The sequence below is a fragment of the Paenalicyclobacillus macrosporangiidus genome, from assembly GCF_900116805.1.
In the GTDB taxonomy this organism is placed as follows: Bacteria; Bacillota; Bacilli; order Alicyclobacillales; family Alicyclobacillaceae; genus Alicyclobacillus_H; species Alicyclobacillus_H macrosporangiidus.
The window spans coordinates 1-57,671 of sequence record NZ_FPBV01000008.1 but is presented as its reverse complement, the minus strand read 5'-3'; the positions used below and the strand labels follow the sequence as shown (position 1 = coordinate 57,671).

50 protein-coding genes and 1 pseudogene (1 of these 51 running past the window's edge) are annotated in these 57,671 nt (G+C 65.4%); 43 read left to right on the top strand and 8 right to left on the bottom strand.

Annotated elements, in window-relative coordinates:
- On the bottom strand, positions 1–2,718 hold the 5' portion of the coding sequence (locus BM357_RS08670) for a transglycosylase domain-containing protein (RefSeq protein ID WP_139234637.1). Its footprint begins 180 nt before the window's first position; only the first 2,718 of its 2,898 coding nucleotides appear in the window; the start codon lies at positions 2,716–2,718; the stop codon falls past the left edge of the window.
- 408 nt (positions 2,719–3,126) lie between these two features.
- On the opposite strand from BM357_RS08670, the gene tyrS reads away from it, so the two are divergent.
- From tyrS to yajC, 17 genes are all read left to right on the top strand, one after another.
- Positions 3,127–4,395, top strand: a complete 1,269-nt coding sequence (gene tyrS, locus BM357_RS08665; protein WP_245783909.1) for a tyrosine--tRNA ligase — start codon at positions 3,127–3,129, stop codon at positions 4,393–4,395.
- Positions 4,396–4,649: 254 nt separating this feature from the next.
- Positions 4,650–5,231 (top strand): sporulation protein YunB, encoded by a 582-nt coding sequence (locus BM357_RS08660; RefSeq protein ID WP_139234636.1) that lies wholly within the window; start codon positions 4,650–4,652, stop codon positions 5,229–5,231.
- An 85-nt stretch (positions 5,232–5,316) separates the two neighbouring features.
- Positions 5,317–7,134, top strand: a complete 1,818-nt coding sequence (locus tag BM357_RS08655) for a methyl-accepting chemotaxis protein (RefSeq protein WP_074951733.1) — start codon at positions 5,317–5,319, stop codon at positions 7,132–7,134.
- Between the two features lie 176 nt (positions 7,135–7,310).
- Positions 7,311–8,348, top strand: a complete 1,038-nt coding sequence (locus BM357_RS20480) for a LysM peptidoglycan-binding domain-containing protein (protein WP_074951729.1) — start codon at positions 7,311–7,313, stop codon at positions 8,346–8,348.
- A complete protein-coding gene (locus tag BM357_RS08645) occupies positions 8,323–9,339 on the top strand; it encodes a phosphotransferase (RefSeq protein WP_074951726.1) in 1,017 nt (338 codons plus the stop codon). The genes BM357_RS20480 and BM357_RS08645 overlap by 26 nt, the downstream gene beginning before the upstream one ends.
- Positions 9,340–9,435: 96 nt before the next feature.
- Complete coding sequence (locus BM357_RS08640) at positions 9,436–10,296, top strand: nitrilase-related carbon-nitrogen hydrolase (RefSeq protein WP_083430324.1); 861 nt, start codon at positions 9,436–9,438, stop codon at positions 10,294–10,296.
- A complete protein-coding gene (locus BM357_RS08635; protein WP_074951723.1) occupies positions 10,293–11,144 on the top strand; it encodes an NAD+ synthase in 852 nt (283 codons plus the stop codon). The genes BM357_RS08640 and BM357_RS08635 overlap by 4 nt, the downstream gene beginning before the upstream one ends.
- Before the next feature lie 40 nt (positions 11,145–11,184).
- Complete coding sequence (locus BM357_RS08630) at positions 11,185–11,919, top strand: YebC/PmpR family DNA-binding transcriptional regulator (RefSeq protein ID WP_074951720.1); 735 nt, start codon at positions 11,185–11,187, stop codon at positions 11,917–11,919.
- A gap of 124 nt (positions 11,920–12,043) precedes the next feature.
- Positions 12,044–12,478: a hypothetical protein gene (locus tag BM357_RS19265; RefSeq protein ID WP_139234635.1), complete on the top strand. Its 435-nt coding sequence runs from the start codon at positions 12,044–12,046 to the stop codon at positions 12,476–12,478.
- A 133-nt stretch (positions 12,479–12,611) separates the two neighbouring features.
- The gene (ruvC, locus tag BM357_RS08620) at positions 12,612–13,130 is read left to right on the top strand and encodes a crossover junction endodeoxyribonuclease RuvC (RefSeq protein WP_074951940.1); all 519 of its coding nucleotides are present in this window, start codon (positions 12,612–12,614) and stop codon (positions 13,128–13,130) included.
- Positions 13,127–13,741, top strand: a complete 615-nt coding sequence (gene ruvA, locus BM357_RS08615) for a Holliday junction branch migration protein RuvA (protein ID WP_074951715.1) — start codon at positions 13,127–13,129, stop codon at positions 13,739–13,741. Before ruvC ends, ruvA begins: the two co-directional genes overlap by 4 nt.
- Positions 13,742–13,789: 48 nt before the next feature.
- Positions 13,790–14,809, top strand: coding sequence for a Holliday junction branch migration DNA helicase RuvB (ruvB, locus tag BM357_RS08610; protein ID WP_074951712.1), 1,020 nt, complete (start codon positions 13,790–13,792; stop codon positions 14,807–14,809).
- Positions 14,810–14,850: 41 nt separating this feature from the next.
- Entirely contained in the window at positions 14,851–15,591 is a 741-nt protein-coding gene (gene sigI, locus BM357_RS08605) for an RNA polymerase sigma factor SigI (RefSeq protein WP_074951709.1), read from the top strand.
- A 19-nt stretch (positions 15,592–15,610) separates the two neighbouring features.
- A complete protein-coding gene (locus BM357_RS08600; protein WP_074951706.1) occupies positions 15,611–16,984 on the top strand; it encodes an anti-sigma factor domain-containing protein in 1,374 nt (457 codons plus the stop codon).
- A gap of 188 nt (positions 16,985–17,172) precedes the next feature.
- Entirely contained in the window at positions 17,173–18,303 is a 1,131-nt protein-coding gene (queA, locus tag BM357_RS08595) for a tRNA preQ1(34) S-adenosylmethionine ribosyltransferase-isomerase QueA (RefSeq protein WP_074951703.1), read from the top strand.
- The gene (gene tgt, locus BM357_RS08590) at positions 18,284–19,435 is read left to right on the top strand and encodes a tRNA guanosine(34) transglycosylase Tgt (RefSeq protein WP_074951700.1); all 1,152 of its coding nucleotides are present in this window, start codon (positions 18,284–18,286) and stop codon (positions 19,433–19,435) included. Before queA ends, tgt begins: the two co-directional genes overlap by 20 nt.
- Positions 19,432–19,707, top strand: a complete 276-nt coding sequence (gene yajC, locus BM357_RS08585; protein WP_074951697.1) for a preprotein translocase subunit YajC — start codon at positions 19,432–19,434, stop codon at positions 19,705–19,707. Before tgt ends, yajC begins: the two co-directional genes overlap by 4 nt.
- A gap of 103 nt (positions 19,708–19,810) precedes the next feature.
- Here the strand turns inward: yajC and BM357_RS08580 are convergent, their stop codons facing one another.
- Positions 19,811–20,206 carry a TIGR04086 family membrane protein gene (locus tag BM357_RS08580; RefSeq protein WP_245783908.1) on the bottom strand — a complete coding sequence of 132 codons (396 nt, stop codon included), beginning with the start codon at positions 20,204–20,206 and terminating at the stop codon, positions 19,811–19,813.
- A gap of 159 nt (positions 20,207–20,365) precedes the next feature.
- Between BM357_RS08580 and BM357_RS08575 the strand changes: the two genes are divergently transcribed.
- Positions 20,366–22,528 carry a sensor domain-containing diguanylate cyclase gene (locus BM357_RS08575; RefSeq protein ID WP_074951693.1) on the top strand — a complete coding sequence of 721 codons (2,163 nt, stop codon included), beginning with the start codon at positions 20,366–20,368 and terminating at the stop codon, positions 22,526–22,528.
- Between the two features lie 121 nt (positions 22,529–22,649).
- Positions 22,650–23,417 carry a DUF421 domain-containing protein gene (locus BM357_RS08570; RefSeq protein ID WP_245783907.1) on the top strand — a complete coding sequence of 256 codons (768 nt, stop codon included), beginning with the start codon at positions 22,650–22,652 and terminating at the stop codon, positions 23,415–23,417.
- Here the strand turns inward: BM357_RS08570 and spoVB are convergent.
- Positions 23,379–24,962, bottom strand: coding sequence for a stage V sporulation protein B (gene spoVB / locus BM357_RS08565; RefSeq protein ID WP_074951689.1), 1,584 nt, complete (start codon positions 24,960–24,962; stop codon positions 23,379–23,381). The genes BM357_RS08570 and spoVB overlap by 39 nt on opposite strands.
- Before the next feature lie 186 nt (positions 24,963–25,148).
- On the opposite strand from spoVB, the gene BM357_RS08560 reads away from it, so the two are divergent.
- The 22 genes from BM357_RS08560 to BM357_RS08455 all read left to right on the top strand — a co-directional run bounded on the left by BM357_RS08560 (position 25,149) and on the right by BM357_RS08455 (position 48,780).
- Positions 25,149–25,436, top strand: a complete 288-nt coding sequence (locus BM357_RS08560) for a post-transcriptional regulator (protein ID WP_245783906.1) — start codon at positions 25,149–25,151, stop codon at positions 25,434–25,436.
- Positions 25,437–25,578: 142 nt separating this feature from the next.
- Positions 25,579–26,865 (top strand): protein translocase subunit SecD, encoded by a 1,287-nt coding sequence (gene secD, locus BM357_RS08555; protein WP_074951928.1) that lies wholly within the window; start codon positions 25,579–25,581, stop codon positions 26,863–26,865.
- Positions 26,862–27,773 carry a protein translocase subunit SecF gene (gene secF / locus BM357_RS08550; RefSeq protein WP_074951685.1) on the top strand — a complete coding sequence of 304 codons (912 nt, stop codon included), beginning with the start codon at positions 26,862–26,864 and terminating at the stop codon, positions 27,771–27,773. Before secD ends, secF begins: the two co-directional genes overlap by 4 nt.
- Before the next feature lie 101 nt (positions 27,774–27,874).
- Complete coding sequence (locus BM357_RS08545; protein ID WP_245783905.1) at positions 27,875–28,789, top strand: cation diffusion facilitator family transporter; 915 nt, start codon at positions 27,875–27,877, stop codon at positions 28,787–28,789.
- Positions 28,786–30,762, top strand: coding sequence for a single-stranded-DNA-specific exonuclease RecJ (gene recJ / locus BM357_RS08540; protein WP_083430322.1), 1,977 nt, complete (start codon positions 28,786–28,788; stop codon positions 30,760–30,762). The genes BM357_RS08545 and recJ overlap by 4 nt, the downstream gene beginning before the upstream one ends.
- 11 nt (positions 30,763–30,773) lie before the next feature.
- Positions 30,774–31,289, top strand: a complete 516-nt coding sequence (locus BM357_RS08535) for an adenine phosphoribosyltransferase (protein WP_074951682.1) — start codon at positions 30,774–30,776, stop codon at positions 31,287–31,289.
- A gap of 114 nt (positions 31,290–31,403) precedes the next feature.
- Complete coding sequence (locus tag BM357_RS08530) at positions 31,404–33,560, top strand: RelA/SpoT family protein (protein ID WP_074951679.1); 2,157 nt, start codon at positions 31,404–31,406, stop codon at positions 33,558–33,560.
- Positions 33,561–33,671: 111 nt separating this feature from the next.
- Positions 33,672–34,121 carry a D-aminoacyl-tRNA deacylase gene (dtd, locus tag BM357_RS08525; RefSeq protein WP_074951677.1) on the top strand — a complete coding sequence of 150 codons (450 nt, stop codon included), beginning with the start codon at positions 33,672–33,674 and terminating at the stop codon, positions 34,119–34,121.
- A gap of 33 nt (positions 34,122–34,154) precedes the next feature.
- The gene (locus BM357_RS08520; RefSeq protein ID WP_074951674.1) at positions 34,155–34,790 is read left to right on the top strand and encodes an MBL fold metallo-hydrolase; all 636 of its coding nucleotides are present in this window, start codon (positions 34,155–34,157) and stop codon (positions 34,788–34,790) included.
- Positions 34,791–34,897: 107 nt separating this feature from the next.
- Positions 34,898–35,464: a DL-endopeptidase inhibitor IseA family protein gene (locus BM357_RS08515; protein WP_074951671.1), complete on the top strand. Its 567-nt coding sequence runs from the start codon at positions 34,898–34,900 to the stop codon at positions 35,462–35,464.
- A 175-nt stretch (positions 35,465–35,639) separates the two neighbouring features.
- Positions 35,640–37,451, top strand: coding sequence for an ABC transporter ATP-binding protein (locus BM357_RS08510; RefSeq protein WP_074951668.1), 1,812 nt, complete (start codon positions 35,640–35,642; stop codon positions 37,449–37,451).
- Positions 37,448–39,469: an ABC transporter ATP-binding protein gene (locus BM357_RS08505; RefSeq protein WP_074951666.1), complete on the top strand. Its 2,022-nt coding sequence runs from the start codon at positions 37,448–37,450 to the stop codon at positions 39,467–39,469. The genes BM357_RS08510 and BM357_RS08505 overlap by 4 nt, the downstream gene beginning before the upstream one ends.
- Positions 39,470–39,521: 52 nt before the next feature.
- Positions 39,522–41,078 carry a xylulokinase gene (locus tag BM357_RS08500; protein ID WP_074951663.1) on the top strand — a complete coding sequence of 519 codons (1,557 nt, stop codon included), beginning with the start codon at positions 39,522–39,524 and terminating at the stop codon, positions 41,076–41,078.
- Between the two features lie 74 nt (positions 41,079–41,152).
- Complete coding sequence (locus tag BM357_RS08495) at positions 41,153–41,974, top strand: DeoR/GlpR family DNA-binding transcription regulator (protein WP_074951660.1); 822 nt, start codon at positions 41,153–41,155, stop codon at positions 41,972–41,974.
- Positions 41,975–42,084: 110 nt separating this feature from the next.
- Positions 42,085–42,885 (top strand): 5-deoxy-glucuronate isomerase, encoded by an 801-nt coding sequence (iolB, locus tag BM357_RS08490; protein ID WP_074951658.1) that lies wholly within the window; start codon positions 42,085–42,087, stop codon positions 42,883–42,885.
- Entirely contained in the window at positions 42,882–43,946 is a 1,065-nt protein-coding gene (locus BM357_RS08485; RefSeq protein WP_074951656.1) for a M24 family metallopeptidase, read from the top strand. The genes iolB and BM357_RS08485 overlap by 4 nt, the downstream gene beginning before the upstream one ends.
- A 40-nt stretch (positions 43,947–43,986) precedes the next feature.
- Entirely contained in the window at positions 43,987–45,501 is a 1,515-nt protein-coding gene (locus tag BM357_RS08480) for a tagaturonate reductase (RefSeq protein ID WP_074951654.1), read from the top strand.
- Positions 45,498–46,148 (top strand): bifunctional 4-hydroxy-2-oxoglutarate aldolase/2-dehydro-3-deoxy-phosphogluconate aldolase, encoded by a 651-nt coding sequence (locus tag BM357_RS08475; RefSeq protein ID WP_074951652.1) that lies wholly within the window; start codon positions 45,498–45,500, stop codon positions 46,146–46,148. Before BM357_RS08480 ends, BM357_RS08475 begins: the two co-directional genes overlap by 4 nt.
- 232 nt (positions 46,149–46,380) lie before the next feature.
- A complete protein-coding gene (locus BM357_RS08470; protein WP_074951649.1) occupies positions 46,381–47,433 on the top strand; it encodes a glycoside hydrolase domain-containing protein in 1,053 nt (350 codons plus the stop codon).
- A gap of 5 nt (positions 47,434–47,438) precedes the next feature.
- Positions 47,439–48,041: a hypothetical protein gene (locus tag BM357_RS08465; RefSeq protein WP_074951646.1), complete on the top strand. Its 603-nt coding sequence runs from the start codon at positions 47,439–47,441 to the stop codon at positions 48,039–48,041.
- Between the two features lie 139 nt (positions 48,042–48,180).
- The gene (locus BM357_RS08460; RefSeq protein ID WP_139234632.1) at positions 48,181–48,408 is read left to right on the top strand and encodes a hypothetical protein; all 228 of its coding nucleotides are present in this window, start codon (positions 48,181–48,183) and stop codon (positions 48,406–48,408) included.
- Positions 48,409–48,465: 57 nt separating this feature from the next.
- Entirely contained in the window at positions 48,466–48,780 is a 315-nt protein-coding gene (locus BM357_RS08455; RefSeq protein WP_083430317.1) for a LysM peptidoglycan-binding domain-containing protein, read from the top strand.
- 113 nt (positions 48,781–48,893) lie between these two features.
- Here BM357_RS08455 and BM357_RS08450 read toward each other — a convergent pair whose 3' ends face one another.
- The 4 genes from BM357_RS08450 to BM357_RS08435 all read right to left on the bottom strand — a co-directional run bounded on the left by BM357_RS08450 (position 48,894) and on the right by BM357_RS08435 (position 53,625).
- Positions 48,894–50,777: an ABC transporter permease gene (locus BM357_RS08450; protein ID WP_074951637.1), complete on the bottom strand. Its 1,884-nt coding sequence runs from the start codon at positions 50,775–50,777 to the stop codon at positions 48,894–48,896.
- 37 nt (positions 50,778–50,814) lie between these two features.
- Positions 50,815–51,594 (bottom strand): ABC transporter ATP-binding protein, encoded by a 780-nt coding sequence (locus BM357_RS08445; protein ID WP_074951634.1) that lies wholly within the window; start codon positions 51,592–51,594, stop codon positions 50,815–50,817.
- A 106-nt stretch (positions 51,595–51,700) separates the two neighbouring features.
- Positions 51,701–52,846: a sensor histidine kinase gene (locus BM357_RS08440; protein ID WP_074951631.1), complete on the bottom strand. Its 1,146-nt coding sequence runs from the start codon at positions 52,844–52,846 to the stop codon at positions 51,701–51,703.
- Positions 52,843–53,625, bottom strand: a complete 783-nt coding sequence (locus tag BM357_RS08435) for a response regulator transcription factor (RefSeq protein WP_425426531.1) — start codon at positions 53,623–53,625, stop codon at positions 52,843–52,845. Before BM357_RS08435 ends, BM357_RS08440 begins: the two co-directional genes overlap by 4 nt.
- A 508-nt stretch (positions 53,626–54,133) precedes the next feature.
- On the opposite strand from BM357_RS08435, the gene BM357_RS08430 reads away from it, so the two are divergent.
- Positions 54,134–54,541, top strand: a complete 408-nt coding sequence (locus BM357_RS08430; RefSeq protein WP_083430315.1) for a GNAT family N-acetyltransferase — start codon at positions 54,134–54,136, stop codon at positions 54,539–54,541.
- Between the two features lie 1,066 nt (positions 54,542–55,607).
- A complete protein-coding gene (locus tag BM357_RS08425) occupies positions 55,608–57,071 on the top strand; it encodes a methyltransferase domain-containing protein (RefSeq protein ID WP_074951625.1) in 1,464 nt (487 codons plus the stop codon).
- A 467-nt stretch (positions 57,072–57,538) separates the two neighbouring features.
- Here BM357_RS08425 and BM357_RS19260 read toward each other — a convergent pair.
- Positions 57,539–57,671, bottom strand: a pseudogene (locus tag BM357_RS19260) (IS256 family transposase); the annotation flags it as partial.

The window sequence follows — 57,671 nt, the reverse complement described above, 5'->3', positions numbered from 1 at the left end:
GCCGGAGCCTTCGCCGCCCGGCAGGACGACGCTGGCGGCAGGGGAGGGCGGCGAGATGCCGCTCGGGGACATGGCGTACACCTGGTAGTACAGGGTACTTGCGCCCGCGGGCAGGTTCGTGTCGGTGAACGTGGTCCGCGCGATTGGTCCTGCGACGTTGACATACGGGCCGCCGGGGGCGGTCGCCCGCCACACGGTGTAGCCGTTGGCGCCTGCCACCGGACTCCACTGCAACTGTACGCCCCCTTGCGTGAACGTTGCCTGAACCTGGTTCGGGGCGGGAAGGGGCGGCTCGACCGTCTGCTGTCCCGGATGGCTCAGGACGGTGCCGCCGCGCGGATCGGCCTGCGTCGGCACGTATTCAGCGCTGTCGTTGGTCACGGTGCCGTCCGGCACCTGCTCCGGCGGGATGATGAACAGCCCGGTCCGGATCTCCGCAGGCGGCGTGTTGGTCGTGGCCAGGTAACGTTTTCCGTTGACCACGGTGTACAGCGCCTGGACATGGGCGGTGCACGGGGTCGCCGGTTCCGTCCCCTGGATGAACAGCTCCGTGTACACGTCCCCGTCTTCTTTGCACAGGTCGGTCGGCAGCATCCCCGATTTCTTGCACACCGCCACGCTCACGATGCCGGGGGGACGCGGGAAGGGCGATGTGGGCGGAGCGGCCTTCAGCAGCGGATCCATGATCCTGTCCCAGACGGTGAACTTGAGGTTGTATACACTTTCATCGATCGGCTGGTGATGATTGTAGCCCATCCAGATGCCCATGGTGTACTTCTGGGTGTAGCCGATGAACCACCCGTCTGCACGGGAGTCCGTCGTCCCCGTCTTGCCCGCGATGTAGTAGCCCGGGAAGTGGGCGCCGACCCCGGGCGTTGCGGTTCCGCCCGGCGCATACACCACGTCGTGCAGGATATCGGTCATCACGTACGCCGTCTGCGGCGAGAACACCTTGGTCGCCGAGGGCTGGAACTGGTACAGCGGATTGCCGTCGCGATCGACAATCTTGCTGATCAGGTACGGGTGGCGCCACACGCCCTGGTTCGGAAAGACGGTGTAGGCGCTGGTCATCTGTTGCACCGTCAGGCCGTTGGTCATGCCGCCGATGGCGACGGCCGCATTCTGCAGGTCCTCCGGTGCCAGGGTGGGCTGGCCGTTGAGGGTCTTGGCCTGGGTGGAGATGCCCATCTTCTCCAGGTAGCTCCCCCCGATGCCCTTGCTGTACCGGGTATACGCCTTGATGGCCGGGACGTTGTACGAGGACGTCAGCGCCTGGCGCACGGTGACCACCCCGTGCCACTCGCGGTCGTCATTTTTCGGTGCCCACAGTTGGCCGTCTCCGCCCCGGTAGCTGACGGGCGCGTCCAGGATGGGCGTGGCTGCGGTGATCCGGTTCTGGTCCAGGGCCGGCCCGTAGTCGAGCAGGGGCTTGATGGAAGACCCGGGTTGCCGCGCGATGATGGTGTGGTCCACGCTGTCGCGGGCGTAATCGCGCCCGCCGCCGATGGCGACGATGCCACCGGTCTGGTTGTCAATCAGGGTGACCCCGGCCTCATACAGGTCCACGACCGGCTTGCCGTTCTGCGTGATCACCTTGCCGTTGGCGTCTTTGGCCACCTGGTTGGTGTTGCCGAACAGCTTGTCGTCCGCGAGCACGCTTTCCACCTGGTTCTGCGCCTTGAGGTCAATGGACGTGTAGATCTTGTACCCGGCCGTCGGCAGGGCCTTGAGTGCGTCTTCCACACTGGAGTACCGGCCCGACTGGACGAGGTACTGCGCCGCCAGGGGCCGGATCTCGTCGATCATCAGGTACGGATGCTGCGTGTACGCGCTGCTCTTCGGCTCGGGCTGGATGTCCTTTTTGATGTCGTACTTCAGCGCCGCCTGGTACTGCGCATCGTCGATCATGCCATTCGCCCGCATCTGGTCCAGGATGTAGTGCTGGCGGGAGATGGTGTTGTCCAGGTGGTCGTACGGCGAGAAAAGGCTGGCGTTGTTCGGGATGGCCGCCAGCAGAGCGGCCTCGGGCAAGTTCAGATCCTTCGGGTCTTTGTGAAAAAGGATCTGGGAAGCGGCTTTCACCCCGTACACCTGGCTGCTCCCCATCTGGCCCATGTAGACCCAGTTCATGTAATCGGTCAGGATCTCGTCCTTTGTCAGCATGTGGTTGACTTCCAGGGCCAGGGCGATCTCCTGGATTTTGCGTTTCAGGGTGCGCTGTTGGTCAGGAAAAATGGCCAATTTGACGGTCTGCTGCGTGATGGTGCTGGCGCCGCTCTGGATCTGGTGGTGCAGGACGTCCTGCACGAAGGCGCGCGCCATCGCCATCGGGTTGATGCCGATGTTCTGGTAGAACGTCTTGTCCTCCGCCGCGATGAAGGCGTTGACCAGATTTTTGGACACCTGGTCCAGCGACGTGATGGGTTCCCGGTCCCCTTCCGCCGTAAAGCGTCCAATCACCTGGCCGTGCACGTCGTACACGACGGTCGGCTGGCTGAGATTGGTGAACGTATCGGCGCTGATGGCGGGGAGCCCCTTGAGCATGGACGCGGCGTATCCGACCGCCGCACCGGTCCCCGTCACCACGAGGGCGCCGAGTGCGGAGCCCGCCACCGCCAGGCCACGCCACACCCAGCGGCGCCCTTCCCGTTTGGCGGCCCGTTTTCGGGGCCGCGGTGCCGGCCGGCGCCCGGACGGTGGTCTGGTTTGGTTGGCCATCCTGCGCTCACTCTCCTCTCGTTGGACCGATTATATCACAGGGCTGGAGACAACTCGCCGCGTCCGTTGACAGGCCAAACCGGGCTCTGCTATACTGACGCAAAATTTGTCCGTCGCCGGCGCCGCCCGACGGAGGTGGCATTCGGCCGGCGATGTGCCGACGAAGAAGGTGAAGTACGCGCGCCTGCGGCGTTCCAGAGAGCCGGTGGGGGGTGTGAACCGGCCGCCCGGCGCGCGGAAGGTACGCCTTCGGAGGCGTGGCGGCGCCAGTCGCCACCGGTGGTTCCGTTATCGCCAAAGAGCGGCCGCCTGCGGGCGGCAAGCAGGGTGGTACCGCGAGCGATGCGCCTCGTCCCCGCATGGGGAGGGGCGCTTGATGTTTTTTGATGGAGAGAGGGTGTTTCGACGGTGACGCAAGACAGGACAACGGCGCAGCCGGCGCCGCAGGAGATCTCGCTGAATGCGGCCCAGGAAAGGGAAGTCGAACGTCAGCTCGAGGTGATCCAGCGCGGGACCGCGGAGATTGTGCCCATCGAGGACTTGGTCCACAAGTTGCGGCGGTCCGTGGCCACAGGGCAGCCGTTGCGGCTGAAACTCGGCATGGATCCGTCGTCGCCCGACATCCACCTCGGGCACACAGTCGTCCTGCAGAAAATCCGCCAGCTTCAGGACCTCGGGCACATCTGCCATCTCATCATCGGGGACTTCACCGGGCGCATTGGCGATCCCACGGGCAAGTCGGAGACCCGCCGGCAGCTCACCGCCGAGGAGGTTCATGAAAATGCCCGCACCTACGTCCAGCAGGTGCTCAAAGTCCTTCATCCCGACCGCACGGAGATTGTCCGCAACGCCGACTGGCTGGCGCCCCTGACCTTCTCGGACGTGGTGCGGCTGGCGTCGGTTCTGACGGTGGCGCGCATGCTGGAGCGGGAGGACTTTCAGAAACGCTTTCAGGAGAACCGTCCCATCCACATTCACGAGTTCTTCTATCCCTTGATGCAGGCGTACGACTCGGTCCATCTGCATACGGACATCGAGTTCGGGGGCACCGACCAGAAGTTCAACTTGCTGATGGGCCGGACGCTACAGAAGGAGTTCGGGCAAGAGCCGCAGGTGGCCGTCATGATGCCCATCCTCGAGGGGCTCGACGGCGTGCAGAAGATGTCGAAGAGCCTGGGGAACTACATCGGGATCGACGAACCGCCCAAGGAGATGTGGGGCAAGGTGATGTCCATCCCGGACGACCTGATGCCGAAGTACTTCGAGCTCCTCTCCGGCGTGTCCGTCGAGGAGCTGCGCCACATTCAGGCGGGCCTGCGGGACGGCAGCCTCCACCCGCGGGACGCCAAGATGCGGCTGGCGAAGGAGTTGGTGACGCGCTTCCTCGGTGCCGAGGCGGCTGCCGAGGCGGAGACGAACTGGAAGGCGGTGTTCCAGCAGGGCGGCCTCCCGCAGGACATCCCCGAAGTGCGGATCCAGCCCGGGCCTCGTTGGTTGGTCAAGGCTTTGGTGGAGTTGGGGCTCGCCACCAGCAACAGCGAGGCCCGGCGGGCCATCGAGCAGGGCGGCGTGCGCGTGAACGGGGAGCGCGTCGCGGACGTGAACGCCGAGGTGGACCTCCGGGATGGGACCGTGCTCCAGGTGGGCAAGCGCCGGTTTGTGCGCTGCCGCGCCTGAGCCGCGGCACGCCGCGGTGGCCGTTGTAGGAGGCCCCTGCCGAGCTGCCGCGCGCCCTGGCTTGTCCGCGGAGACGGGGCCCCCGGCTCGTCTCCATCCCCCCTCTGCCGCATATACATCGGCGAGGGGGGATTTTTCTGTCCTACCAGACCTTTCGCCCCGCGCGCCGCGGGGGTTCCCGTCCTTCCGTCCCGGTCCGCAGGCGCTGGCTGAGGTGGGCGTGGCCGCTCGCTGCCGTGGCGGGGCTGTGGGGGATGGCCGAGTGGAAATTGCGGCCCGCCATCGCCGCGGCGGCGCAGGGGGTGGCGGTGCGGGCCGCGACGGAGGCGCTCAACGCCGCGGTGACCGAAGCGTTGGTCACCGGCACGGACATGTCGCACGTCTTGGTGATTGACGACCGGGACGCGGAGGGGATACGCGTCGCCCACTTCGATTTCACCCAGGTCGCCCGCGCGCAGGCAGCGGCCACCCAACGGGCCGAGGCGCACCTGCGCGACCTGTCGGCGCAGACCCTGCGCCTACCGGCCGCGCATGCGGTCGGCGGGGTGCTTCTGACGAACCTCGGCGTCACGCTGCCGGTGCGGGTGAACATGATGGGCGCCGTGCATTCGTCGGTGGCTGCGGAAGTGCGATCCGTCGGCGTCAACCAGACGGTCCATACCCTTCACCTCGATCTCACCGCCGACGTGCAGGCGGTCACCCCGCTGGTGATGGCGCCGGCGCACGTGCGGACGCGGGTGTTGCTCGCCTACGTGGTCCTCAACGGCGAGGTGCCGGGCACCTACTTCGGCGGACCGGGGGTAGGTGGCGTCGCCGTCCCGGCCCCGGCGCGCTGACCACATGCTGCCATTATCAGAGGAAATTGTGCGAGTTCGGTCGAATATAGCGGAGGATATTCGATACGACGGGCAGGTGGCAGACATGGAGGAACAGCAACAGTGGGAGAACCTCGGCACCGAGGGTGGGGACGGGCCCATCCCGCAAGAGACGGGCAGGGCAGGACGTTGGACGCGCCTGCAGCGGCTGCTGCCGGAGTTCGTCTCCATCAAATGGAAGGTGGGCGGCGCCTTCGTCACGGTATTGGTGCTGCTGTTGGCGCTCGGACTCGTCAGCCTGGCGCGTCTGTCCGCGCTTCAGTCTGAGGTGGAGACGCTGGCCAACCACGATCTGCAGGTGGTGCAGAAGGCGAGCCAGCTGATGTCGGACGTTCAGGATATGGACACCGGCATGTTGTCGTATTTGGCCACGGGCAACGATACGCTGTTGAGCCAGACCTACGAGCCGGCGAAACAGCGGTATCCGCAGGACGTGAAGGTACTGCGGGATCTGCTTGCGGGAACCACGACGTCGCGGTCGTACCTGGAGAAGGCGGCACCGGTCATCGACGACTGGGTCAAAATCGCCGACCAACTGATTGACATGCGGCGCTCGGGACACGGCGAGCAGGCCAACAACGCCATGGCCTCGGGCAACAGCCGGCCGATGGTGCAGGACATCCGCGATAACCTCACCAACCTCATCGTCCGCAGCCAGAACAACGCCGCGCAGCGCGCCGCGGATCTGCACCGGATGGTGACGCAGACGCAGATCCTCATCATCGTGATCACGGTGTTGGCGGTGGCCGTGGCGCTGCTGCTCGGCACAGGGGTTTCGCTCAGCACGCCGCGCCATCTGCGGCGCGTCATCGGCATCTTGGAAGACATCGCGTCCGCGGACGGAGACCTGCGGCGACGGATTGAAGGGGTACACAGCCGCGACGAGGTCCAGCGGTTGGCGGAGACCACCAACCGCCTGCTGGAGAGCGTAGGCGGACTGGTGCGCCGCGTGGCGGGGGCGTCGGAGTCGGTGGCCGCGAGCGCCGAGCAGTTGACGGCGTCGACGGAAGAGACGGCGCGGGCGGTCAGCGGGATCGCGGAGACGGCGAGCGAGTTCGCGTCCATCTCCGACCGTGCGACGCAGGCGCTGGGTCGCATGCGGGACTCCCTGTCGGATGTCAAGGCCCACACGGACCAGGTGGCCGAGCAGGCGGACCAGGTGGCGCAGGTGATGGGCGTGGTCGTCGCGGCCACCGACCGAGGCCGGGCATCGGTGCAGGAGGCGCGTTCGACGATGTCGGAGGTGCACCAGACGGCGGAGTCGACGCAGGAGCAGATTGCGCAGTTGGCCGAGTCCGCCCAGCGGATCTCGAAGATCTCCGGCACCATCCGCGGCATCGCGGAACAGACCAACCTGCTCGCGCTCAACGCCGCCATCGAAGCGGCCCGGGCGGGCGAGGCCGGGCGCGGGTTCGCGGTCGTCGCCCAGGAGGTGCGCAAGTTGGCGGAACAGAGCCGCGACGCGACGCGCGAGATCGAGCAGATCATCAAGGAGAACCAGGCGCTGACGGAACAGGTGGCGCAGTCGATGCGCGACGGGGTCTCGGCCATTGCGCTCGGGGTACAGGTGACGGAACGGACCACGCAGGCCTTCGACGAAATCGCCCGCTCCGTTGACACCGTCGCGCCCGCGACCGCAGCCATCCTGGAACAGGTCCGCGAGCAGACGCGCCTCACGCAACAGACGCTGGAGGCGGTCCAGTCGGTGTGGACGTACATGGAGCAGGTGGCGGCGGGATCGCAGGAGAATGCCGCCAGCACCGAGGAGAGCCTGGCGACGGTGGAGGAGATCGCCGCGTCCGCCCAGGAGCTCGCCCGTCTGGCGCAGGAGTTGCAGAACTTGGTCGGACGGTTCCAGGTGTAGGGACAAAAACGGGGGCGGAGCCTCCTCTGGGGAGCATGGCGGGGCCGCTTTCCGCGCAGCAGCGGAGGCGGCCTTTTCCATGCCCAATTTTTCGGGCCGGAGGGCACGCGTTGGGCGCCCGCATATACTGGCAGCGTCGAGCGTGAGATGGGCCGGCGCCAAGAGGAGGTCGACGCATGAAAAAATACGTGGTTAAAAAGGGTGACACCATGGGGAGCATCAGCAAGGCGCACGGTTTGCGCCTGAGCCTGCTGATGGCCGCCAATCCACAGATCACCGATCCAAACCGCCTGCAGCCGGGCCAGGTGATCTACATCCCGGAACTGGAAAAACCGGCGCTGCCGACGATCCCTGCGAAAGCGCCGGGAGGACCTCCCGCGGGGCCGCCTGGCGGTGCCCCGGCGGGGCCTGGACCCGGGCACGGGCCGGGCGCGGCGCACACCGCACCGGAGCCGGCGGGGAGCCCGGTGGCGCAGCCGGGCGCACAGACGCCCCCATATTTTGGATTCGTGTGGCCGCACGTGGTGCAGCCTGGAGAGACATGGGAACGCATCGCGCAGCAGTACGGGGTGTCGGTCGATCAGTTGCGCAGGCTGAATCCGACCTTGGGGCAGGCCCTTCAGGAAGGGGATGTCGTCTACGTGCCGGGCCTCGGGGGAGCGATTGCCGCGCAGGGACTCCAACCGGTGGCGGCGCCCGGGTTCGCTCCCGCCCAGACCCCGATGCCGCCCGCCGGGCCGATGCCGCCGGGCGCACCGGGAACGCCTTCCGTGCCATCCGGGGTGCCGTATGCGGTGCCGGGGATGCCGTTCACGCCTGCACCGGCTCCCGGGATGCCTTACGTGCCCGGGATATCGGAGTTGCCTGGACCGCACACCCATTATCCGTACCGCGCGATGGGCGCGTTGGGGCGGCCGGTGTGGGCTCACCTCTACCGGCACCCTGGCGTCTACCCGACGCTCCCCTACGCCGTGCCTTGCGGCGTCCACCCAGGGTACGGCTATTGGCCGGTGAGCCCCTGGCCGACTCCGTTGACCTGGTACGTGGACTGGGAGGAGAGCTCCTCCTGGGTGTCTTGGAGTTCCAGCGTGCCCCGCGTCCGTTCCGGCGGGGAGGCGAGTGACGCCGTTGAGGCGGCGGATGGAAGCACCGGGGTGTGGCGAGATGTGTACCCGGAGTGGAATGACGATGGTCCCGCAGCGTCGCGCGCCTGACCGGGCGGCCACGGACTGGCTGGCGGATCTTCGGCGGGCCTACGGACTGAAAGTGGACGCGGTGGTGCGGATGAAGACGGTCACCGGGTTGGTCGACACCCGCGGGCGGCGATGGGTGTGGAAGCGGTCGGCAGGCCGGTCGCAGGAGCCACGGTTGCGGGCGATGGCCGCCGTCTCGGCCTGTCTGGCGCCGTTCGGCATCCCGTTTGCCGGACCGGTCCCCAACCGGGCAGGCGTGTACCTCACGCGGCTCGGGGGCGGCGAGACCGGGCACCTGCAGCCGTGGCTGCCCGGCCGGCACGCCGATTACACCCAGCGCCAGGAACGGCTCTCGGCCGTCGCCACGCTGGCCGCCATGCACCACGCCGCGCGGGGGGCCTGGGTCTGCGCGGACCCGGCGCTGTACCGCGGCACCCTGTATCAAAAACTGTGGTTCAAGCGCCGGTTGCTGGAGACGCTGTGGCCGCAGGCGGAAGCGTGTGTCCCGGCGCTCCGCGGCCTGCACGAGGAGGTCCGCCGTGCCGCCGAGCTGGCTCTGACTGCGGTGCTCCCGGCGGGATCCAGCGCGGGGAATCGGCCATGGGAACGGATGACGTTCTGCCACCGGGACGTCGCGCCGCACAATCTGCTTTGGCAAGGGGACGGGCCGCTGGCCGTCATCGACTTCGACCTGGCGGGAGTGGACGATCCGCTGGTCGACGTGATGCAGGTGTCCAACCACGCCATCTTCCTGGGCGCCCCCCTCCGGGGCCATTTCGCCGAACTGGTGGACGTGTACGCACGGGTCCATCCGCTGTCACCGACCGGGGAGCAGGCGCTCTGGCGGGTGCTCGGGTTTCCCGATCTCCTGGCCCGCGCCGTCGCCGAATGGGCGCGAACGGGCGCCGACGGCAGGGACGCGCGGCCGACGTGGCGGTTGGTGCACGCCGCGAGAAGGCAGGCGGAGCATCTCAAGGCTTGGTCCGAGGCCGTGCGGGGGCTGCCGGTGTAGGGGGACAGGGCGGTTGCGTTGCCCGGGTGCGGGAGTATACTGAAAGGCGGACAACGCACCGCCGGCCGCGGCGGTCTTTACAAGGAGCGTGACAGCGTGACGCAGCGCATCCAGGTGGCCCTGGGCCAGGTGCGCCCCGTCCTCGGGGACGTCGGAAAGAACGTGGACAAGCACCTCGAATGGATGGAGGAAGCCCGACGTCGGGGGGCGGATGTCGTCGTGTTCCCGGAGCTCGGCCTGACCGGGTACCAGGTGATGGACTTGACGCTCGAGGTCGCCCGGCCTCTGTCGCACCCGGACATCACCCGCCTGGTCCGCGAGAGCCGCGGGATTGACGTGGTGTTCAGCTTTGTCGAGGAATCGGAGGCGCATCTGTTCCACATCGCCAGCGTGTACGCGTCCGGCGGTGACATTCGGGCGGTGCACCGCAAAGTCTATCTGCCGACGTACGGCATGTTTGACGAAGGACGCTATCTGGCCGCCGGAAGCGGATTTCACACCTTCCAGAGCCGCCTCGGACAGACCGGAATGCTCATCTGCGAAGACGCCTGGCACGTCTCCAGCCCCTATCTGCTGGCGCTCGGCGGAGCCACTTGCCTGGTGCTGCCCTCCGCCAGCCCTGCGCGCAACGTCATGGAGCAGGGGGACTTCGGATCGCAAGCGTTCTGGCGCCAGCTGTTGCAGGTGTACGCGCAATTGTTCGGGGTGTACATCGTGTTCGTCAACCGGGTCGGGTTCGAGGACGGTGTCAGCTTCTTCGGCGGGTCGGGGGTCGTGTCCCCGCTGGGGGAGTGGGTATACGAGGCCCCGTCCATCGAAGAGGGGTTGTACACGGCAGAGATCGATCCCGGTGTCATCCGGCGCGCCCGGTACGGGACGCCGATGCTGCGGGATGAACGGGCGGACCTGGTGTGGCGCGCACTGGGGCGGCTCGTCGACGGGGGGTGGCGCGGATGAGGCCGGAGATTGAACGGCGGCTGCGTTTGAACACGGACTTGGCGGCGCGGGTCCTCACCGCATTCATCCGCGAAGAGGTGGAGAAAGCCGGTTTCCAGCGGGTGATTCTCGGGTTGTCCGGCGGGATCGACTCGGCGTTGGCGGCCTACCTGGCGGCCCGCGCCCTCGGGCCGGAGCGCGTCCAGGCGGTCATGATGCCGTACCGGACCAGCAGCCCCGCCAGCCTGGAGGATGCCCGGCGGGTGGTGGACGATCTCGGCCTGCCGGCGCTGACGGTGCCAATCACACCCGCGGTGGACGCGTACTTCGAACAGATGGACGCGCTGCTCGGCGAGCCGGCGCCGCCCTTGCGCCGCGGCAATCGCATGGCCCGGGAACGGATGGCCACCTTGTTCGACCTGTCCGCCCACTTCGGGGCGCTCGTGCTCGGGACGAGCAACAAGACGGAACTGCTGTTGGGGTATGGCACGCAGTTCGGGGATATGGCCAGTGCGCTCAACCCCATCGGCGACCTGTACAAATACCAGGTCCGCCAGTTGGCGGCCGCGGTCGGCGTGCCGCCGAGCATTCTGAACAAGGCGCCCAGTGCGGACCTGTGGGAAGATCAGACGGACGAGCGGGAGCTCGGATTTGGCTATGACGAGGCGGACGAGGTGCTGTACCAATTGGTGGATCTGCGCCTGTCCGTCGAGGAGATCGCTGCGCGCGGCTATGACGAGCGGTTCGTCCGGCTGCTGGCGGGGCGCGTTCGGCGAAACCAGTACAAGCGCAAACCGCCCATCATCGCCAAACTGTCCGGGCGGACCGTCGGCGTCGACTTTCGCTACCTGCGCGACTGGGGGCTGTGAGTCCCGCCGGCGCAGTGCGGAAATGGGAGGAGGAATCACGGTGGCAGGGCACTCGAAATGGCACAATATCCAGCGGCGCAAAGGGAAGCAGGACGCCGTGCGCGGCCAGCTGTTCACGAAACTGTCGCGCGACATCTACCTGGCGGCCAAGGAGGGAGGCGGAAATCCGGAGACCAATTTCCGCCTCAAGACGGCCATCGAGCGCGCCCGGCAGAACAACATGCCCACGGACAACATCGCGCGCACCATCGCCAAGGCCACGGGCGGCATTCAAGGGGTCACGTATGAAGAATTGATGTACGAAGGCTACGGGCCCCACGGCGTGGCCATCATGATGGATATCGTCACGGACAACCGCAACCGGACGGCGGCGGATATCCGACACATCTTCACGAAGCGCGGCGGCAACCTGGGCGAGAGCGGATGCGTGGCGTGGATGTTCAAGCGGGAAGGTCAGATCACCGTTCACCGCGGGGACTACCGGGGGACGGTGGACGACCTGATGATGCTGGCGCTCGACGCGGGCGCGGAGGACCTGCGGGAAGAGGAGGACGCGTTCATCATCGTCACCAGCGTGGAGGCGTTCAATGCGGTGCGGACGGCCTTGGAGAATGCCGGGGTCCCCATTGCGGACGCGGAGTTGACATACGAACCCCAGACCACGGTACCGCTTGCGGGCGACGCGTTGGATCAGGTGTTGGACCTGATTGACGCCCTGGAGGCGCACGACGACGTGCAGAACGTGTACGCCAACGTGGAGGCGGCGGAAGCCTGAGGCGGGTGCCGGGCGGGTGTGGCCGGAGCGAATATGCCCGGCCGTTTTTTCATGGCTGGGGTGTATGGACCATGGTGGCGGGTGACAGGCTAATCTCAACACAGCAACCGGTGAGGTGGATCCCATGTCTTCGCGAATCCCCTGGGCAGAGACCTGCGCGCACCTGGCGTGGGAGGGGGCCCGGGCACGACGGAGAAGTGGATGGCCCAGGTCGGCGGCGTGCGCTGCTGCGGCGGTGGCCGCCGTCTGGGCCGCGACGGGGTTGACGGCGCCCGCCGCCTATGCGGACGCTCCCGCGGTGACGGACTTCGGCCTGGATGAGGCACTCCCCGTATGGGCGGCGGAGGCCCCCGGGGCGGACCGCGCCGCCTTCGTGACGCTGTACCCGGACGGCCGGGGGCAGTGGCAGGTGCACCACGTGCGCGGCGACGCCATCGTGGGGTTTGCAGCGGAGCACCCCGCGTGGCAGTTGGACCCCGGGCTGATGTGGTTTGTCCAGATGCCGGTCTACGTCCGCCACGTCCCCGCTCCGCGGAGCCCCGGCGTCGAATCGGTGTGACGCAGCTGCGCGGAGCACGTACGAAGCACAAGCGGAGTGGCGCGCCCCACCCGCACAAAGACGAAAATTTCTTTGATAGGAATCGAGCCCCCGCACAGCGAAACTGTCGCGGGGAGGTTTTTCTATGACGAAGATTCGCATCCTCGGCATCGATCCGGGACTGGCCCGGACCGGCTACGGGGTGGTCGACAGCGACGGGACGCGCCTGCGGGCGGTGGGTTACGGCTGCATTGAAACGCCGGCGCACACGCCGCTGCCGCGGCGGCTGCAGCAGGTGTACGACGAGGTCAGGGAGGTCATCGCGCGGCACCGGCCGGACACGGTGGCGGTCGAACAGCTGTTTTTTTACCGGAACACGACGACCGCTTTCGCCGTCGGCCAGGCGCGGGGGGTGGCCATCCTGGCGGCGGTCCAGGCGGGCCTGGATTTGGCGGAATACACGCCGATGCAGGTGAAGCAGGCCGTCTCCGGGTACGGCAAGGCGGACAAAAGCCAGGTCCAGGAGATGGTGCGGCTCCTGTTGCAACTGCCTGCGCGGCCGAGCCCGGATGACACCGCCGATGCCCTGGCGGTGGCCATTGCGCACGCCCACGCGGGCCCGTTTCGCCGGTTGGCGGAAGGCGCAGGCGGAGAAGGGACGGTGCGGGCGTGATTGCGTTCGTCCGCGGATGCATCCATCAGACGGGGCCCGGGATGGCTGTGGTCGACGTCGGCGGCGTCGGCTACCGGGTGTTTGTGACGGAGCGCTGCGCCGCGAACCTGTCGGTGGGACAGGAGGTACTCCTGTACACTCACCACCGCGTTCGGGAAGACGAGTGGAGCCTGTACGGGTTTCTGAGCCCGGAGGAGCGGGACTGGTTCGAGCTGCTCATGGGGGTCTCCGGGGTGGGCCCGAAAGGGGCGATGCAGATCCTGTCGGCCACGGAGCCGGCGGCGTTCGCGCAGGCCATCGCCGACGAGGACGTCGGCTTTTTGTGCACGCTCCCCGGCGTGGGGCGAAAGACGGCTCAACGTCTGGTGGTCGAATTGAAGGACAAAATCGGCCCGCTGCAGGGGCGGATTCAGCCCACTGCGAAACCGATGGCCTCCCGGCCGGCGGAGGCGGCGGGATCCGGGGTGGCGGCCGACGTCATTGAGGCCCTGGTGACCCTGGGCTATAATGAGAGGCAAGCCGCCGCTGTGGTGCAGGAGACCCTCCGCGCCCATCCCGAAGCCGGGGTGGAGGACGTGTTGCGCTGGTGCCTGCGCCAACTGGCTCCGTGATGCCGGCTCCCGGGAGCCTCGCGTGGCAGTGGCGACGGGAGGAGAGAGATGTCGGAACGGTTGATTTCGTCCGATTGGAGCAGGGAGGATCTGGCGTTTGACTCCCTGCGGCCCAGGTTTTTGGATGACTACATTGGCCAGAGCGGCGTCAAGGAGAATCTGCGGGTGTTCATCCAGGCGGCCAAGGAGCGGTCCGAGCCCTTGGATCACGTCCTGCTGTACGGCCCCCCCGGGCTTGGCAAGACGTCGCTGTCGATGGTCATCGCCAACGAATTGGGTGTGAATATTCGCATCACATCGGGGCCCGCCATCGAGCGGCCGGGGGATTTGGCCGCGCTGCTCACCAACCTGCAGGCGGGCGATGTGCTGTTTATCGACGAGATCCACCGTCTTCCACGAGCGGTGGAGGAAGTCCTGTACCCGGCGATGGAGGATTTCGCGCTGGACATCGTCATCGGCAAAGGTCCGGCGGCGCGTTCGGTCCGGTTGGACTTGCCGGGGTTCACGCTCATCGGAGCGACGACGCGGGCGGGACTTTTGTCTTCGCCGCTGCGGGATCGTTTCGGGGTCATCATTCACCTCGACTACTACCCGGTGGCGGACCTGGCGCGCATCATCCGCAGGACGGCGGACATCCTGCGCGTGCCGGTGGATGACGACGCGGCCGAGGAGATCGCCCGCCGTTCACGCGGGACGCCCCGCGTCGCCAACCGGCTGCTCAAGCGGGTGCGCGACTTCGCGCAGGTCGCTCAGGCGCCCGTGTTGACGAAGGGGCTGGCGCAAGCGGCGCTCGCGAAATTGCAGGTAGACGAACTGGGATTGGACGAACTGGACGACAAGGTGCTGCAGACCCTCATTCACAAATTCGCCGGCGGCCCGGTGGGGCTCGATACGCTGGCGGCAGCAGTCGGCGAGGAGGCAGGAACCATCGAGGATGTGTATGAGCCGTATCTGATTCAGATGGGGCTCATCCAACGGACGCCGCGCGGGCGCGTCGCCACCGCGGCGGCGTACAGACACCTGGGTGTGCCGGTACCGGACCACCTGGAGCCCGAGCGGCCCCTATAACGCGGTGCGCGACCGCGAATCTGTAGAGTGAGGTGGCGAGTTTGCGAGGACTGCTGTTCGGCAGGAAGTCCGAAGACAAAAGCCAGCTCGACTCGTTGCTGGCCCTCGCCCAGGCGGGGGACGCGGACGCGCGCAACGCCATCATCGCACAGTACACCCCGTTCATTCTGAAAGTCGCTTCCCAGGCCGCTCGCCGGTACATCGACCGCGAGCGGGACGATGAGTACAGCGTCGCCCTGATGGCGATGAACGAGGCGATTGACCGGTTCGATCCCGCTCGCAAGGTGAACTTCCTCGGCTTCGCCGAGACCATCATCCGCCGGCGCCTGATTGACCACTTCCGCGCCCAGCGGGCGCAGGCCAAGGCGGTCCCGTGGACGGAGTTCGACGTGACGGATGAGGAAGACAACGTCGTCAATTACGTGGAAGTCAAGACCTCCGTCGAGGCGCACGGGGAAGCCGAGGAGCGCGCCGAGCGCCAGGCCGAGATCCTGGAGTATGCGCGGGCGTTGTCCGATTACGGCCTGTCGTTCGCGGAGCTCGTGGAGGTCTCGCCGAAGCACGCGGACGCGCGCGCCAACGCGATCGCGGTCGCGAAGGCGGTCGTCGCCGATGAAGAGTTGCTGCGCTATGTGCAGGAGCGCAAGTCCCTGCCGCTCAAGTTGCTGGAAGAGCGCGTGCAGGTGTCGCGCAAGACGATGGAGCGCCAGCGCAAGTACATCCTGGCGGTCGTGGTGCTGCTCAACGGCGACTTTCACCACCTGCGTTCATACATCTCGTAAATAGAGAGGAGGGCGGAACGTGAGAAGGCATGGCATCGTCCTGGAACTCCATCCTGATTCTGCCATTGTTCTCAGCCGGGACGGGGAGTTTTGCCGCATTCCGCGTACCGCCGAGATGCTTGTGGGGGTGGAGGTGGCGTGGGAGGCCCCGGCGATTTCGGGGCGTTTCGGCCGGCTTCGAGGGGGCGGATGGTTTCGTGCGCCGTGGGGCCGGTTGAGCCTCGCCGGCATGGCCGCCAGCCTCGTCGCCGCAGCGGGCGTCTGGTTCGGGATCTGCGTGACGCGCCCCGCGCAGGCCTACGCATCGGTCGCGGTGGACGTCAACCCGAGCGTGTGCCTCGAGGTGGACCGAAATTTGCGCGTCCTCTCGGCCCACGGCAACGACCCGGACGGTGCGGCGCTCTTGTCGGAGCTGCACCTGCAAGGCGAACCGCTGGGGGCGGCCCTGCAGGAGATCGTCCACGCGGCCGGAGCGGTACGCGCCCTCGGCAGCGACGACGCCATCCTGGTCTCAGCTGCACCGGCGGCGGGATCGGCGGATTTGACGCGCGTGCAGCAGGCGGCTGAATCCGCCCTGATGCAGTTGGGGATTGCCGGGATGAAGGCCCCGCATCTGTACACCATCACGCTGTCGCCGGCCATCTGGCAGGCCGCGGACGCGGCTAAGATCTCGCCCGGTCGGCTGGCGGCGTATCTGGTGGCGGAAAAAGAGGGTTTCCATGTACAGAGCGTCAACGACCTGTCCGGCCCGTCCTTGGTGAGGGTCCTGTCGGACCCCGCCGCGGCACCGGTGCTGCAGGTGCTCAGCGCGGCGGACATGACGCAGCTCGAGCGGTTCATCGACAGCCTGCACCTGCCTGCGGGCGGGCCGACGGCTTCGTCCAATCGGCAGAAAGGCTCGGCGGGCGCAGGGGCCGCACCCGGTCAAACGACGAACGCGACGGGCGGCGGTCAGGGGGCCGGTTCCACAGGAAACAACGGGACGCCCGGCCGGCAGGGCGACGGACATGGCAACGGGGGCGCCGACCGGGGAACGCCGGGCAAGTCGTCCGGGAAACAGGGGTCGGGCAAGACGGGTTCCGGCAACGGTTCTTCCGGGAATGATGGCCCTGGCGGGGGCGGACTGCGAGTGGGCGGCTCCCTCGAGGGACGCGGAGAGATCCAGGTGCGTATCGGCGATCGGGTGATCACGGTCCCGGTCGCCTATGGCGTGATCGGCCGGCTGACCGGGCAGACCCCGGGTCGCCAGGGGTTCGACGCGGATTCGGACGGGAAGCGCCACGGTTCTCCGCACGGCACGGGTCGCCACGGGTCGAGCGCGGACGGATTCCCGACCAATCGGCCCTTGTCGGTCTCCAGCCACGGCTGGGACAACCATTCGGATCGAAGGTGAGCGGGGACGAACCACGGCCGGCACGGACGCGACGCAAGACGCGTGCCCGGCGGTGTCTCCCGGTGGTTCGTCAGACGCATCTCAGACGCAGCCAGGATACGGCCGCCCGCGAGGCGGCCGTTTTTGCACCCTGGACCGTACAGGCCTATAATGGTAGGCATGCGTGTCGCACGGAAGGTGGGAATCGGTTGCGCGTCGAGGATTTCGATTACGAGTTGCCCGAGGAACTGATTGCACAGACGCCGCTGGAACGGCGGACCGACTCGCGCCTGATGGTGGTGGATCCGGTGGCCCGGACGGTGCGCCACACGCGATTCGCAAACCTTCGCGATCACCTGGTGCCGGGCGATGTGCTGGTCTTGAACAATTCGAAAGTGCTGCCGGCCCGCATCATGGCGGTGAAGACCGATACAGGGGCGCGCATCGAGCTCTTGCTCTCGAAGGCCATCGCCGATGACGAGTGGGAAGTCCTGGCCCGGCCCGCCAAGCGCCTGAAGGCGGGGACGACGCTGGACATCCTGGAGCCCGTTCCCGGGGAAGCGGACGGGTGGCGCCCGTCGGGCGGGACGGCCGTCGTGACCGCGGTCCGTGAGGAGGGGCTCCGCCACCTCCGTTTTTCGGCCCAGGAACCGCTCGAGGCGTTTTTCCAGCGCGTCGGGAACGTTCCGCTGCCCCCGTACATTCACGCCAAACTGAAGGATCCGAACCGGTACCAGACGGTGTACGCCCAGCACGCCGGCTCGGTGGCGGCCCCGACCGCGGGGTTGCACTTTACGGAGGACCTGCTGCAGGAGGTCCGGGAGATGGGGGTGGAGGTGCATTTCGTCACCCTTCACGTCGGGCTCGGCACCTTTAAGCCGGTGAAGGTCGAGCGTGTGGAAGAACACCGTATGCACAGCGAGGCGTACTACGTTCCCCCTTCGGTGGCCGATGCGGTGCGGCGGGCCAAGCGCGAGGGACGACGGGTGATTGCGGTCGGGACGACGGCGCTGCGCACGCTGGAGAGCGCTGGACAGGACGGGGATATCCGGGCCGGGGGCGGCGATACGTCCATCTTCATCTACCCGGGTTACCAATTTCGCGTGATCGATGCGCTCATCACGAATTTTCACCTGCCGAAGTCGACCCTCCTGATGCTGGTGGCGGCGATGATGGGGTTGGACTTCACCAAGCGGGTGTACGAGACGGCGGTCGCCGAACGGTACCGCTTTTTCAGCTTTGGCGACGCGATGTTTATCGTCCGCGGCGTCTGGGCGGGCGACGGGAAGGGCAAAGTCGCGGCCGCGGGAGGGGATTCGAATGGAACCGGTACGGTTTGAACTGATCCGCCGCTGTCCGCGCACCCTGGCACGCCGGGGCCGTCTGCACACCCCGCACGGCACGGTGGAGACGCCTGTGTTCATGCCGGTGGGCACGCAAGCGACCGTCAAGACGATGGCCCCGTGGGAGTTGGCCGAGATGGGGGCCGGCATCATCCTGTCGAACACGTATCACCTGCACCTGCGTCCGGGGGAGGACATGGTGCGGGAGATGGGCGGCCTGCATGCCTTCATGCAGTGGCCGGGGGCCATCCTGACGGACAGCGGCGGCTTTCAGGTCTTCAGCCTCGCCGATCTCCGCAAGATCACGGACGAAGGGGTGCAGTTCCGCTCCCATCTGGATGGAAGCTTGCGGTTTTTCTCGCCGGAGCGCGTGATGGAGATTGAAAACGCGCTGGGCGCCGACATCATCATGGCGTTCGACGAATGCCCGCCGTACCCGGCGAGCCGGGAGTACCTCGAAACCTCCTTGCGGCGGACGCTCGACTGGGCCAGGCGATGCCAGCGCGCGCACGCCCGGCCGGAGGAACAAGCGTTGTTCGGCATCGTCCAGGGGGGCGAACACCTGGATCTGCGCCGGCAGGCGGTCGAGGCCCTCGTGGAACTGGACTTGCCGGGATACGCGGTGGGCGGACTGAGCGTCGGGGAACCGAAACCGGTGATGCACGAAGTGTTGGCCTACACGACGCCGCTCCTGCCCGCCGACAAGCCGCGGTACCTCATGGGCGTCGGCACGCCGGAAGACCTGTTCGAAGGGGTCGAACGGGGCATCGACATGTTCGACTGCGTGCTTCCGACGCGCATCGCCCGCAACGGGACCGTGCTCACCAGCCGCGGGAAGTTGGTCATCCGCAACGCCCGCTACGCGCGGGACCCGCGTCCGCTCGACGAGGCGTGCGACTGCCGCGTTTGCCGCACCTTTTCACGGGCGTACATCCGCCATCTCATCAAGGCCGGAGAAGTGCTCGGGATCCGCTTGACCACCTACCACAATGTGTACTTTCTGCTGCGGCTGATGGAGGGCATCCGCCGCGCCATCGAAGCGGGCAGATTTCCGGAGTACAAGCGGGAATTTTACGATACATATGGGTATAATGAGAGTGGAAACATAGGAGAGGAAGGGTTGGATTGACACAAAACATCATCCTGCTGGTCGTGATGCTCGTCGTCTTCTACGCCTTGCTGATTGTGCCCCAGCGCAGGCAGCAGAAACAGCGCCAGAACATGATGAAACAGCTGGGACCTGGCGCGAAGATCTTGACGACAGCGGGCATCTTCGGCCGCGTCGTGCAGGTGAACGACGACGTGCTGGTGGTCAATATCGCCGACGGAGTCGACATTCAGCTCGACAGCCGCGCCGTCCTGCGCGTCGTGGAGCCCGCACCGCAGGCCGACCCCGCATAAGCAGGCGGTGCGAAAACAGGCGAGGGCGCGAAGACCGCCCTCGCCTCTCCTGTGCCTCGGCCGGTCGTCCAGGGCCAGGTGGCGTCATCCGGGGACCGGGAGGTCAGCGGGTGGTGTTGATGCCAATGATTCCGCCGAACGCGCCGATGAGGGCCATGACGAGGACGCGAAAAAGACCGCTCGGGTCCAAGGAAAACGTGTTGTACACGATGACGCCGATGAGGATCATGAGGATGGCGTAAGACAGTCCGACGAGTCCGCCATAGTACCATCCGCGTTCCCCGGCCGCCCGGCTGGCGGCCAATGCGCCGCACAGGATGGACAGGCAGTGGACGATGTAGGCCATGAGGACCGTGCGGTTGGCACTGAGGGTGCCGAAGTGGGCCCACAGAGACAGAAACAGGGTACCCACGGCGGCGACAAACAGGCTCCATGCCAGACCGTACAGAACGGGGAACCGGCGCAGGGCGCGCATGGAGCGGCGCACAGTCAGGTCCACGGAAATCACCTCCGGATGTCGAAATGGTTTATACTATACGTATTCTCATTGTGGACGCGCTATGAACCTCGCGAGATCCAGAGAGAATGAAATGCGCGAGTCAGGGGTTTGGTCAACCTGCTGCGTGATTTCGCCCTCCCGCGCGCTGGGAGGAAGAGGGTGACCAACTTGAAGTGGAACCGCGTGTATCAGGCGGCCGCATACGAACTCCTGGTGGCCGCGGGCGGCCTGGCGGTCGCCATCGCATCCTTTCCGGGGATAAACCCGCACCGCGTGGCGCTGGCGGTGCTTCTGCTCTTGGTGGCGTCGTTCCTCGAAGCCATCCCCGTCTCGCTCGGAAAGGCGTTCGGCAGCCTCATGCTGGTCGTGCCACTAGGCGTGTTGGTCCTGTACGGTGGGCGTGCGGCGGTGAGTCTGATCCTGGGCGCCGAGCTCCTGGGCCAGCTTTTGTCGCGCCGGCGCATGATGTGGACGACCTGGCTCTTCAACGCGGGTCAATATGCGCTCAGCGCCTGGGTGATGTGGCGCGTGTACGGCTGGGTGACGGGCGGCCAGCTCCTCCAGATGACCGATATCGGTGTGCTCCTCGGAGCCGTTGCGGGCGCCACGGCGTTCCTCCTGGTCAACCACCTGTTCGTCAACATTCTGCAGGCGTTGCGCGGAAAATTCTCTGTCGGTGAGATGCTGGAGCTGCTCTGGCACGACGGATTCAACGTGATGCTCTCGCTGCCGCTCGCCTACGTGATGGTCGTCGTCAGCGGGCCGTTTCCGTACCTGGGGGCGCTCGTCACGTTGCCCATCGCGTTGGTGGGCCAGACGCTGCGCGTGTACCGGCGGATGGCGGAACTACAGCGGGTGCATGGGGCGACGGCACGGCTGGCGAGTGAATTTGACGTGGATCGCATCTGCCAGGAGGCGGCGGAGACCGCGTGCCAGGTCACCTATGCCGACGCCGTCGTGGTGTGGACCCTCGGGCCGGATGGCGATACCCTGGTCCCGAACGCCATCCATCCGCTCGCGCAGGCGGAGCATTTTCGGTTGGAGGGCTTACGTCGGGAGGAACGCGGCGTCATTTGGCACGTCCTGGACGGAGAGGGCTGGGCGTATGTTCCCAACACCCTGAAAGACCCGCGGGTGCGGTTTGGCGGCAAGGGCGTGCTGTACCGCAGCATGGCGGTTTTCCCCATGCGTGCGCACGGACAGGCGCACGGCGCCATCGTCTGTTACGGAGAACGGCCCTACCAGTTCGGCCGCGACCGGGCTCAGCATCTGGAGACGCTGGCGGCGCAGGTGGCCGTGCTGCTGGAGAACGCCAAACTGTACCAGTCGCTCCAGGAGCAGTCCTGGCGGGACGCGGCGACGGGGCTGTATAACTACCGGTACTTTTACCGGGCGCTGGAGCAGCAGGTGCGCGAGGCGAGCGCCGCGCACAGGGAGTTGTCGGTGGCGATTGTCGATGTCGATCACTTCAAAAAGTTTAATGACACGTACGGCCACTTGGCGGGCGATCAGGTGTTGCGTTCCCTGGCGGGCGTGTTGCAGGAACTGGCGGGTCCCGACGCGGTCGTGGCCCGGTACGGCGGGGAGGAGTTCGGCATCATCCTGCCCGTGGGCACGAAGGACGCGTTGGAGCGGTTGGAGGCCATCCGCCAGGCGGCCAGCCGCCATGTGGTGGCGTACAACGGGTACCACCTGCAGGGCATCACGGTCAGTTGCGGACTGGCGACCTTTCCGGTGCACGCCGACAATGACCGGGACCTCTTGGCCAAGGCGGATTCCACCCTGTATTGGGGCGCGAAGCAGCGGGGCCGCAACCGCGTCGCCGTCTATGGACCGGAGTACGAGGCGCAGCTGTTCGTGGACGAGCTGACCGGCCTGTACACGTACCATTTCCTCACCCTGCGCGTGCGGGAGGACTTCCAGCGGGGATTCCGCACCTGGGGTGCGGTGTGCATCGATCTCCACAACTTCTCTTTCGTCAACTCGGCCTTCGGGTTTGACGTGGGGGACCGGGTGCTGAAGGACACCGCCATGCTCATCAAGGACTGTCTGCGCCGCGACGAGTTGGCCTGCCGGTACGGCGGAGATGAGTTCCTGGTGCTCATCGCGAACACCGGGCCTACGGAGATGCGGCACATCGCCGAGCGGGTGGGACGGGCCATCAGCAGCCACCGGTTCGAATGCGGCGGCAGCGTCGTGATCAACCTCCGGGCGACGCTGGTCACGCGCTGCTACGACGGTCTCGAAGACGTGACGGATTTGTTCGATCGCGTCAGCAGCGTGTTCGCCAACATGAATCAACACGCCACCGAGATGGCGTAACGCGGCCGTCAGGCGCCTTCCCAGCCCGAACCATGCCGGCCTGCCTTGCCGGTTTGGTTTCTCGTTTTTGAAAGAGCCGCCAACGCTCTGGCCATACTACCTCGACGAGGGAGGAATGGCCGTGCTGGAGATTCCGATTTGGCGGTTCTGCCTGCGGATATTGATCTTATATATCGCCGTCATGATTGCGCTGCGGCTCATGGGCAAACGGGAGATCGGCCAGCTGTCCGTGTTCGACTTCGTCGTCTCCATCATGATTGCGGAGTTGACCGCGGTGCCCATGGAGGACGCCCGCCGGCCGCTGTGGATCCCGCTGTTGGCGATGGGCATCCTGGTGGCGCTCCAGCTGTTGGTGGCGGTCGGCCAGTTGAAGAGCCATCGGTTCCGTCACTGGGTCGACGGCGAGCCGACGGTGCTCGTGGAGCACGGGCAGATCCGAGATCGTGAGATGAGAAAGACGCGCTACACGGTGAACGACCTCTTGATGCAGCTGCGCGAACAGGGGATTGCGGACGTCGCGGACGTGGAGCTCGCGATCCTGGAGACATCCGGAAAGTTGAGCGTTCTTCCGAAGGCGGAGGCGAGACCCGTGCGGCCGGACGACCTGGGGATCCGTGCCCATCCGGAGGGGATTCCCTTACCTTTGGTGAGCGACGGCCAGGTGGTGAAGAGGACGTTGCAGCAGCTCGGCCGGGATGAGGCGTGGCTGCGGGAGGAGCTGCACCGGCGCGGCTGCGCCCGCCTGGAGGACGTGTTCTACGCCTCCATCGACGAGCACGGGTCCCTCTTCATCGACGCGGTGGACGGGACCAGCGCCGTCTTCCGCGGCGATCCGTCCGATGCCAAGCGGTCAGATGCCGAACGGCATCCACCGAACCAAGGCCGCTAGCGCGCCGCCGATCTTCGGGATGCGCTGCATCGTCCGCGAGGTGACCACGCGAAACGCGCAGCACAGGGCGAAGTAGACCATCCCTCCCCCCACGATGGCCGCCAGCATCCGGCCGGCTCCCAGGTGGCCGGTGTCCGGCGTGAGCAGATCGCAGACCACCAGCATGACGAGTGAGGCGATGGCCACCTTCGCCGTGTCGGCGACGTTCACCGGAAGTCCGATGTAGCGGTACAGGGCCGCACAGTACAACACCAGCGTCACCACATTGGCGATGGTCGTCGCCCACGCCACGCCGAGCACTTCGAGGTGGGGCTGGGATGCCAGTTCCCAAATGAGACTGAGGCGCAGGACGCCGCCGAGGATGGAGATGACCATCGCGACGGTCGCGTGGTTCAGGCCTTGCAAAATGGCGGTGACCGGACCCTGCAGATAGATCAGGAAGCCGGCCGGCGCCATGACCTGGAGGATGGGGGCGACTCCCTCGTCCCGATAGATGGCCCAGCACAACGGGTGGGCGAACAGGGTGAAGATCACCGACACGGGCATGCCGACCAGGGCTGTGGCGCGCCAGCTCTGCGCGAACCGGATGCGCACGCGCTGCACCTCGTCTTCGGCCATCGCCTCCGACACAGAGGGGACGAGGTTGGCGGCGAGGGAAGCGGTGAACACGGTCGGGAACACCAACAGCGGAACGGCCATGCTGCCGTACTGGCCATACATCTCGGTGGCCTCCGGGCCGCTGGCGCCGGCGTGGAGCAGGGCGCGCGTCACGAGGATCGGTTCAATCGCCCACAGGAACGACCAGATGAGGCGGCTCACCGTCACTGGAATGGCCAGCTCTGCAATGGCGTGCAGTGTCTGCCGGAGAGTCTCCAAGCTCCGTGTTGGCGCATCGGGCAACAGATCCGACAGCCGCCCCCTGCGCCGCTGCTGCAGGATGAGGTAGCCCAGCCCCACGATTTCGCCAATGACGGTGCCCGCCATCGCGGCGGCTGCGGCGGCCGCGATGCCGTAGCGGATGAAGGAACCGGCCAGACCGTAGACCACGCCGATGCGGGCGATGGTCTCCAGAATCGACGCCCACGCCGTCGGGGCCATGTCTTGCAACCCTTGGAAATAGCCCCGGTAGATGCTGGAGATGGCGATCACCATGACGATGGGGATCATCACCTGGTACGTCAGATAGGCGCGCGGGTCGGTGAACCAGTGGCGCAGCACGAAGCCGCGGAGGACCCACATCAGGACGACCACCACGACGGACATGGTGACGATGACCCACGTGCTGATGCGCATGACGCGTTCAATCCGCGCGCGATCGCGCTGGACATACGCCTCCGCGACCAATTTGGAGATGGCGATGGGCAACCCGGCGGTGATGAAGGTCAGCGCCAGGCTGGCCAGCGGCCACACCATTTGGAACAGGCCCATCCCTTCGGCGCCGATGAGCCTAGACAAATAGATCCGGTAGACGAACCCGAGGATGCGGGTCACCACGCCGGAGAGCATCAACACCAGGGTACCGTGCAGAAACGAACGTTGGATCATCGGTCGGAACGCCTCGCTCATTCCCCGCCGGAGGCGGAGGTCTGTCCGTATCATGCGTATGCCGCGCAGCCCGGGGTTAGTCCCGGGCCCGAGCAGGATTCCGCCGCCGGGGCGGCGAAAGGATGCGAAAGGGTTGCAGACGCGCCGCGCCGAGCGCGGCGGGCGGTGAAAGAGGGGCGGTGCCGTGTGGAATCCGCACAGGAACGCGAGGTTCGGTGGGAAGATTATGAACCGGAACTGATGGAGCTCTGCAGGGTGAAGGCGGAGGAGTTTCACCTGCTCGGCTACGAGGAGGTGACCCCGGCCGAGGTGTGGGCGTGCGTCATGCAGATGACCCGGGGGCGTGGCGCCCTGCACGATGTGGTGGCGGCCATCCTGGGGTTGAATATCGGCCGCTTCATGACCTATCTGACGATGAACGCCTACCAAGGCAAGCTTGGCACGGACGTGTTTGACGCTTCAAAGCAGGGTTGATTATACTGAGGAAGGTTGTTTGGACGACCTGTGGACGACCGGCCGGGTCCAGGCCCGGCCGGGCTTCGGGGTGCCCCGTGCGCCTTGGGGCCGGGCCCGCCGGACGGCGGGCCATTACCTTGTGGATGGGGAGACTCGTGGTTTGAAAACGAAGCGTCATCGTAAATGGGGCCGTTTCCTGGCGTTTCTCGCGGTCATCGGGGCGGTCATCGGGCTGACGGCGGGCACGTCGATGCAACTGTGGAAGCACATTTCGCTCGGACTCGATCTCAAAGGCGGTTTCGAACTGCTCTATCAAATTCAGTCGAGCCCGGACAAACCACTGACGCCGGACGGCGCGAAGGCGGTCGTGCAGGCGATTGAGCTGCGCGTCAACAACCTCGGAACCGGCTCTCCCATCATCGAACTGGAGGGTTCGGACCAGGTGCGGGTGCAGCTGGCGGGCACGTTCAACCAATCGGAGGCGGAGCGGGTCATCGGCCAGACGGCCGATCTGAAAATGTACGGAAACGCGACCCAGGACAAGAGTGGAAAGTGGGTGCCGGACGAGAAGACCCTGTTGGCCACGGGGGCGGACTTGAAGCCCAACTCGCGTTGGGCGCAGGACCCGACGACCGGGCAGAACGTGGTGACCCTCGAATTTAAGGATCCGAAGAAGTGGCAGGACATCACGACCAAGTACCTGCAGAAGCCCATCTACGTGTTCCTCAACGGCGACCTGTTGACGGCGCCCACCATCCAGTCGGTGATGTCAAACGGCCAGTCGGAGATCTACGGACCGACGCTGAGTACGCCCGAGGCGTGCAATGAGTTAGCCAAGGAGCTCAATGCCGGGGCCCTGCCGTATCCGCTGAAGCTCATCAGCTCGACGAACGTCGGGCCGTCGCTCGGCCTCGCGTCCCTGAAGGCGACGTTGTGGGCCGGAGCTGCCGCCATCCTCCTGATCTTCCTGTTCATGCTGGCCCTCTACCGGATGGCGGGCCTGATTGCCGACGTCGCCCTGGTGGCGTACCTGTACCTGGTGCTGCTCACGTTCGCCGGCATGCACGTGGTGCTGACGCTGCCCGGCCTGGCCGCGCTGGTGCTCGGCGTCGGCATGGCGGTCGATGCGAACATCATCACCTACGAGCGGATCAAGGATGAGCTGCGCAACGGCAAGAGCGTGCAATCCAGCGTGATTGCAGGCAACAAGAGAGCCCTGCGGACCATCATCGACTCGAACGCGACCACCTTTATCGCTGGCGCCGTAATGTATTGGTTCGGCCAGGGCGACATCCGCGGATTCGCCGTGGCGCTGATGATCAGCATCGTCGTCAGCATGCTGACCGCGGTGCTCCTGAGCCGGGCCATGCTGCTGTTGTTCACCAAGTCGGGTGTGGTGGCGCGGCCCTGGTGGTACGGCGCCGGGAAGGGGGTCGTGCAGTCGTGAATGCGCGGTTTAACATCGTGGCCCGGCGGCGGTGGTTCTTCCTGTTGTCGGGGGTCATTACCGTCCTCGGCCTCGCGGCATTCCTGTTGTTTGGATTCAACCTCGGGGCGGACTTCCGCGCCGGCTCGCGCGTGCAGATGCAGTTGAACGAACCGGTGGACGTGCAGAAGGTGCGCGACATGTTTCAGCAGATTGGCCTGTCCGTCCCGGAAGGGGGCATCACGGTGGCCGGTACGCGCAGTGACATGGCCGTCGTGCGCTTCCCCGAGGTGCTGACCCAGGATCAGATTGCGAAGATCAACCAGGCGGAAAAGCAGACGTTCCCCAAGGCGTCGGGGGCGGACGTGCGAACCGTCAACCCCATCGTCGCGCAGCAGACCTCCCGCAAGGCGGTCTGGTCTGTGCTGTTGGCGAGCCTGTTCATCGTCGCGTACGTCAGCATCCGCTTTGAATACCGGTTCGCCATCTCCGGCATCGTCGCGCTGCTGCACGACGCCTTCATCGTCATGTCGGTGTTCGCGCTGCTGCGGCTGGAGGTGGACCTGACGTTCGTGGCCGCCATCCTGACGATTGTCGGCTACTCCATCAACGACACCATCGTCATCTTCGACCGCATCCGCGAGAATCTCCGGATTGCCAAACCGCGGTCGTTCAGCGACCTCGAGCATCTGGTCGACAAGAGCCTGTGGCAGACCATGTCGCGTTCCATCAACACGGTCGTGACGGTGCTCATCGCGGCGGTCACCCTGTACTTCTTCGGCGGCCAGACCATCCACAACTTCAACCTGGCCCTCATCGTCGGGCTGGTCAGCGGCGCGTACAGCTCCATCTTCATCGCAAGCCCCCTGTGGGTGGCGTGGCGGGGTCGCCAGATGCGGCGGAGTGCACCGGAAAAGCATCCCGCGTGAGCGGGAGTCAACAGGACGCGCTCCTGCGGGAGCGCGTCGCTGTTCTCAGGGCGCCGCTCGGCCGCTCTCGCCGGCCGGGCGCCGGGAAAGGGGATTTGCGCGTGTCCGGACATGAGGACCACCGCCAGGCACAGGCCGGAGCCTGGGCCAGCGTGATCGTCAACCTGTTGCTCACCGCCGGCAAAGGGGCAGTGGGCGTGTTCGCGGGCAGCCGCGCGCTGGTCGCGGACGCGGTCCACTCGGCGGCGGACCTGGCGGGCTCCATCGCGGTCATCGTCGGCCTCATGGTGGCCCGCAAGCCGCCCGACGCGGATCATCCGTACGGGCACGGCAAGGCGGAGCTCATCAGCTCGGGGATTGTCGCGGGCCTGCTGGCCGCTGCCGGGCTGGAGGTGGCGGTGGGCGCGGTGATGTCTCTGTTCCGTCCGGCGGAACAGCCGCAGGTGTTGGCAGCCTGGGTGGCTGCGGCGGCGGTCGTCGTCAAAGAGGTCATGTTCCAGTACAACTATCGCCTCGGCAAGCGCCTGCACAGCCAAAGCCTGATTGCGTCGGCGATGGATCACCGGTCCGATGTGCTTTCTTCGTTGGCGGCGCTCGTCGGCATTCTCTTGTCCAGGGCGGGCGCCGAATGGCAAGTCCACTGGCTGGTGCGCATGGACGCCGTCGCGAGCCTCGTGGTGGCGGTGTTGATCTTCAAGATGGGGTATGAGATCGCCAAGGACGCGGTGCACGTGCTGATGGATCGCGTCGTTGAAGGGGAACAGGTGAAGACGTACGAGGACGTCATCCTGTCCGTGCCGGGCGTGGCGCACATCGACGAGCTGCGCGTGCGCGACCACGGGCGGTACGTCGTCATCGACGTCAAGATCAGCGTCGACGCGCGCATGTCGGTGGCCGAGGGGCACGGCATCGCGGCCGAGGTGAAGGAGCGGTTGATCACGCGGCTGCCGCGCGTGCTGGATGTGCTGGTGCACGTCAATCCGTGTTACCCGGATGAGGAGGAGGGGCGGCGTTGACCGGTGAGGAAAGAGCGCCGGGCCTGTGGCGGACGGCGGGGATTCCGGAAGACGCGGCGCGCAGGATGGCCGAGCGGTGCGGCGTCCCTCTGCGGGTGGCGCGGTGGTTGTGCGCGCGCGGCGTGGCGGAAGAGGAAGTCGGAATGTGGTGGGACCCGACTCGCATCCCGTGGAGCGACCCGTTTTCGTTCGAGGAGATGGACGCGGCCGTGGATGCCGTGCTCGATGCCATCCGCCGCGAGGCGGTCATCGCTTTGGTCGGGGATTACGACGTGGACGGGGTGACGGCCAGCGTGATTGCGGCGGAGGCGTTGCGGCTTGCGGGCGCCCGCTGCGAGGTGATCCTCCCGCATCGGGTGCGGGACGGGTACGGCCTGTCCGAGGCGATGGTCGATCGCGCGGCGGAGATGGGATGCGGGATCATCGTCACGGTGGACAACGGCGTGCGCGCCCACGAGGCCGTGCAACGCGCGGCCGCGCGGGGCATCCCCGTGGTGGTGACGGACCATCACGAACCCGGGCCGGACCTTCCCGCGGCACAGGCGGTGGTGCATGCGGCGCGCAGCCGGGATGCGGCGCAGGCCATCCTCTCCGGGGCCGGGGTGGCGTGGAAATTCGCCCTCGCGCTGTGCGCGCGGGCGAGCGTGCGCGTGGAACCGGAGATCGCCGGCTGGTGGCTGGGCCTCGCGGCACTCGGGGCACTGGCCGACGCGGTGCCGCTGACGGGGGAAAACCGCCGGCTGATTGTGGAAGGGATGGACCGCCTGCGGGGGAGCCGGCGGGCCGGTTGGCGGGCGCTGTGCGAGCAGGCCGGACTGACTCCCGGCGCGTTGTCGGCGGAACTGTTGCAGTGGACCGTGATCCCCCGCCTCAACGCCGCGGGACGGATGGATTCGGCAGAGCTGGCCTACCGGCTCTTGGCCACCTCGGACGAGCTGTCCGCCCGGCGGTGGGCGGCCGAACTGGAGGCGTGCAACGACCGGCGCAAGCGGGAGACGGAGCGGGCGTTCATCGAGGCGTGCGCGGCGTTGGACGCGTGGATGGCGGACGGTGCCGCCGGCCCGGGGGGCCTCGCGGTGTGGGGGCCGTGGCCGCTGGGCGTGGCGGGCATTGTGGCGGCCCGATTGGCGGAACGGTACGGCCGCCCGGTGGTGGTGCTCGCCGATGAGGGGGAAGAGGTGCTGCGCGGGTCGGGCCGCGCGCCGGAGGGAGTCCATCTGCACGGGATGATGGAGGCCTGCGCCGAGCACCTGCACCACTTCGGCGGCCACGCCGGGGCGGTGGGCTGCGGCGTCCGCCGGGGGGATCTGGAGGCGTTTCGGCAGGCGTTCGCGGCCCTCTCCTTCCAAGCGCCGGTGTCCGGGATGCCTGGGGCGGACGACTACCTGCCCTTGCGGGAGGCCACGCTGGAAACCCTGTCGTGGGTGGAGCGGTTTGCACCGTTTGGCCCGGGTAATCCGCCGTTCGCGTTTTTCGTCGGCCCCGTGACGCTGGTGGCGGTCACGCCGCTCGGCGATGGCAGCCACCTGCGGCTGCGCGTCCAGGAGGGGCGGGACCAGGCCGAGCTGGTCTGGTTCCGTGCGCCGGCGGAGGTGCGGACCTGGCGGCCGGGAGACGTGATTGGCGCGGTCTGCCGGCTGGACCGGAACGAGTGGCAAGGGATGGTCCGGCCGCAACTGCGCGTGCAGTCGGCGCGCCGTTTTACACGGCCCTTGCTGCGGGAGGACTTTGGTCTGCTGTACCGGCTGCTGCGGGCGCGGCGGCGGCTGGTGGAAGCGGAGCTGCATCGGCTGGGCGCGCGGTGGTCTGCGTCGGACGCGCAGCTCATGCTCGACACGTTTGTCGAACTGGGATTTGCTCGCTACCAGGAGAGCGCGTATCATGTTGTTGACAATGCAGACGCCAAGGATCTGCGGGAATCGTTACACTATCAATCGCACCTGCGGCAGGCCGGCCGGCGCCGCGAAGCGTGAGGAGCGAACGTATGGACTGGAACAGCAAGATCCGGGAGATCCTCGATTTTCCGCAACCGGGGATCCGCTTTAAGGACATCACGCCGCTGTTGGCCGACGGGTCTGCGTACCGGCAGGCCATCGACGAACTGGCGTCGTTCGCCCGGGAGGTGGGCGCGCAGTTGGTCGTCGGGCCGGAGGCCCGCGGATTCGTGGTCGGGGCGCCGTTGGCCTACGCGCTCGGGGTGGGGTTTGTCCCGGTCCGGAAACGGGGCAAGTTGCCCCACCGGACGGTGTCGGTGGAGTACGCCCTGGAGTACGGGACGGACGTCCTGGAGATCCACGAGGACGCCGTTCGCCCCGGCCAAAGGGTCGTGGTCGCGGATGACCTGCTCGCCACCGGCGGGACGATGGCGGCGACGGTGGCGTTGGTTCGCAAGCTCGGCGGCTTCGTCGTCGGCGCGGCCTTCTTCATCGAACTCGGAGCCCTCGGCGGGCGGGACCGCTTGGCGGGGCTGCCGATTCGGACGTTGATCCGCTACGACTGAAACCGGTCTGCCGCGGGTCTGCGGCGGGCAGGCAAGGCAGCGAGCGCATCGAGGAGGCCGGCGGGAGGCCGGGTGGACAGGCGCGGAGCCGGGATGGACGGGGGGTGAAAGTCTGTGGACATCGAACCGTTGTGTGAGAAGGTCGCCAAGTACGCCAAGCCGGAAGATCTGGAACTCATCCGGCGTGCATATCGGTATGCGGAGGAGGCCCATCGCGGGCAACTTCGCCGATCCGGGGAGCCGTACATCACGCATCCGGTCGCCGTCGCGATGATCCTGGCCGACCTTCGGCTCGACGCGACCACCCTCGCCGCCGCCCTCCTGCACGACGTGGTCGAGGACACGAAGGCGACGGACGAGGAGATTGTGCGCCAGTTTGGCGCCGATGTCGCGGGGCTGGTCGACGGGGTGACCAAGCTCAAACGCATCAAGTTCGATTCCACGGAAGAACAGCAGGCGGAGAACCTGCGCAAGATGTTCATGGCCATGGCCAAGGACATTCGCGTGCTGCTGATCAAACTGGCGGATCGCCTGCACAACATGCGCACCCTCCGTTACCAACCCCCTGAGAAACAGCTCAGGACCGCGCGGGAGACCCTCGAAATCTTCGCACCCCTGGCCCACCGGCTGGGCATCTACACGCTGAAGTGGGAACTCGAAGACCTGTCGCTGCGCTACCTCAATCCCCAGCAGTACTACCGCATCGTCAATCTGATGGCGCAGAAGCGGAAGGAACGGGAGACGTACGTCGGCGAGGTCATTCAGGTGTTGCGCGAGAAGCTGCGCGAGATCGACATCCAGGCGGAAGTCTCCGGCCGCGCCAAGCACATTTACAGCATATACCGGAAGATGGTCACGCAGAACAAGGAGTTCAACGAAATTTACGACCTGTTCGCCATCCGCGTGATCGTCGACAGCGTCAAAGACTGCTATGGCGTGCTCGGCATCGTGCACACCATGTGGAAACCGATGCCTGGCCGGTTCAAGGATTACATCGCGATGCCGAAGGCGAACATGTACCAGAGCCTGCACACCACCGTCATCGGCCCGAGGGGGGAGCCGCTGGAGATCCAGATCCGCACCTGGGAGATGCACCAGACGGCCGAGTACGGCATCGCCGCCCACTGGGTGTACAAAGAGGGCGGGCAGAAGGCCGAGGGGAAGTTTGCCCAGAAGCTGGCCTGGTTCCGGGAGGTGCTGGAGTGGCAGCAGGACTTCCGGGACGCGCAAGAGTTCATGGAGACTCTGAAGATTGACCTGTTCTCCGACGAGGTGTTCGTCTTCACGCCCAAGGGGGACGTCATCGAGCTGCCGGCGGGATCGGTCCCCATCGATTTCGCCTACCGCATCCATACGGATATCGGAAACCGCTGCATCGGCGCCAAGGTCAACGGTAAAATCGTGCCGCTCGACTACCGGCTCCGCACCGGGGACATCGTCGAGGTCCTCACGTCGAAGCACAGCTATGGCCCGAGCCGCGACTGGTTGAAGATTGTCAAGTCCTCGCAGGCCAAGAGCAAGATCCGGGCTTGGTTCAAGAAGGAGAAGCGCGAGGAGAACGTCGCCCGCGGCCGCGAGCTGATTGAAAAGGAGCTGGCGCGCCAGCGCGCCGAGCCGCACCTGCTGATGACACCGGCCTACATGACGGACGTGTTGCAGAAGTTCAACTTCTCCAAGGAGGACGACCTGTACGCGGCGGTGGGGTACGGCGGCCTGTCGCCGGTGCAGGTGGCGACGCGGCTGGTCGAGCGGTACCGGCGCGATCACAGCGACGGGCCGCTCGACAAGGTGTCGCTCGAGGGGAGAGAGCGCGGCAAGCCGTCGCACAGCGGGGTGCGGGTGCGCGGGGTGGACAACCTGCTCATCCGGTTCGCGCGATGCTGCAACCCGGTGCCGGGTGACGAGATTGTCGGGTTCGTCACGCGGGGCCGCGGGGTGTCGGTGCACCGCTCGGACTGCCCCAATGCGCTGCAGTTGCGGGCCAATGAGGAGCGGGTGATTGACGTCGAGTGGGCGGGCGCGCCGGACCAGTCGTACCCGGTCGACATCGAATTGGTGTCGATGGACCGGCACGGCCTCATCAACGAGGTGATGAACGCCGTGGCCGAGACGAAGACGGACATCCAGGCCGTCCACGGGCGCGTGGACGACAAACGCATTGCCCACGTGAACCTGACCGTGCGGATCCGCAACCTGGATCACCTGCGCACCGTCGTCGAACGCCTCAAGCGGATCAAGGACGTGCACAGCGTGCGCCGGCTCGTGCAGTGACGAGGCCGGCGTCGCCAGGGGCGCCATGGGGGCGGCGCCGGCGGAAGGCGCGGGGCCGGCGTCCGGCCGGGACGCATGAGAAGGGCATATGGATAACCGGGGAGGGACGAGATGAGAGCCGTCGTGCAACGGAGTGGTCCAGCCTGCGTGCGCGTGGGCGGCGAGGTCGTGGGGCGCGTGGACTTCGGTCTGGTGGTGCTGCTCGGCGTGCGTGCCGGGGATACCGAAGACGACGCGCGCTATCTGGCGGAGAAGGTCGCGCACCTGCGGGTGTTCGCCGACGCGGAAGGGAAGATGAACCTCGACGTGCGCGAGGCGGGCGGATCCATCCTGTCGATCTCGCAGTTCACCCTGTACGGGGACGTGCGCAAGGGCCGGCGGCCCAATTACATGGAGGCGGCTCGCCCGGAAGAGGCGGAACCGCTGTACGAGCGGTTCAATGAATACCTGCGCGGGTGGGGCCTGCACGTGGAGACCGGCCGGTTCGGGGCGATGATGGAGGTCTCGCTGGTGAACGACGGGCCGGTTACCATCCTGCTCGACAGCCAGCGCCAGTTTTGACGCGGCGGAGCGGCATTCGGAGGAGGGACAGGGATGCTCATTCGCTCATTTGTCATCAGCCCCTTTGGCTCCAATTGTTACGTGTTGGCGGAGGCGGACGAACCGGGTGCCCGGGCGGTGATCATCGACCCGGGCGACACGGCCGTGACGCCGGTCCTGGCATTCGTCGAGCAGCACCGGTTGGCTGTGGAGGCGATTTGGAACACGCACGCGCATGTCGACCATGTGATGGGCGTCGACGTGGTGCGGGATCGACTGTCCGTGCCGGCGTGGCTGCACCGGGCGGACGTTCCGGTGTGGGAAGCGATGCCGGAGTCGGCCCAGCGGTGGCTGAATCAGACGGTGCCCCCGCTGCGGGCGCCGGACGCCTTCTGGGAGGACGGAGACGTGGTGACGTTGGGGGACCTGCGTTTCACCGTCTGGCACACGCCGGGGCATTCGCCGGGCAGCGTCTGCCTCATCGGGGAGAAGGTGGCGTTCACCGGCGACACCCTGTTTGCCGGGACCATCGGTCGCACCGATTTGCCCCTGTCCGACCCGGCCGCGATGGAGCGCTCGTTGCGCCGGTTGCAGGGTCTGCCGGATGACTTAACCATCTACCCGGGGCACATGGGGACATCCACCATCGGCCGGGAGCGTCAGGCGAATCCGTTTTTCCAAATGAACTGAAACTTATCAATACTATTACACAGCTGCTAACGTTTGACATGTCCCTAAGAGTCTTCTAAGATCGGATTGTTCACAGAAAGATAGAGACCATTAGGGAGTGAGATTTGGTGAAACGTTGGACAGCTGGGGTGGTGACCATCGCCGCGATGGCGGTGTTGGCAGGGTGCGGCACAGCCGCGGGCAATGCGTCGAATGCGACGAATGCGATCACGGGCGCCGGATCGTCCGCAGTGACGGACGGTTTGAAACAGACCTTCGTGTCCGTCAACGCGGCGGCGCACGCCGCGATGGAGGACCTGCATCACGGTTCGACCATCAACGGACCGATGGATCAGGTGAAGATTGGCGGCCAGACGTTCGATCTGGTGGCGAAGAACAAGCAGGATCTCGACACGCTGAAGGCCCGGTACCTGGATTTCTTCACGCCGGCGGCCATCGACGACATGTTCAAGGACGTACAGCTGAAGGACGGCCAATACGTGATCGCCGAGTCCACGGCGACGGACGAGTGGAACTGGTACAAGGCGACGGTGGCGGACGTGAAGGATCAGGGGGATGGCACCTACCTGGTGACGTTCAACGTTCCGGCACAGGACGGTTCCAAGAGCGAGAAGAAGCAGGCGCTGATGGCCAAGGACAGCAGCGGAAAGGTCGTGTTCGCGGGCGACAAGTGAGCCGTCGCCCGGAACACGCGTCTGGGCCGTCGGGAGGATGCTCCCGGCGGCCCTTTTTCCATCCGTCCGCGTATACGGTCATCGAATCGGGTGTAGAATCTTGCGAAAATACACAGGAAGCCGCGAGCACAGACGGTACAGTCTGATATAATGGATTTTTGTTGGAGGGAACCCTGTGTTCAGCGTGTTGGCGAAACTCGGCTGGTTTTTCCGGACGCACTGGGTCCGGTACACCATCGCCATCGGCTTCTTGTTCATCCTCAACTTCGTGGAAATCATACCGCCCAAACTGATTGGCGATGCCATCGACGCGATGAGCCAAGGCACGCTCACCCCCGGACGGCTGGCCGCCATGCTGGGCTTGTACGCGCTGGTGATCCTCGTGTCGTACACGATGGGATTCACCTGGTCGTATCAGCTGTACGGCGGCAGCCGCCTTCTGGAGCGAACCCTGCGGCACCGCCTGATGCGCCATTTTCTCGACATGTCTCCGCCGTTTTTTGAGCGAAACCGGACCGGAGACCTGATGGCGCGGGCGACCAACGATGTGTTGGCGGTGTCCCAGACGGTCGGCTTTGGCATGTTGACGTTGATAGACTCCACCACCTTTTCGGCCACCATCCTCGTCACCATGGCGGTGTGGACCCACTGGAAACTGACCCTTCTGTCCTTGTTGCCGCTGCCCGTCATCGCGGCCTTGGTCACCCAGTACGGCAAGGTGGTGCACCGACGGTTCACGGAGGCCCAGGACGCCTTCGGCGACATGAACGACCAGGTGTTGGAGACCGTCTCCGGGATGCGCGTGCTGCGCGCCTTCGCCCAGGAGCAGGCGGAACAGGAACGGTTTGAGCGCGTCAACGAGGCGGTCTACCGGAGAAACGTCGCGGTGGCGCGCGTGGAAGCCCTGTTTGATCCGACCATCAAACTGCTGGTGGGCGCGAGTTACCTGATTGGCCTGGGCTACGGCGCCTATCTGGTGTTCCGCAGCGAGTTGACCCTCGGCCAGTTGACGGCGTTCAACGTGTACCTCGGCATGTTGATCTGGCCGATGCTGGCCATCGGCGAGCTGATCAACATCATGCAGCGCGGAAACGCGTCACTGGACCGCGTCCAGGAGACGCTGTCCCACCCGCAGGACGTGCGGGACGCGGACGATCCGGTCGAGATCGCGGTGCCGGAAGAAATTGTGTTCGATCACGTCACCTTCCGGTACCCGTCTTCGTCCGTCGACAACCTGAAAGACGTCACGCTGTCCGTCCGGCGGGGGCAGACCATCGGCATCGTGGGGCGCACAGGCAGCGGGAAGACCACCCTCCTGCGCCAACTGCTGCGCGAGTATCCCCCGGGACAGGGTGCCGTCCGGATCAACGGCGTGCCGCTGACTCGCATCCCGTTTGAGCGGCTGCGCGCGTGGATGGGCTACGTCCCGCAGGAGCCGACGCTGTTCTCCCGGCCGCTGGCGGACAATGTCCGCTTCGGGGCGCCGGATGCCAGCCGGGAAGCGGTCATCGCGGCCCTGGAGATGGCCGGTTTCAGGGAAGACCTGGCGGCGCTGCCCGACGGGATCGACACCATGGTGGGGGAGCGCGGGGTCACGCTGTCGGGCGGGCAGAAGCAGCGCATCGCCCTGGCCCGGGCGCTGATCAGGCAACCCGAGATCCTGATTTTGGACGACGCGCTGTCGGCCGTGGACGCCCGGACGGAGGCCCGCATCCTCGCCAACATCCGCAAGCTGCGGCGCGGGCGCACGACGTTCATCGCGACGCACCGCATGCCGGCGGTGGAACACGCCGACTGGGTGGTGGTCCTGGAGGACGGGCGAATGGTGGAGCAAGGCACGCCGCAGCAACTGCTCGGCCGCCCCGGGAGCTGGTTTCGTGAACAGTACCACAGGCAGCAGGCGGAGCAGTCGGAATCCGGTCCCGCGGACGAACCGGAGGATGTCGACGGCGGTGTGCGCGACGAGGCGAGGGATGGAGAGCCATGAGGGTGTGGAAAAGGCTCGGCGCCTACGCGTGGTCGCACCGGCGCGTCCTGGTGGCGGCTCTGGGGATGTTGGCGCTGGCGGTGGTCAGCGAGTTGAGCGGTCCGTTCATCGCGAAGCGGATGATAGACGTGCACATCTCCGGGATTGAACAGCCCTGGTACGAGGTGTCCGGACCCGCGCCCCAGGCGGTCCTGTACCGGGGCCACTGGTACGCGCGCGCGGATGAGTGGCCGGCGGGCGCGCCGCATGGCGGCGAGGTCCGCATTCTCCAGGTGGGGCGGGCGTTTTACTTCGTGCCGCAGGCCATTCCGGCGGATGGCGAGCGTTCGGTGGCGGACGGCCGCATCCGGGTGCAGCGGCAGGGACAGGTGGAAGAAGCGCCCGCGGTGCGGTTGTCGGCGGCGGACGTGTTCGCCTTCTACCGCCCGGAGGTGCCCGCGCTGTGGCGGCTGGCGCTGGTGTACGTGGGGCTCTTGGCGGTGTCGGCGGTGTTCACGTACGGCCACCAACTGCTCCTGCAGGTGATGGCGGGGCGCGTGCTGCAGCAGCTGCGACGGGACGTGTTCGCCCATATCCACCGGGTGCCGATGCGGTTTTTCGACACCACGCCTGCGGGGCGGGTGGTCTCCCGCGTCACCAACGACACCGAGACCATCCGCGACCTGTTTGTCACCGTGCTGGCCAACGTGGGATCGAGCGCCGTCTATCTGGCCGGGATCTACACGGCCCTGTTCCTCCTGGACGTCCGCATGGCGCTCATCTGCCTGCTCCTGTTGCCCCTGCTGGCGGGGTGGATGGTGCTCTACCGCCGGGCGGCCGGGGCCATCAACCACCGCGTCCGGGCGTTGGTGGGCGAGGTGAACGCGATGATCAACGAGACCATCCAGGGGATCTCGGTCATTCGCGCGTTTCACCGAGAGCGGCGGACGTTGGCCGAGTTCGACGCGGTCAACGGCGAGTTGTTCCGGGAGCAGACGCGGCTGCTGCGGATCAATTCGGCGACGGGCTGGAACCTGGCGGGCGCGTTGCGCAACCTGTTTTTCGCCGCGTTGATCGCCTATTTTGGTTGGCGGACGCTCCATCGCGTCAACCTCATCTCGTTCGGAGCGCTGTACGCTTTCACCGACTACCTGACGCGGCTGTTTCAGCCCGTCACCCAGGTGGTCAACCAGTTGGCCAACCTCGAACAGGCCCGGGTGTCGGCGGAGCGGGTGTTCGCGCTGCTAGACGAGCCTGAGGAAGACGGCGTGTCGGGCGAGGTGCCCAAGATCCGAGGGCACGTGGTGTTCGAAGACGTGTACTTCTCCTACGACGGGCGGCGCGATGTCCTTAAGGGCATCTCGTTTGAGGCCCGTCCGGGGCAGACGGTGGCCCTGGTGGGCCATACCGGATCGGGCAAGAGCTCCGTGATGAATCTGCTCTTCCGGTTTTACGAGCCGCGCGCCGGCCGCATTCGCATCGACGGCCGGGACCTTTCCACCCTCCCTCGGCGGGCCCTGCGCCGGCAGATGGCCATCGTCCTGCAGGATCCGTTTCTGTTCACCGGCACCATCGCCTCCAACGTGAGCCTGGGCAATCCGGACATCTCCCGTGCGCAGGTGGACGAGGCGCTGCGCGCGGTGGGCGCGGATCGTCTGCTTGGGCATCTGCCGAACGGGTGGGATGAACCGGTGCACGAGCGGGGCAGCACTCTGTCCTTGGGGCAGCGCCAGCTGATTTCGTTTGCGCGGGCGCTGGCCTGCCAGCCGGCCATCCTCGTCCTGGACGAGGCGACGGCGAACATCGACAGCGAGAGCGAGGCGGTCATTCAGGAGGCGCTGGAGGTCCTCAAGCGCGGCCGGACCACCTTCGTGATTGCCCACCGGCTGTCGACCATCCGGAATGCCGACCTGATCTTGGTCCTCCACCAGGGGAGGATTGTCGAACGGGGCACGCACGACGAGTTGATGGCGCTGCGCGGGCGCTACTTCCGAATGGTGCAGACGCAGACAGGGCTGGGCGCGCCCGTCGCCGACTGAGGCGCGCGGCGCGATTCACCGTTTCCACGCGATGGCGAGGGGAGATGCCGGCATGACGGCGCGCGAAGCGATCCTGGCGCTGGATTTGGGGACCACGGTGTGCAAGGCTGTCCTCTTCGGTCAGGCGGGGGAGGTGCTGGCGTCGGCGGAACGGAGGCTTGCGATGCGGCGGACCGGAGACGGTGGCGCGGAACAGGATCCGGAGACCTGGTGGTCAGCCGCCACCGCGGCCGTCCGGGCAGCGGTGGCCGGCGTCCCGCAGGTCTCTTTGGCGGCGATCGCGTTGTGTGCGCAGCGCGAGACGCTGGTGCCTGTCGATGAGCGGATGCGCCCGCTGCACGATGCGATGCTCTGGCTGGATGCGCGGGGGTCGGACCTCGCCGTCCGCTGGCGTGAACGCTACGGTCCCGCTCTTCAGGACTGGACGGGCCTGGTGCCGGGGGCGCCGTACAGCGCCGGCAAGATCCACTGGTGGAAGCAGCATCGGCCGGAGGTGGCTTCGCGGGCGCGCTGGTACCTTCAACCGAAGGATGATTTGGTCTACCGCTTGACCGGTCGTGTGGCGACCGACGTCACTCTGGCCGCGCGGACGCTCCTGTACAATGCCCGGGTGCGCGCCTGGCAGCCCGAGCTGCTGGCCGACCTCGGCATTGAGGAACGGCAGCTTCCGCCGGTCCTGGCGCCCGACGAATGGGTCGGGGAGGTCACCCGGGACGCGGCGGAGGCGTGGGGGATCCCGCCCGGCACGCCTGTTCTCCTCGGTGGCGGGGATCGGCCCTGCGAGGTCTTGGGATGCGCGTTGGCGCCGGGCGAGGTGATGGAGTCCAGCGGCACCACCAGCAACGTGGCCGCGGTCACGCGAGATCCCCGTCCGGGCCATCCCGCCGTTTCCGCCACGCCGCACGTCGTGCCGGGGCAATGGGTGTGGGAGCTGGGGCTGGCGGGGACGGGCGCCGGCCTCGAGTGGCTCGGCGCCTGGGTGGTGGAGGCACCGCACGGCTGGGCGGACCTCGACCGCCGGTTGTCCGCATCGCGGCCGGGCGCGGGAGGACTGCTCGCGCTGCCGTTTTTCCTCGGCGCCCGGGCTCCGCGTTGGAGCCCCGAGGCAGGGGGCGCCCTGGTCGGCCTGCGCGGGACGCAGGGCAGTCCGGATGTTGTCCGCGCGGTGGCCGAAGGGCTGGCGTATGAACTCAACGCGGCGCTGGGCGCGCTGCGCGCGGCGGGCGTCCGCGTGGAGGCGGTCCGGGTGACCGGCGGTCTCGCGCGCAGCAGCGTGTGGAACCGGATCAAGGCGAGCGTGTACCGCTGCCCGGTCCGCCAGGGACAGGTGGCGTACGGGGCGGCATTCGGCGCGTTCCTCCTGACGGCGCGCCGGCTGGGCTGGCCGGTGGACGACAAGACGGCCCGCCGCTGGAACCCGGTGGTCCGCGAGTACCTCCCGGACCCGGCGTGGGTCCGCCTGTACCAGACCGGGTATCAGGTGTACGAAGAGGTGTACCGCCGGCTCTCGCCCGCCTTCTCGGCGCTGGCGGCGTACCGGCGGTTGTCGGAGGAGGCGAGTCCACACAATCCCACGAATGCCCTCAATCCGGATGACGGGTTGTGTTGAGGACGGACGCTCGTTTGGTTAGAATGAGCCAAGAGGCAACGGGCCGCGGGAGACCGCGGCGGGAGGAGGAGGACATGCTGGGGGAGGTCCGCCAGAGGCAACTGCTCGACCTGTTGATGCGGCACAAATCCGTCCGCGTGCGGGACCTGACGGCCGCATTCGGTGTGTCGGAGGAGACCATCCGGCGCGATTTAAAAAAGCTGGAGGCGGATGGCCTCGTGCGGCGCACCCACGGCGGCGCCATCCTGCTCGAGGACGTGCACGTGGTGCCGCCTCCGCAGGTGCGCGCCCGCCAGAACCTCGACGCGAAGCGGCGGATCGCGGAACGGGCGGCGGCTCTGGTCCCAGAGCGGGCCACCGTCATGCTGGACAACGGATCGACGACGCTCGAGATCGCCCGCCGGCTCGCCGACCGCCCGGTGACGGTGGTGACGAACGACCTCGCCATCGCGATGGAGCTTTCCGGCTCCTGGCAGGCGCAGCTCATCGTCCTCGGCGGCGTCCAGCAGAAGGGCACCCTGACGCTGGTGGGACCCGAGTGTGAGGAAACCATTCGCCGCTATCACGTGGACGTGGTGTTTCTCGGCGCGGGCGGCATCAGTGTCCGGCAGGGCCTGACCACCGCGTCGAGCGCGGAGGGCCCGGTCAAACGGGCGATGATGGCCGCCGGGGAGCGGGTGTACTGCGTGGCCGACCGCAGCAAGATCGGGCGTGCCGCCTTGGTTTCCTACGCGCGGCTGGACGAGGTGGACGCCATCCTGACCGACGCCCCGCCGAATGTCCCGGGAGGTCCCGGTGGTGCGGACAGCGCGCCGGGCGGTGAGGGCGTGCGGGATTCCGGCGATCCGGATGTGGAGATGCTGGCCCGGAACGGGGCCAGGTTTTTGTTCGCCTGAGGAGACCCCCGTGGTGTGCACGGGGGTCTCTGGTTTTTCTATTGACTGAATTTGTGGCAAAGGTATAGAATGCGCTTGAAATCCAACACAAGCCAACAGGGGGATGCGCCATGCTGTTGATCCGCGCGCAGGAGACGAGCGGTTACCGGGAGGTGGTCGGCCGCGACAACGCGGCTGGCCTGCGTTGGCTGCGATTCGGCTTGATAGAACTAGAGCCCGGCCAGGCCTACCGCGGCCACACCGCGGACGAGGAGACGGTCTTGGTCCTGTTGCGTGGCCGTTGCGACATCGAGGCCGGAGGCGAGACGTACGCCGGCCTGGAGCGGGCGGACGTGTTCGCCGAGCGCGCCACCGCGGTGTACGTCCCGGTCAACGCCCCGTTCGCGGTCGTCAACACCGGGGATATCCGGCTGGAGGTGGCGGTGTGCACGGCCCCGGCCAGCGAGCGGCACCAGCCGTTCATCGTACGGCCCAGCGAGGTCCTGGTGAAGACGGTCGGGCGCGACAATTTCGAGCGCCAGGTGCACGACATCGTGGTGCAGAACGCCGAGGGACGCGTCCACCGCATCATCGTCGGCGAGACGTTCAATCCGTCCGGGAACTGGTCCAGTTATCCGCCGCACAAACACGATGATTACCAACCCGGAGTGGAGGCCTGCATGGAAGAGGTGTACCACTACCGCCTCCATCCGGAGCAGGGGTTCGGCCTGCAGGCCATCTACACCAGTGACCGTTCCCTCGACGAGGTGTACCGCGTCCAGCACAAGGACACGTTCCTCATCCCGGGCGGGTACCATCCCGTCTGCGCCGCCGCCGGGTACCAGCTGTACTACCTGTGGGTGATGGCAGGGGACAGGGATCGCGTCATGATCCCGCACGACGATCCGCTCCACACCTGGGTGCGCCAGTGACTCAGACACGTTTGGAACGGCTGCGCACCGCGCTCGCGGCGCGCGGCGTTCAGGGCGTGGTGGTCACCAGCCAGGCGACGCTGGCCTGGCTGTTCGGCGGACGGTTCCACGTCAACGTGGCCAGCGAATCGGGCCTCGCGGCCGTGCTGGTGGACCCAGCGCGCGTGGCGTGCCTGGTCAACAACATCGAGGCGCGCCGGCTGGAAGAGGAAGAGGGCCTGGTCGCCGACGAGTGGCACGTCTTCCCGTGGTACGACGAGGCAGAGCGGCAGCGGCGGCTGTCGGCGTGGCTGGCGCGCCCGGGCGTGGTGGCAGAAGCGGAGGTGGCCGCCGACATCCGGGCATTGCGCGCGCAGTTGGACGAGGAGGCGCAGGCCGCGCTGCGCGCCCTGGCGCGGGATGCCGCCACGGCGGTGGAGGAGGCCTGCCGGGCCCTGCAGCCCGGAGATCCCGAGTGGGCTGCGGCGGCGGGGATGGCGCAGCGTTGCCTGGCGTCCGGGGCGGAGCCGCTGGTTTTGCTGGTCGCCGGTGCGGACCGGGCGGCGCGGCATCGCCACCCGCTGCCGACAGGATCGGCCGTGGGAAGTTGCGCGCTTCTCTCCATCGGTGCCCGCCGGGCGGGTCTCGTGGCGTCCGTGACGCGGATGGTCGCCTTCGGGCTGGTTTCGGACGAATTGCGGGCCCGGCACGACGCCGTCGTCCGTGTGGATGCCGCCATGCTCGCCGCCTCAAGGCCGGGCGCCACCCTGGCCGAGGTGTTCCAAGCCGCCCAGGCCGCCTACCGGGCGGTGGGCTTTCCCGACGAGTGGCGTCATCACCACCAGGGCGGCTTGGCGGGGTACCAGTCGCGCGAGCGGCGGGCGGATCCGACGGCGGACGAGGTGCTGCAGGCGGGGCAGGCGGTGGCGTGGAATCCCACCATCGCCGGTGTGAAATCGGAAGACACGGCGTTGATTGGCCCGGACGGCATCGAGATCCTCAGCGACACGGGGCGGTGGCCGACCATTGCCGTGGAGACGGGGGCAAGCCGCATCGCCCGGCCGGCGCTGTGGGTGCGATGAACCGTCTGGGCCGTGAAGCCGAGAAACGGAGGATGTGCGGATGTTGCTGAACCGACAGGCGGTGGAGGACGGGCGGATCCCCGTGCCGGAAGCGGCGCGGCGGGCGCTCTCCTATCCTGAGCGGGTTCTGCAGGTGGGCGAAGGGAACTTTCTGCGCGGGTTCGTCGACTGGCTGCTCCACCGGCTGAATGTCGAGGGGCTGTTCCAGGGCCGGGTGGTCGTCGCGGCGCCGCGGCCGACGGGAGCCCGGAACGTCGCGCGCCTCAACGCGCAGGACGGCCTGTACACGGTCTGGCTGCGCGGGTATCTGGAGGGCCGGTTGGTGGATGAACGCGAGGTGGTGACCTCCGTCAGCCGGGCCATCGATCCGCACGCCGACTGGGCCGCCTTTCTCGCCTGCGCCGAACAGCGGGCCATCGAGGTGGTGGTCTCCAACACCACCGAGGCGGGGCTGAGGTACGAGGCGGAGCCGTGTCCCACCTCTGCGGCCCCCGCGACCTTCCCGGCCAAGCTGACCGCATACCTGCACCGCCGGTTTCGGGTCTTCGCGGGCGATCCCGCCGCCGGGCTCACGGTCATCCCCTGTGAGTTGGTGGACGACAACGGACAGGTGTTGCGCGACCTGGTCCTGCGCCACGCGCGGGCGTGGTCCCTGGGCGAGGCGTTCGCGGAGTGGGTGCAGACGGCCAACCACTTCTGCAACACCCTGGTGGATCGCATCGTCACCGGGTTCCCCACGGACCTCGGCGAGGCGGAACGCGTCGCCGCCCTCGGGTATGAGGACCGGCTGCTGACCGTCGGAGAGCCGTTTCACCTGTGGGCGGTCGAGGCCGACGCGCGCCTGAAGGCGCTGTGGCCGTTCGAGCGGATCGGCCTGAACGTGCGCTACACGGACGACGTCACGCCGTACCGCGTGCGCAAGGTGCGCATCCTCAACGGGGCCCACACGAGCCTCGCGCCGGTGGCGATGGCCTGTGGACTGGCCACCGTCCGGGAAGCGGTGGAGGACGCGGATGTCGGCCCGTTCTTGCGCCGCCTGGTGGACGACGAACTGGTGCCGGCCGCGGCGGCGGAGTTGGGGGATCGTGCGGAGGCGGAGGCCTTTGCCGCGGCGACGTTGGAGCGCTTCCGGAATCCGTTTATCCGCCACGAACTCCGCGCCATCCAACAACACGCCCTGGCGAAGGCGAAGGTCCGGCTGGTGCCGGCCCTCCTGCGGCACGCGCAGGCGCACGGCGATGCCCCGCCCTGGCTGTCCCTGGCGTGGGCGTTCCTGCTCCTCGGCTTCCTGCCCGGGGCGGCGGGCGAGGCGGCGGAGAACGATCCGCACGCACAGCGCGCCCTGCGGGACGCCTGGCGTGCCGAGGCGCAGGCGGGCCTGCACGATGCGGTCGCGGGAATGCTGGCTCTGCAGGACGTCTGGGGCGTCGATCTCAACGCCCTGCCCGGTTTCACCCAACGGGTCGCCGCTGCGGTACAATCGATCCGAGAGCACGGCCCCCGTCCCGCCCTGCGGGCGTGGATGGAGGCGCATGCGGGAGGAGAGGCGAAATGAATCCAGTCCTGGAGCGATTGTGCGAGGGCGGTGTGGTGGCCATCTTCCGGCGGGTCGACCGTCAGCACATTCAACCCTTGGTGGAAGCGGTGGTGAAAGGCGGCGTCCGGGCGGTGGAGCTGACAGTGGACTCGGACGGGGCGTACGAGACCATCCGGGCCATCCGCGACGCGGCCGGAGCCGACCTGTTGGTCGGCGCCGGCACGTTGATGGAGCCGGAACAGGTGGATCGCGCCGTCGAGGCGGGCGCCGACTTCCTGTTGAGCCCGCACTTGGACGTGGCCTTGTTGGCGCGTGCCGACCGCCTCGGGGCCCCGTTCATCCCGGGGGTCACGACGCCCACCGAGATCGTCCAGGCCCGGCGCGCGGGCGCGCAGGTGCTGAAACTGTTCCCCGCAGGACCGCTCGGACCGGCGTATCTGAAGGACCTGCTGGGGCCGTTCCGCGGTGTGGCGTTCCTGCCGACGGGCGGGATCACGCCCGACAACGCGCCGGACTACATCCGCGCCGGTGCACCCGCGGTGGGAATGGGCAGCGCCTTGGTCGATCCCGCCGACGTCGCGGCGGGCCGATGGGAAGCGGTGACGACGCGCGTGCGAGCGCTCGTCGACCGGGTGCAGGCGGCGAAACGCGGCCACACCCTTTGAGCCTCAGGCGGCGCACCCTCGGGGGTGCGCCGAAGGAGGCTTGGCGGGCGGTGCCCGCTTTTTTTTTTTTTTTTTGCCCTCGTGTCCTCCGGAGGGGCATGTCCGTGGCATCGAGCGTTTGGGGGGCGCAAGGCCGTCGTGCGCGCGGGGGCGGCGGTCGGGCGGCCTTCATACAATGGGGTGTTCCCCCGCGGGAACGAGGGGACAGGGAATGACGGCGAGGAGGGATTGTGTGAACGTGATCGCAAGGGCGGTCGACACCACCGTCTCGCTGTCCGGCGCACAGGCCCGGGCATTGCAGCGTCAGGGCATCGCGGCGGTGGGGCGGTACCTCGGCCGCAAGACGCACGGGTGGGCGAAAGCCATCACGCCGGCGGAAGCGCGCGCCATCACCGATGCTGGCTTGAAGATCTTCAGCATCTGGGAATCCAACCCCACTCGCGCGGGCTACTTCACTCGCGCGCAGGGGGTGAGCGACGCCCGGCAGGCGGTGGAGGAAGCGCGATGGGTCGGGCAGCCGGGCGGGAGCACCATCTACTTCACCGTGGATTACGACGCCGCGCCCGCCGATCTCCCGGCCATCTCGGCGTACCTGGACGGCGTGCGGGAAGGCCTCGCCGGCGCCTATCGCCTCGGCGTGTACGGAGGCCTCCTCGTCATCCACTCGGTGTCGGCGGATCACTACTGGCAGACCATCGCCTGGTCGCGCGGGGAGCTGTCCGCCAAGGCGGATGTGTACCAGATTGAGGTCGACACGGTATTGGCGGGGATGGACGTGGACATCGACAACATCTATCGCGATCCGGGGTGGTGGACGGTGGCGCTGTATCCCGCGATTCACGCAGAGGTGGAAGGAAAGGACATGGCGGCGATTGTGGTCAACGGATCGACGTACGTGTTGTACACGGCCCTCGACCTGTTGGGCACGCCGTATCACCTGGTGACGGAAAACGGGCGGTACACCGGGATGATGAACATCGACGGGGTGAACGTGCAGGGGGTCCTTTACGACGGGGCCACTTACATCCCCTGGACGGCTCTGGCGCCGAACATCCAGGCGCAGCCGCTGCCGGGGGGCGGGTGGAATTTCGTCCTCCCGAAGCCGCCTGCGACAGACGTCGCGCCGACCGATCCGCTGGCTGCGGCCATCACCTTCTCCTTGCAGCACGGATTGATGACCAACGACCCCGGCGGCGCGTTTCATCCGGAGCGGCCGGTGACCCGCGGCGAGTTAGCGACGGCGCTGCTGCGCCTGTACAACACCTTGAAATTCAACGGAGGGTGAGCGTCATGAACGTGTCGGTGTGGAACGACCTGTTGACCATCCTCGGCACGGCTGTCACCGTGTTGGCTGGCCTGTTTGGGCTCAACCGCCGGTGGCCGCTGTTGAGCAAGACCATCCAGTGGCTGGAGCACGACGGAGCCACGTTGATTGAAGATGTCGGGAAGTTGGCCAAGGACGTTTCCGGTGCGCCCATCTTCCAGTCCGGGGCCAGTGGGGGTGGCGGTGCGGCCGCTGGAGCGGGGGGCGGCAGTGTCGGCGGACCGGGTCGTTTGTCCGGCACGGGGGGCGTGGCGGCGCCGTCCGGCACCCCGGCGACAGCGCCTGCGGTCGACGCGGTGCTCCGCGCGGAACTGGGCCGGGTCGCCCTGGTGGGGCTCCACGCCTTCGGGCAGACGCTCGACAGTCTGTCCGCGGATCAGAAGAAGGCCCTGGCCTTCTACATTGCCAGCCGGATTCCGGGGGTGAGCGAGCAGGACATTGAGGCGGCCTTGCAGGCCATGCAACGGGAGGCGGACGCTGCGGCCCGGTCGGCGCTCTTCCAGAGTGCCAACGCGTTCACCGAAGCGCAGAAGGCGCTGCAGTGGCAGCAGGAGCGAAAGGAAGCCTGAACCACCGGGCATATCTCCCACCCCGGCCATGGCCCGACCCCATACGCTGTGGCAACCACGCGGCCCACCGGCGCACCCTCGCAATCTTCCATCGATGACCGAATCCTTTAACAAGATGGAAATGTGGGAGACGATGGACATGGCGTTGGCCTATTGTATGGTGTGCAGATCCTGGATGGATGAGCGGGACATGGTATACACGTTCCGGACCGGATTCGTACGGGTAGCGGGCGTGGATCACCCGCTCGGCGTGTGCGGCAAGCGCGATGAGCCGCATCTGCGCGTCGTCTCGCCCATGTTGACGCGCCGGGAGGACAGGAGTCTGTCTCCCAACGCGGTCCGAACGGACACGTGGACGGGGACGTAGCGTGATTCAGGTCTGAAGCTGGGGCGGACGAGCATAGGGTGATGGGGAGAAGGGCGGATGCACCGCCCGACACTCGGCCCGGAGGGATGTCCTGTGCGCTCGTCCTCGTATCTGAAGGTGTTGGCGGTCCTGGTCGGTGCCCTGTGCTTTGCAACCGCGGCGATGGCGGTGGTGCCGCACAGCCGGCTGCGTGCGGACGCATGGACGCGTGTCCAGGTGGCACCGGGGGACACCCTGTACGAATTGGCCCGGCGGTTCGATCCCGCCGACGATTATCGCGTGGTGGTGCGGTCCATCCTGGAGGCGAACCACCTTCCCTCGGCGCAGATCTATCCGGGGCAGACGCTCCGTATCCCGTTGCATAACGGCTGAGGTCAACGCCTGCGGCGGTCGTACGAGAAGGGGCCGGTCCCTCCTGCCGGAACGGCCGGGATGGCCACGACGGCTTCGAGGAGGGGACGGCCCCCGGGGGACAGCGGGCACCGCTACGGCAGAACCTGACGGGCGTAGCGAATGCGCGCCACGGCAAAGTAGAACGCGGTCAGTGCGATGTAGATCCCAGCGACGACGACAAACACCGGCCACGGGTTTCCCTTAACGGCAATCAGGTGCGAGAAGTCCACCATGGCCACCGTGCTGTGCACCAATCCGACCACGACCGGTGCGAAGAAGAGGAGGAGCAGTTCCCGCGTCAAGGTCTTGTGCACTTCCCGATCCCGCATGCCGATCCGCAGCAGGCTGGAAAACTGCCGCTTGTCGGTAGCCATCTGCCACTGCAGCCGGAAGTAGAGGACCGTCGCGCAGGCCAGCAGGAACAGGACGCTGACGAAGAATCCGGCGAAGATCATGGTCGCCAGCGTCTGGGTCACCTCCGAATCGACGTCGGCACGCGCCGTCAAAAACGGCTTTTGACCCGCATTCAGGCGATTTTGCAGGGCTGACGTGGCCACCAGCGCGTGTTTCCAGTCGGGCACGTCAAACCCGGTGATCTCGTATTTCGCCGTTTCGGGCAGGGCGTCGGTCAGCTTTGCGTAATCCGCATCCGACACTTCCAGCACAAAGTCTGAAACCCTGCCCATTTGTTCGTTCAGGATGCGGGCGTCGTATTGCCCGTTCAGATGAAAGGACATCTCCGGGACATCGAGCACACGAATCTGATTCGTGGAAAACAAGGGTTTTTGCAAGACCAGCGGATAGTTGACGAAGACATTGGCGCGCCCTGAGCCCGGCGCCGGTGGAGCGTCCGTGAGAAAGCTCCGCGTTTCAGGCTCTGCGTCCATCAAATGCTGGCGAACCCGTTCAAACGTCGAGGCGGAGACCACGGTGATGTGCACCGGCTGCGATCCCGCCTGGCCCGCCTCCTCCGCGCGGACAGCCGCGACGGAAAACGTGACCTGGCCGGCCACGGGTGTCCCGGACGCTGCCAATTGGCGACTGACGTCGTTCGCCGTCAACGGAAAAGCACCGGCTTGCGGTCGAATGAGCATGACGGGAAACGGATCGACCTGGGTCGAGTTTTGGTGGACCAAGGACTTCAGGCCAAACACCGCCCCCATTCCGCTCAGCACCGTGGCGGACAACAGCGTGACGACCGTCAGCACGAGCGCGTTGTCCCTCACGCGGTGCGCGAACCGGGCGACGACCAGCAGCGACACGCCGTGCAGGGGCCGTCTCCGCAACGCGCCCAGGACCTTGACGGAAATTTGCGTGAAGAGAAGATAGGTGCCGAGTGCCGTCAACCCGATGATGGGAAAGAAGTTGACGATGATGTTCAGGCTGTGCGCGATGGCGAGATCGTAGGCGATGGCGATGGAAGCTATGCCCAGCGCGACCAGCCACCACGACGCCTTGTCCGCCCTCTGCCGCGCCCTTTCGGCCAGCATCAGGCTCTTCGGCGTGTGCAGGGCGGTGCGTGCGGCGGTGATGAATCCCTCGAGGACGAACACGGCCCCGAAGAGCGCCACCGTGAGCAAAACGGACTGGGCGGGCAGCGCGAACGGAATGGATACAGGCAAGTTCAAGAGCGCGCCCATGGCCATCAGGAAGAGCTTGAGAAACACCGTCCCGAGCGCGATGCCCGCCGCGATGGCCGCCAGGCCGGTGACGATGCTTTCCGCAAACACGGTTCGCCACACTTGCCCCGGGGTCATTCCGAGCACCCGAAACAGCGCGAACTCGCGGCTCCGCATGCGAATGAGCGCCGCATGGAAAAACAGGATGAAGAAGACGGCAAAGAACAGGATGATGTACTCACATCCGCCGAGCACGTACCTGGCGCGGGCGGTCATGTACCCCTGTTTCACATGAGGATTGAGGGTGAAGCTGGAGAACATGAAAAACACCAGGACTGCGCAGGTGCTCGACGCCATGTATCCCAGGTACCTCCTGGCGTTGTGGAGGAGGTTCTTACATGCGAGTCGGCGCCATGTCATAGCTCGTCCCCTCCAATACCGCCAGAGCTTGCAAGATTTCCTGGAAAAACTGGCTGCGGGAGCTGGGGGCATCCAAATGCGAGAAGACCTGGCCATCCTTGATGAAGACGACCCGCTTGCTGTAGCTGGCGGCGAACGGGTCGTGCGTCACCATGAGGATGGTCGACTCCTGCTCGCGGTGCAGTTTGGCAAAAACCTCAAGCAGAGCCTTTGCGGACGCCGAATCGAGGTTTCCCGTCGGCTCATCCGCGAGGACCAAGGCGGGTTGGTGCACGACCGCTCGAGCCACGGCGATGCGCTGTTGCTGACCGCCGGACAGCTCATACGGATACCGGTCGGCGTATTCGCCCATGCCCAGGTACTCGAGCATCTCGAGGACCTTCTTTCGCACAGCGGCCCCCCGTTTGCCGTCGAGCGCCAGCGGGAGCGCCACGTTTTCGGCCGCCGTCAGGCTGTCCAGCAGGTTGTAATCCTGAAATACAAATCCGAGTTGCCGGCGGCGGAACAACGCCAGTTCGGACGCGCGCATCTTGGCCAGTTCCTGTCCGTGAATGCGCAGTTCACCGCTCGTCGGCCGGTCGATGCCCGCCAGGATGTTGAGCAGCGTCGTCTTGCCGCTGCCCGACGGGCCCATAATGCTCACGAATTCCCCCCGGTTGACTTCGAGATCGATTCCGTTGAGCGCCTTCGTCACGGCCCTCGCGTGTCTCGATCCGTACACTTTGGTCAACCGCTTCGCCGTGAGTACGTTCACGGTGTCATACCTCCTGTTGCTTCGTGTCACCGTGAGTATGCCAGTGACAAGGGGCGCCGTTCCTTGTGCGAACCTTACATCCACGCCCGTCCACCTTACAATTTTGTCACTCCGTCTGACCGCCGCCGTCGTTGGATGCCGTTCCCGTCATCGCGGGGCGGTAGTAGTCGGCAACGCGGATCCGGAACACGACGGTGGTCCCTCGGCCGACCTCGGAGGAGATCTCCACCTCATGGCCCAGCCGATCCGCCGCCTCCTTGACCAGGTACAATCCCATGCCTGTCGCCCTCGAGTGCGTGCGCCCGTTCTCGCCCGTGTAGAACGGCCGAAACACGTGGCGAATGTCCCGCTCCGGGATGCCGATGCCCTCGTCCCGAAACGCCAACCGGACCGTGTGCTGTTCCTCGGATACCCGAATTTCGAAGGAGGACGGAAGGGTTTGGCCATGCTCGTCCACCTTGACGCCGTACTGCAGGGCGTTGCGGATGATCTGATCGACCATGAACGACAGCCACTTGCGGTCCGATACGACCCAGACTGCATGAGGGGGAGCTTCCAACCGCGGGTACAACTTGCGGCGGATCCACGCGCTTTTATGGTGGTTCACCACGTCCCGAATCAGCCTCACGACGTCCAGCCGCTCCATCCTGGCGTCGAACGAGAATGCGGTCAGGCGCGACGTGTACAGCATCGCGTTGATGGACGCTTCCAACCGGCGGCACTCTTCGTCCAGCGTGTCGAGCTGCGCGTTGGTCAATGCCCGCTTAGGGTTACCTGACTGCCGGTCTCCCGGCCCCTGGCGCAGTTCCTGTTCCAACAACTGCAGGACCGTCACAGGGGTCTTCATTTGGTGCACAAAGCGCACGGTGAACGTTTCGAAGAAGTTCTGGCGTTCTTCCAACGCGGCGATCTGAGCACTGTAGGCCCTGTGATAACGTTTCAGGAGTTCATTGAACCGCCGCTGCTCGTGCGTGATCGCCCGCAGCGGAACGTCTCCGGACTGCAAGGACAGTTCCCCGTTCAGACGGGTCCTCATGTCCTGATAGAACGGACGCCGCAGCAGGTATTCGACGAGGACATACAGGAGGAGCGCAAACCATGCCAGCGACAGCGCGTACAGTTCGAGCGACCACCGCAACACCACGCCCTGTTCCATCGCGGCAAACCAGCAGACGAGCCACATCAACCCCGTGCCGGCGAGGAAGAACGCAATCACCCGCCACTGATCCCGCAGAAATGCCCAGAATGTCATCCCGATTGCCCTCCACGCCAATCCAGCCGGTATCCCAATCCGCGGACCGTGACAATGGCGCCGCCCAGGCCGAACGACCCCAACTTGCGGCGCAGCCGTGCGACATTCACGGTCAACGTGTTGTCGTCCACAAATTCAGCGTCGTCCCAGATGGTCTCCAAGAGGGTGTCTCGGGCGACCACCTGTCCGTTGGCCGCGAGCAGTTCCCGCAGCAACGTCCCTTCCGTCTTCGTCAGAGATTCGGTTCTCTCGTCCGACTCCACGACGAGTTTTCTGAGGTCAATCTTCACGTGACCGATGACAACCGTGTCACTGACCGCCTCGCCCAGTCGAGGAATCTCCGCGTACTCCCCGTACGTTCTCCGCAGCAACGCGCGAATCTTGGCCATCAACACGTCCGGATGGAACGGTTTTGTGATGTATTCGTCACCGCCGCTGTCCAACGCGTACACTTGGTCCATGGACCCGTCCCGTGCGGACAGGAAGATGATGGGCGTCTTGGAAAACGAGCGAATTTGCCGGCACCAGTAAAAGCCATCGTAGTATGGAAGATTGATGTCCAGCAAGATGAGGTCGGGTTGAACCCGTCTCGCTTCCTCCGCCACGTTGCGCAGTTCCTCGGCGACGTGCACCTCGTATCCAAACCGCTCCAACTGCTGCTTGAGATACGACGCAAGGGCAGCGTCGTCTTCAACAAGAAAAATGCGGTTGTACAGTTTGAACAGCCCCCTCACACGAACGTCCGTGGTGCGCAGGCGACACACGGATTGCTCTGGCATGGATTCTCTGCTAAACACGGACGATGCCGCAAGAATTGCACCGAGGATTTGTCCTATCATGTATGGTACAACGTCTCGAATGTCGTGAAAGCAAGGCGTCCAATCGGTGCGGAGATTTCACCCGAACTCGTCCGACGGTTTTTTCATGCTCCCGACGTGCGGAGGCGTTGCAGCGCCCCGCTTGGTCTTCAAATCCAGTTGGACAGGGGGGAGCTTCGGCGACATCGCGGCGCTGGTGGCAGTCCGATGAGGCCGTCCGATACAATGAATGGTGGAGTTCGGGGCCAGCTCGAGAGATGGGTTTCAACGACACCGGGCTGCCTGCCACCGATGGGAAAGTGTTGTCTAACGGCGGCCATCTTATTGTTCGCTTGCTCCAGCACACGGAACGGGGACGGGAGGCCAAATAACGAACAAAGGCGCACAATGGGAAGTACTGCATCCACAGGAACAAGACGACATCCTCTGGCTCCAAGACCTGTGGAATTCCGAATGGGGAGGTGACGTCATGGTCAGCCGTGGTCACGTCTATCGGCTTGTCGACCTGGCATCCCTCATCGTCAAGGTCCGTGGCGAGCCTGTCGGCGCGGCGACATACCGTTTTGATGACAACGGCGGATGCGAACTCATGAGCCTCAACACCACAAAACCAGGTGTCGGAGTGGGTACGCGGTTGCTCATGGCGGTAGAGGATGAGGCTCGCGCGGCTGGTTGCCAGAGCGTCTGGCTCATAACCAGCAACGACAATGTGGAAGCGCTGCGATTTTATCAACGGCGGGGTTATCGAATCAAAGCCGTTTACCCTGGTGCGATTGATGAAGCGAGAAAAATCAAACCGGCGATTCCCGTGATTGGAAACCACGGGATTGAGATTCACGACGAGATCGAACTGGCAAAAGAGGTTGGCGTGCGATGACCGTAGGAGCGCCCTGGAAACGCAGGGGCTTTTCAGCCCCTTTCCGGTGGCTGACAAGGGCTCTTGACACGTACAGTCGCTATAGCGCAAGCACTGTGATCATCTCTTCAAACATCTCTAGGACGGATATCCCCTTCGGCCAGTAACCTTTGGGTTTCCCCGGCAGGATCGGTTCCTCTTCCTGATTCATTTTCTCGCACAGGATGTGCTCGAGTGCACTATATAACAACAGTGACATCAGTCACAAAACGTCTTCACCCTGTCGGCGCGGTGTAGGTAGAAAGGCCCGACGTGATACGGGCTTGTCAGTTACGAAACCGGCCCTCCACCTCAGCTTGCTCCTTGTAGAGCCTCAAAACCGCCTCGTCGGCCAATCTCTGGTCGTCCCGAATGTTCGTGATGACGACAAACGTCGCGTCTTGCTCGCGCCAGGTCAGCAAAACGTCTTTGCTTGGAGGTTCAATCCCAATCTGAATTCCGCAGCGGGTGACGACGGAAGGTGCTGGTTCATCCTTGCGTGGTCCGCCCCGTCGAGTTCGCTTGTCTTGATTCACAACAGGCTTCAACGTCGTTCCTATCCGATGAAGTTTACTGTGGTGTGCCCTGCAGAAGTCCTCTGTTTCCACCGAGCCGTCCCTCATATCCACACAATGTCTTGGACAGTGCTGTCGCCGCTTGTTCCAACTCCTTTCGTTCTCGTTCCAACACATCTGACATCTTGTGCTCCTTGCGCGCATCCAGGCTGCGCGAGTGCACGACGACAAATTAATACTGATGGCCGTACAGTTCGCGCTGAAACGCTTGATGTTATGTGACTACGAATGGCTTGACAATGTTGTGGACTGTACATGTTACTTACGATGCGGAAGAAGAGAATGCAGAGCCTTATCAACGTGTTCCCAAGAAAATTATGACAGAACGTAAACACATATCTGAATACACTCAACATGTTGGATATTCCTCCGGTAATATCCCTCTTCGGCGGGTTGTTCTTTTTGTACTGACTGTCCCGGCAGGAATTTCATGTTATGTGCCTAAATTTTTAATCAATAGGAGGTGTCGTTCAATGATCAACAAGCTGGATCTTGACATTTTCATTGAAACAGGGCGAATAATGATTCGTGACGGCATCGTCATTGCGCCTTGGTTGACGTGGGGAAAAGGGGAACATCGAATCTCGTTCACTTTATTTACGGATATAAGAACTTGGTCCAGACACTTTGCAGCTCAACATTGGCGACCTGATTGGACGATGGATATATTTGGGGGTCAGCCGATTCATGTAGAGAGAGCTGCCGAGGCTTGCCGTGAGGCAGTCTCGAGTACGGCTGTATATTTGTGTCATCTAGAATTGGGTACTTTAACGGTTACAGAAGAAATGGTGAGCGTAGCACAGCGGTTGACGGAAAACTTCGTTGAAAAAGTTGGCCTGAAAGATTTCGTAACGTTTTACTTGCTCACGAACATGTACGAGGACCTTCAAGTTCTTCACTATTACGGATCAATACACGTCAATGACTTTCTTCAAGGCGATATCCATCGTCCTTGGGGGACCAATACTTTAACAAGCGAGTTTAAACAGGCAGTGGCGTCACGACTGGTGACTGTGCGCGATGGCTTTGTCGAACTTACACATTACGGAAATGAAGTGCTGCAATCCATCACGCGTGTGTTTGTCGAATCCGGTTTCCTAAAATTCCGCTCCCGGTTGGTTCGGCTCAATAACTTCAACAACTTAGAGGATGTAGAATCTCTTACAAATATCTTGATTCCTAGTTCAGCTAGTATTAGAAAATCGTTACTTGAGTTAAGTGAAATCCAAGCAGGCTCACATGTACTGGAATTGGGATGTGGTACAGGGGCGTACACTTTTGACGCGGGTCTATTTCAAGCAGTTGGTCCAAACGGTTATTTAGTGGTAACCGATCCCTCAACCGGCATGCTGTCAACCGTGAGGCGAAAACGTGATGATTACCATGCAGAGTGGGTGCATGTGGTACGTGCTCAGGCTGAACGTCTTCCCTTTCCCGATAACATGTTTGACAGCGTGACTGGATGTGGCTTCTTGCACCTAACCAACATTCATGAGGCATTACGTGAAATAGCACGGGTCTTAAAGCCGGGCGGGACATTTAGTACGTTCTATCCGTTACATTTTCCTGTACGGAGCGATTTCTTTTTAGAGTGGTTCGAGCCGTTGTTGAGCCTAGAATCTAAAGCAAGCCATCCGGATGTATTGCCAGATTCTGATACGGTGCCGGCAGCGATGAAGTCATTGTTTGAAATCATTCGTCTTGATGAATTCGAACATGAAATACATTACACTTCACCTCAAACAGTTGTTGAATTTTTCGTAGAAGTAACAAATTTGTTTGAAGAAAAAACCGCGATCCTGCCGTGGCGTGCTCGACAAGACCTGATTCAAAGACTGATTCAGCGGGGTGAAGAGATTTGCCGGAAATACCAACCTGAATCCCTGGTGGAGAGACATCCAGCACAGATGATACGAGCGGTCGTGAAGTCCAAGTAGGTATAAAACTCCAATGGCGAGGTTCCATATATAGTGCATTGTTGTCCCGTTACAAAACGCCGAAGGCGGGATGATCAATGGCTACAGCGTACTGCATTTTATGTCGTCGCTTTCGAGATGCGGATGATATGGGCCGCATTTTCACGACAGGATTCACCAGACTGGACGGTATCGATCACCCACTTGGTGTGTGCAAGGAATGTGATGAGCGACGCACAGATAAACAGCATGTCCGACACGACGTGGGTAGTGTCCCGTCAAGTGGTGTAATTTCACCGTTTGTGTCTAATTTGTGACGTCGCTGGCTTTGCCCCGTTGGGGGGATTATATCGACCGTCGTCGCTCCGTCAAGGGGCGCTGCGCTCGTCCTGTCGGACGCCCTTGACGTCGCCCCTGCCGGTCGAATTTGAGCACTTAGGGGACAAAGCCAAGGTTTGCGTGTGGCATACACGCCCACCTCCTCGTTGCTATTTCTGCAGCACTGCCTCTGCGGCCAGTAGCGTTTGGTCTGGCTTCAGTCTCGCCATAGACTCCAGGCTGAAGTAGCGTCGAGATACCATCCACTCCTCATGCTGCTCCTGCAATATGGCCCCCATTAGG

Bases quoted from the DNA above. Each gene is read 5' to 3' on its own strand.
- BM357_RS08660 (WP_139234636.1), top strand. From the start codon at position 4,650: ATGGCCGAGTGGAAATTGCGGCCCGCCATCGCCGCGGCGGCGCAGGGG.
- BM357_RS08655 (WP_074951733.1), top strand. From the start codon at position 5,317: ATGGAGGAACAGCAACAGTGGGAGAACCTCGGCACCGAGGGTGGGGAC.
- BM357_RS20480 (WP_074951729.1), top strand. From the start codon at position 7,311: ATGAAAAAATACGTGGTTAAAAAGGGTGACACCATGGGGAGCATCAGC.
- BM357_RS08645 (WP_074951726.1), top strand. From the start codon at position 8,323: ATGGTCCCGCAGCGTCGCGCGCCTGACCGGGCGGCCACGGACTGGCTG.
- BM357_RS08635 (WP_074951723.1), top strand. From the start codon at position 10,293: ATGAGGCCGGAGATTGAACGGCGGCTGCGTTTGAACACGGACTTGGCG.
- BM357_RS19265 (WP_139234635.1), top strand. From the start codon at position 12,044: ATGTCTTCGCGAATCCCCTGGGCAGAGACCTGCGCGCACCTGGCGTGG.
- ruvB (WP_074951712.1), top strand. From the start codon at position 13,790: ATGTCGGAACGGTTGATTTCGTCCGATTGGAGCAGGGAGGATCTGGCG.
- tgt (WP_074951700.1), top strand. From the start codon at position 18,284: ATGGAACCGGTACGGTTTGAACTGATCCGCCGCTGTCCGCGCACCCTG.
- spoVB (WP_074951689.1), bottom strand. From the start codon at position 24,962: ATGATCCAACGTTCGTTTCTGCACGGTACCCTGGTGTTGATGCTCTCC.
- BM357_RS08535 (WP_074951682.1), top strand. From the start codon at position 30,774: ATGGACTGGAACAGCAAGATCCGGGAGATCCTCGATTTTCCGCAACCG.
- dtd (WP_074951677.1), top strand. From the start codon at position 33,672: ATGAGAGCCGTCGTGCAACGGAGTGGTCCAGCCTGCGTGCGCGTGGGC.
- BM357_RS08520 (WP_074951674.1), top strand. From the start codon at position 34,155: ATGCTCATTCGCTCATTTGTCATCAGCCCCTTTGGCTCCAATTGTTAC.
- BM357_RS08505 (WP_074951666.1), top strand. From the start codon at position 37,448: ATGAGGGTGTGGAAAAGGCTCGGCGCCTACGCGTGGTCGCACCGGCGC.
- BM357_RS08500 (WP_074951663.1), top strand. From the start codon at position 39,522: ATGACGGCGCGCGAAGCGATCCTGGCGCTGGATTTGGGGACCACGGTG.
- BM357_RS08495 (WP_074951660.1), top strand. From the start codon at position 41,153: ATGCTGGGGGAGGTCCGCCAGAGGCAACTGCTCGACCTGTTGATGCGG.
- iolB (WP_074951658.1), top strand. From the start codon at position 42,085: ATGCTGTTGATCCGCGCGCAGGAGACGAGCGGTTACCGGGAGGTGGTC.
- BM357_RS08480 (WP_074951654.1), top strand. From the start codon at position 43,987: ATGTTGCTGAACCGACAGGCGGTGGAGGACGGGCGGATCCCCGTGCCG.
- BM357_RS08475 (WP_074951652.1), top strand. From the start codon at position 45,498: ATGAATCCAGTCCTGGAGCGATTGTGCGAGGGCGGTGTGGTGGCCATC.
- BM357_RS08465 (WP_074951646.1), top strand. From the start codon at position 47,439: ATGAACGTGTCGGTGTGGAACGACCTGTTGACCATCCTCGGCACGGCT.
- BM357_RS08460 (WP_139234632.1), top strand. From the start codon at position 48,181: ATGGCGTTGGCCTATTGTATGGTGTGCAGATCCTGGATGGATGAGCGG.
- BM357_RS08455 (WP_083430317.1), top strand. From the start codon at position 48,466: ATGCACCGCCCGACACTCGGCCCGGAGGGATGTCCTGTGCGCTCGTCC.
- BM357_RS08450 (WP_074951637.1), bottom strand. From the start codon at position 50,777: ATGGCGTCGAGCACCTGCGCAGTCCTGGTGTTTTTCATGTTCTCCAGC.
- BM357_RS08440 (WP_074951631.1), bottom strand. From the start codon at position 52,846: ATGACATTCTGGGCATTTCTGCGGGATCAGTGGCGGGTGATTGCGTTC.
- BM357_RS08435 (WP_425426531.1), bottom strand. From the start codon at position 53,625: ATGCCAGAGCAATCCGTGTGTCGCCTGCGCACCACGGACGTTCGTGTG.
- BM357_RS08430 (WP_083430315.1), top strand. From the start codon at position 54,134: ATGGTCAGCCGTGGTCACGTCTATCGGCTTGTCGACCTGGCATCCCTC.
- BM357_RS08425 (WP_074951625.1), top strand. From the start codon at position 55,608: ATGATCAACAAGCTGGATCTTGACATTTTCATTGAAACAGGGCGAATA.